The sequence below is a fragment of the Micromonospora zhanjiangensis genome (assembly GCF_042650605.1).
Lineage (GTDB): Bacteria > Actinomycetota > Actinomycetes > Mycobacteriales > Micromonosporaceae > Micromonospora_J > Micromonospora_J zhanjiangensis.
In genome coordinates this window covers 1-54,339 of record NZ_JBHSBN010000009.1, presented here as the reverse complement: position 1 = coordinate 54,339, position 54,339 = coordinate 1, and the positions used below count along the sequence as shown (strand labels likewise).

Genomic DNA, 54,339 nt, shown 5'->3' with positions numbered 1-54,339 from the left:
ACCGGACGCGCGGCGGGTGACGTATTGCACCGCTTCTTCGGTACGCCCAGCGCAACCGGTCTTCCGCAAATGTCCCCGATGCCTGCCGACCGGACCCGCATGCAGGCGCTGGTACGGCAGATCGTCGCCGTGAATTGAGCTGTCTGGCGGCGGCAGGTTCGCTGAAGGTGGCCAGGGCCACCAGGATGCTCAGGACTATCCCGAACTCGACCAGCGACCGGACCCGGGGTCGCACGATCTTCGTCCGCGGGGAGATCCGGCTCGGCGATTCAGTGTCTTGATCCTGCCGAAGGTGCACCTGCATCAGCGCAGGCGGGCGAAGGCGTCGTCCGCGTCGGCGACCGCCTCGGGCCGCACATCCTGCGCCGACCGCCCGTCGGCGATCTTCTGCCAGTTGGTCCGGGCCAGGACGCGTTGCACCGCGATCACCTGGGCGGCCACCAGCCGCCCTGGGACACCCGGGTCGAGGACGGCGGCCAGGGCGTCCTCGTCGTCGAGCATGTACCGCAGGATCCGGCCCGCCAGGCTCGGGGTGGTGAACACCATCCGGTGGAACGCCACCACCTCGGGGTGGTCGTTGAGGCCGGTGACCGGTTCGAAGCGGTCGAGGCCGGCCCGGAAGTGCCGGTGCAGCGCCGTGATCGGCGCGGTGCCGTGGGGCCGGTCGCGGACCACCCGGGCGGCCTCGCCGTTGTGGTCGGCGAAGCGGTGCAGGATCAGGTCTTCCTTGGTGGTGAAGTAGCGGAACAGCGTCGGCTTCGACACCTCGGCCGTCGCGGCGATGTCGGCCACCGACACCTGGTCGAACCCGTGCGCCAGGAAGAGTGAGATCGCCGCGTCGGCGATCGCGTCCCGGGTCCGTACCTTCTTGCGGGCCCGCAGGCCGACCGGCTCGCTCACCGCACCACGGTAACACTCGTTACCGAGTTGCTTCTTTAACCCGGTAACGAAAAGATGGCGACCATGGAAGACACGACATCCACGCAAGGGTCCGCGGTGCTCGTCACCGGGGCGACCGGACGCATCGGCCGCGCCGTGGTCGACCAGCTCACCGAAACCGGTACGCCAATCCGTGCCCTCGTCCGCCGCCCCGAGTCGGCGGCGACCCTGCCCGCCACCGTCGAGACCGTCACCGGCGATCTCACGGTGCCCGAATCGCTCGACGCCGCGCTGCCCGGCATCGACACGGTCTTCCTGGTCTGGACCGCCCCGCCGCAGACCGCGCCGGCCGTCGTCGACCGGCTCGCCGCCCACGCCCAGCGGATCGTCTACCTGTCCGCCCCGCACCGGACCCCGCACCCGTTCTTCCAGCAGCCGAACCCGATGGCCGCGCTGCACGCCGAGGTCGAGCGGCTCATCGCCGCCACCGGAGTCGACTCGACGATCGTCCGGCCGGGGATGTTCGCCTCGAACGCCCTGTCCTGGTGGACCGCCGCGATCCGTGCCGACGGCGTGGTCCGCTGGCCGTACGGCGCGGCCGAGACCGCCCCGGTCGACGACCGGGACGTGGCCGAGGTCATCGCGCACATCCTGCGCGACGGCGGCCACGCCGGCGGCGACCACGTCCTGACCGGCCCCGAGTCACTCACCCAGGCCGACCAGGTACGCGTCATCGGCGACGCGCTGGGCCGCCAGCTGACGTTCGAGGAGATGTCCCCCGACGAGTTCCGACGCCAGGCCCCAGAAGCCGCGCGCCCGGCCGTCGACATGCTGCTGGCCGCGTGGAACGCCGCGACCGGACGCCCGGCCTACGTCACCTCGACGGTGTCCGACCTGCTCGGCCGGCCGGCCCGAACCTTCCATCAGTGGGTCACCGACCACGCCACGTCGTTCACCGGCGACCCGCACCCGACGGAGTAACTGTCGACCCCGTCCGCTGACACGCGGGCGTGGCGGGCGCTGCTCGACGCCGGCGGCACGCTCGTGCCGTCGGCCGCACGGCAGGCTGATCCTGCTACCGGTCAGCGGACCCGGTGTGCGCTGCTGGTGGATAGAGGAGCACATGCACGTCGGGCAGGTCGGCGAAGGTGGTCTCGATGAGCGGGCGGACGTCGGACCAGTCGAGACCGCCCTCCCCACAGCCGAGCGCCGGTACGGCCACCGACCCGATGCCGTGGTCGCGAATCGACAGGGCCAGGTCACACAGCCCGGTCTCGACGTGCGTCAGCCGGGAAGGGGATCGCCAGTGGCCCTTGGTGGGGAAGTTGATGACGTACCGGTGGCGGCCGGGGCGGCCCGAGTCGTACACGAACACCTTGCCCAGGCGGACGTCACCGGCGGCGCAGGCGGCCCGGTAGGCGGCGTAGTTGCGCGGGTGAGCCTGCCTGAAGGCCAAGGCGAGACCCTTGCCCATGACGCCCACAGTGTTGACCGCGTTGACCAGAGCTTCGGCGTCGGCTTCGAGCAGGTTGCCGCAGCTGGAAACGATCACGCCAACATCTCTACCAGCTGGCTCCGACATCCACCCGTCGCCGTGGATGACGGTCTGGCGTCCTCGCTACTACGCCTCATTCAGGGCGTCGAGGTTGAAGTGCTCAGCCAGTCGGTCATGGGTGAACCTGTTCCGTAGCTTGCAGGCAGGGGCCTGGTTGGCGAACAGGCCCTTCTCCTGGAAACCGTCCGCCCGCGGCCGCGTGACCAGCCACCGTACGGGCACCACCCACTCCTCGTTGTCCGGACCGGGCGCATGCCGGTATTCGGCATGGAGTTGCAGTTCGCGCATCTTGCGCGCCTCGCCATTCACGGTCAGCACCGTCTCGTCAACCGGCCTCGCCTCCCCGAGCACGACACCGACACCGACGTAGCCGGACCTGGGGATGTACACCGAGATCCGGCCGCCCTCGGGCAGCGCCCGCAGCCGACGGGAGAACCACTCGCTGCCGCCGGCGGACACGAAGCCGTACCGCATCGCGTCGTCCCAGGAGCGGATGCCGGACTCCTCGCCGAATGTCACATACCAGTCGAGCCCGTTCCACGGTTCCTTTGCCCGCTGGCGCCGGGACGACGGAGTCTCGGCGGTCTCGGACTCCGTGACCAGCCAGGTGCGGGCGAGGTACGACCGGGCATCGTCCTCGAAGTAGCGGAACAGCGCGACGTTGATCGGGACGCCGTAGCTGACCAGGTAGCTGGCGATCCGCTCGGTCGCCGGGTCGCTGTCGCTCGCCACCACGGTCAGCACGTGGGAGGCGTTCAGCTCCTCCGGTGGGGAGACGCCGAACCGGTCCTCGAACGCCTGCTCGAAGCGCACACCGGAGCGGTAGCCACCGAAGATCTCCAAGATCCGCTCATGGGTCAACTCCTGGATCCAGGACCCGTAGTCGAGCGCCTGGGCGACGACCTCGCGTGGCGTCTTGTCCCGCTTGAGTTCGAGCACGTGCAGCCGACCGTCGCCGTCGACCGCGAGCAGGTCGATGAACTTGCCGAAGTCGGTCTGCACCTGTCGCCCCACCAACATCAACGGTTCCCCGAGGATGGTCGGATCGCGCTCGATCATGTCCTCCAACCGGGACTCCAGCGGCACACCGCTCGGTGACAGCCGTCGTGGCTCACCGTCGACCCGCCAGAGTCCCAATTCCGTTGGCATGAGCGACTCCTCAGGGGTGTATCGAGGTCCGTACCGGAGACCACCGCAGACCTCGTGATCACCCTAACGGTCGAGGACGGCGGCCAGGAGGCACCGGGAAGAGGGTGCGGGGGTTCAGACGCGGGTGCCCCGCATCGCTTCCACCACCGCCGTGCGTACGGGTTCGTGGACGAGCGGTGGCAACTCCTCCGGCCGGAACCAACGGATCTCGTCATGTTCGTCGGGAGCGACGTTCGTCGGCGTCCCCGCCCACTCGTCGACGAGCCAGGCGCTGAAGCGCACCGATTCGTCTCCGTGGCCGACCTGTAGCCGACACAGGTGGGTCGCCGAGCCTGTCGCTATCCGCACGCCCAGTTCCTCGTGCATCTCCCTGGCGAGCGCGGCCAGCTCTGTCTCGCCCGCGTCGACATGTCCGCCCGGCAGATCCCACACGTCCGGGTAGACGGGGCGGTTCGGACTCCGATGGACGAGCAGGACCCGACCTTCGCGAACCAACGCCGCGATGACGATCTCAGGCATGGCCGGGATGGTGGCATGACCGACCGACAAAAACGGTGGGGTCTGGGATATCGCTTGCCCAGCCACACCGTCCGCCCGAGCATCGGCGCATGCCCGTCGAGCAGCACCTCTTCGTCATTTTCCTCGCTACCACCCTGGTCGCGATGATCAGCCCAGGCCCCGACATGCTGTTCGTCCTCGGCTGCGGGATACGCGGCGGCGCGCGGGCCGGGCTGCTGGCAACCGCAGGAGTCGCGACCAGCGAGATCGTCCACATCACCCTCGCGGCCGCCGGCCTGTCCGCGTTCTTCGCCGCCGCACCGACCGCGTTCACCGCGCTGCGCCTGGCAGGCGCCGGCTACCTCGTCTACCTCGGCGTCCAGGCCATCCGCCACCGCGGCGAGCAGCACGTCCAGCCCGCCGCCGCGAGCGGGGTCTCCAGCCGGCAGGCGTATCTTCGCGGGCTGCTGACCAATCTGGTGAACCCGAAAATGGTCACCTTCACGATCGCGTTCCTACCCCAGTTCGTCGACCCCCGACTCTGCCACGTCTGGCTGCAGTTCCTGATCCTCGGCGCGGTCTTCGTCGGGCTCGAGTTCCTGGTCGACGGCACCGTGGGCGTTCTCGCCGGGCGGATCGGCGACTGGCTCGGCCGCCGCCGAGCCGCACGCCGCCGCCTCGACATGGCGACCGGCGGGGTGTTCATCGGCTTGGGCGTGCGCCTCGCCGTCGAACGCCCGTAGCACGAGCAAGCCGCTCAGCCGGCCACCACCCGGGCCGCCGTGAACACCTCCGCCGGCAGCGGGGTCGCCAGCTCCCACAGGATCCGCATCGGCCGGTCACCGGTGTGCGACAGGTACCGCATCGGCCCCGCGTACAGGTAGGGCGGCACGCCCAGGACGCCGTCGGGCACCTTGGTCTCCCGGACGAACAGGTGCACCGTCGAGCCCAACTCCGCGTGGCGCACGTACCGCTGCCCGGTCGGGGACGCGGTCGAGGTGGTGCTCTGCGACTCCCACTGGAAAACCGTCTCGGTGACGGCCCGGTCGGCGTACATCGTGGTGGGGGAGTAGTGGTGCGACGCCTTGACCAGGGTGACGAAGAACAGGTCCGCCCGCTCGTCGGGCAGCCACTTCACGCCCTCGCGCAGTGACGCCGGGTTGGCCATGCCGAACGCGGCGCACGCCTCGTTGCGGCTGTAGCGGGCGTGCACCCGCAACGGCACCCGCCCGACCGGCGGCCCGGTCACCCGGTGGATCCGCTCCCGCAGCACCGCGACGAGCTGCCGCAACTCGTCACACCGGGCCACGTCGGCGCGCAACCTGGCCAGCCGCGCGTCCCGCTCGGCCAGCGGCGCCGACCCGCCGAACAGCGAGAAATACACCATGTCCACCAGCCGCTCCCCGGCCGCCCCGCCGACGCCGCCCCGCTCACCGTCCCCACCGGCCAGTCCGGCCGCGTCCGACCCACGACCACCACCGGGTACGCCGCCGGCGCCGCCGAGTACACCGCCGGTCGGACCGCCGCCGGGTGCGTCGGCCTGGGCGCCGGCCACGAGCCGGGCCAGCAGATCGAGCCGGTCCGGGTCGTCCAGGTGCAGCATCCTCCCGTACGCGCGGGAAAGCTCGCGGTCACGCGGGCCCGGCACCGACGGGTCGAGGCCGGCGTGGCGGCGCAGGCCGGTCCAACCGCCGACGGAGCCGGCGCGGTACAGGTCCTCGACCTCCAGGCCGGTCTCGGCGAGGAAGGCCGCCAGGCCGACGTCGCCGAGCTGCCGCAGCTCGGCGGCCCAGTTCCGCGGCCCGGACGGTACGGCGGACCGCAGGTTGGTCAGCACCACCTCCTTGGCGACCCGGTCGAGCTGGACGTGGCAGCCGCTGGGCAGGGTGGGGAAGTCGTCCTTCATGGCGTCGATCAACGGCTGCCGACGCAGCCCGGTCAACGCCCGCCAGCGCCGGTCGAAGCGGAACCGGGCATGCTGCCCGCCGATGAAGTCGAGCACCGTCAGGTACGCCTTGCCCTCGTCCAGGCGCAGGCCGCGGCCGAGCTGCTGGAGGAAGATGGTGGCGCTCTCGGTGGGGCGCAGCAACAGGATGGTGTCCACCATCGGCAGGTCGACGCCCTCGTTGAACAGGTCCACGGTGAACAGGATCCGCAGCTCACCCGCCCGGAAACGCTTGAGCAGGGCGTCGCGGGTCGCCGGGCCAGTGTCCGAGGTCATCGCCGCCGCCGGTACGCCGGCCCGCTCGAACCAGCGGGTCATGAACTCGGCGTGCTGGATGCTGACGCAGAAGCCGAGCGCCCGCATCCGGCCCAGGGCGACGATGTCCTTTACTGCTTGGAGGATCAGCCGGGCGCGGGCGTCGTTGCCGGTGTAGAGCGCGTCCAGTTGGGCCGGCTCGTAGCCCTGGCCGCGCTTCCAGCGCAGCGTCGACAGGTCGGTGTTGTCGTGCAGGCCGAAATACTGGAACGGCGCGAGCAACTGCCGGTCCAGGGCGTCCCAGACGTGCAACTCCACGGCGGCACGCCCGTCGAACCAGCCGCGGATGTTCGCCCCGTCGGCCCGGTCCGGGGTGGCGGTCAGCCCGAGCAGCACCTTCGGCCGCAGCCGGTCCAGCAGCCGGCGGTAGCTGGGTGCGGCGGCATGGTGGAACTCGTCCACGATCACCATGTCGAAGGCGTCCGGGATTAGTTCGTCCTCGGCCAGCCGGTCCAGCGACTGGATCGAGGCGAACACGTGCCGGCCCTGCTGGGGTCGGCTACCGGCCACCAGCGTCTCGCCGAAACTGCCGTCGCGCAGCACGTTCCGGAACACCGACCGGCTCTGCTCCAGGATCTCCCGCCGATGCGCCACGAACAGCAACGAGTCGACCGGCTTCGGGCCGTCGGCGCGCAGCCGGCGGTAGTCCAACGCCGCCACCACCGTCTTGCCGGTGCCGGTCGCCATCACCACCAGGTTCCGGTGCCGGCCGTGCACCAGCCGCTCGGCGGCCAGGTCGTCCAGGATCGTCTGCTGATACGGGTACGGCCGCACGTCCAGCCCGGAGATCCGGATGCTCTGGTCCTCGGCCCGGCGCCCGCCCTCCGTCCAGCGGGCAGCCTGCAACGCCCTCGCCAACTGGTCGGCGTCCCGGTCCGGGCGGTACTCCTCGAAACCCGGGTCGTTCCAGTAGTCGTCGAAGGTGCCCGCGAAGGTGGTGATGACGTGCGGCTGCTCCAGCTCGGAGACCCGTACGTTCCACTCCAGGCCGTCGACCAGCGCGGCCCGGGACAGGTTCGAGGAGCCGACGTACGCGGTGGAGGTGCCGTTGGTGCGACGGAACAGCCAGGCTTTGGCGTGCAGGCGAGTGGTCCTGGTCTCGTACGAGATTTTGATGTCGGCGCCGAGCTCGGCGAGCCGGTCCAGGGCTCGTTGGTCGGTGGCGCCGAGGTAGGTGGTGGTGATGATCCTCAGCCGGCCGCCTCGTTCGATGAGGTCTCTGATCGGGGCCTGGACCTGGAGGAGGCCGCCCCACTTGATGAAGGCGCAGAGCAGGTCGACGTGGTGAGCGGAGGCGAGCTCGGTGGCTACCTCGTGGCCGATGCGGGGTTGGCGTTGGCCGTTGACGAGGAGGGCTCCGGTGTGGAGTGGGGTGGCTGGTCGTGGCGGAAAGGTGACCTGGGCGGGTGGGGTGGGGCGGTCGACGATGGCGGCGAGGAAATGTTCGGGGTCTTCGATGTGGTCGTCGGTGCTTACGGCTTGGGGGTGAAGGGCCGCGATGCGGTCGGCGATCTGGTTGGCGAGGGCGGCTTGCGCTCGGAGGCGCTCCTTGTCGGAGCTTCCGGGTACGGCTCGGAGGGCGCGCTTGGCGAGGGTGGCGATGTGGCGGGAGAGGAGGTCGTCGGCTTCGGCCGGGTCGAGCCTGCTCTTGTCGACTAGATCGGCATCGACGAGGCGTAGCCGGTTGGTCAACTCCCCAGTGATCAGATGCTCATAGACACCCCGCTCAAGATCCGTCATCCGAAGAGATTAACCAGCCGACGAGGCGCTCGTCGGCCGACAACCCGGCATCACTCGGCGGCTGATCGGATCTGGCTGCCCTACGAAAGGTCGACCGGTAGTGAAAATCCTTGTACGAGCACTTAAGTTATTACATGTCCACGATGGATCGCCGCAGCCAACCTTAGGTCTTGCTGCACTGGAACGGCGCACTGTATCGATAGGAGACCACCATCAGCATCAACGTCGACATCCTGCGTCTCTCGAAGCCGCAGGATTCCAGCACCTACCTGGCCATTAGGACCGTCCAAGGAGGTCGTAAGGTCTACAGTACTCGTGTCCCCTTGGCCGACCTCTCGACGATCTTGCCAGTCCCCGACCCGAACAACGTGGATAAGGACAACCGTAAGGTCGACCGTCTTCACGCCAAGCAGTTCGGCCAATACCTAGACAGTAAGCAAGACTGGGTCGCTCCTGCACTCCTGGCCCGCGACAGCGGCGGCTGCGTGTTCGAGAAGATCGATGAGCATGGAGCAGTCGGCTATCTGACGGTCCCCTGGGCAATCGGCGGGATCTCTGCTATGCGCACAATCGATGGCCAGCATCGGGTGCTCGGCGTGGCGATCGAGAAGCAGCGCATCACAGACGCGATCGCAGCGGTCGATCGAGAGACCGCGCGGAAGGTTAGTCCTGAAAAGGAGGCGAAATTACGAGCCGAACGTGACAAGCTTATCGGACAGATGAACCGCCTAAAAAACGAGTATGTCGGTCTGGACATCTATGTGGAACCAGACCCAATCAAGGCGCAGCAGATGTTCGTGGACGTCGCAGATAACGCCAAGGGTATTAGCAGTGCCGTTCGCGCTCGGTTTGACAGCTACAAGGTCGCGAACCGTACCTTGTCCGACGTTATCGACCACCCGTTGCTCAAGGGTCGGGTCGACGCTGAGCAAGACCGTATGACCCTAAAGAATCCCAACCTCATGGGCGCCAAGCACGTTGCCGATATCACTCGAGCCGTTATTGCCGGGGCGGGCGGGCGAATCAGCAAAAAGGCTGAACAGACCCTGACGGATGGCGAGGTGATCGAGCAAGTTAAAGACTTCCTTGACGTGATTTCCAACGCATTCAGTGGCCTCGCTGCTGTCACCGAAGAGGAGGTTGAGGACCGCAAGCCGGGAGAACTCACAAAGGCTCAGGAATTGCGACGTACGTCATTGCTCGGCTCGGTGGGAATGCTTCGAGTCCTCGGCGGCACGTTCCACGAGTTGCGGAAGGGCGACAATCCGGTAGAACTTGGTGACATCACCGAGTTCTTCAAGCGTCTTGACCCCCACATGGCCGCTCCGGTTGCTGAAAACAGTATCTGGCGAACGGACGACGGGGCTGGTAAGGACTTCGAACCCGAAGCGTCCGCGCCCATCATGCGTCAGCAGAACATTGTGCACCTCGTAAGCGTTATTACAGGTTGGTACAAGAGGGCGCCGCTTGGTTTGTAGTTCAGGACCATCTGCGAATATGTACCTTTCATAGAGCTGAGGTTGAAGTATTTTGATTGACGGTCCGCCATCAGAAAGATATTTGCAACAGTGCAACGTAGGGGCGTTTCTCGAAGTATCCGTACCTGTGGATGTCGCGTTCGTTAAGGAGCGCCTTGGCGTCAGTGATTCCCAATTCACTGGCAGGGATCTGGATGCAGGGCTTCGGGTAGCACTAACACATGAATCGTATCTATACGAACACCCGGCTGAAGCTCCCTTCCTGACATCAAGTGTATTAAAGGCTATCGAAACATTAGGGGGAAGTTGGCTCTCCCGGGAAATCGCTATCCACTACTATCGTCATCAGAGGCACAACAGGCCGGGAAGCTTGAGTAGCATCGTGGCGAATGGACGCGCCTGGTTGGGGCCTTGGTCTAGAACCTTGGAGTGGCTGCCTCACGCTGCCCGGTTTGGGCGGTCCCTGAGCGTCGACGATTTGCCCCGAAGCGTTACCATGCGAATCACTCTCCAGATAATTGGCCTTTTCTGCCTTTTGGGCGATGACAAATCAGCGCGGAGAATCGTTACGCCATTCTTGAGGGATGTCGGAAGCAAGGAAGCCTCCCAAATTTTTGATCCGATAACACTGCTAGAGGCGGAACTCCGCCGAGAAGGGCGTATTGACAAATGGGTTATAGACGGATCGGGGCCGGATCACCAGAGACTATTCGAGGCACAGGTCAGTGATCAGTGCGGCCGAGCTGCACGAGGAACAGGGAAAAGTAAGAAGGCTGCGAAAAATGCTGCCGCCGCCCAGTTCCTGGAGGCTCACTTCAAGGAGGCCCTTAAACGCGCGAGGAACAAAGGTGGACCCGACCCAGAGCCGCCGCGGGTTCCCACGGGAATCCCTCATTCTGTAACGGAGGGCCACCGTGCCGTCATTGCAGAGCTTGGCAGAAAGTTCCATCTGACGGCCCCTCAACTACCGTTGATCAGCCAGGCATTCATGCATCCTTCTTGGACGTACGAGCATGCCGTAGATGTCGAGAGACGTCTACAGCAAGATAACCAAGTGCTGGGACTGATTGGTAGTCATGTACTACATTATGAACACGCGCTAGTCGCGGCCCACGAGGCTGTGATATCCCCGCCCAACGCTTTTGCGCTTCAGGCAATGCTTAAGGAAACCTACGCAAGGGCCCTTCTCGATTCTGATCTTGGTCCCGGCCTGTTATTAGGCGCAGGGCAGCGCAATTCAATCGAGATCGAGATCGCCGCGAACGCCTTCCAGGCGGTCATGGGAGCAATCTTTCTTTCGAGTTGGCCCCTGCGGTCCCTTCTTGATCGATGGCCGGCAGAGTGGCGCGCAATCGCTCTACTCATCGCACCTCCGCGGGCTCGTCCGAAGGATCCAACGACGCGACTACAGGAGTTAGCTGTAGCCGCAGGGCTTGATTGGGATTTCTCTTTCTCAGAGCATGGGCCCGATCACGATCGTCGCTATGTGGCTCTACTAACCCTTAAGAGTAAGCAATTAAGGCGCCGGGTGACAATACAGAGCGATCCAACTCGAGGGCGAACGCCAGCAAAGCATAATGCGTCGCAACGTGTATTAGAATGTGCGAATCATTTGGCCGACCCAGAGGAAACCCTTGCATTGTCTTCGAGGCGGTCACCTCGTGGAGACAAGTATGTGGTCTCGAAATTCCTAGTCGAGCATTTAGCTGTGGTCGCGGTTGAGTTGCCCGAAAAGGCGCGAGCATGGCGACGCCATAACCTGTTTGGCGTACATCTATCCAAACGACCACGCGAGCTCATTAGTTGGTCGCATGGCGTCGATCAGCTAATATCTTATAATGAGATAGCAAAGGTTGAGCCTGAAAGGCTGGCACATTTTTTTCGGACGGCACTTGAAATTGACATCGATGCACAAGAACACCTTAGAGACGAACTAACACAACTGCTAACTTGGGTCTCGGACCTGGAGGATCCGGGCCTGATTGACGATCGCCGCGTTTCTCGGCTGGTCCATTTAGCAAACGCGTATCGAACCCTCGGGCAGGATCAGGAAGGTGGGGTGTTATCTGACGTTCTTAGCGATTTGACGGTCCTCTGCCGCGGCCGGCTCGCGACCATTAAAGATCCGCCTCTTCTTACAATGACCGGACCCGAAATAGTACTGGTCGAAGCCTTAGTAAAGGAATTGACTAGTGAAGGCCAATTTTTACAGGCACGCTTCGGGCAACATGATGAAATGATTCTTGGTCCTGTGGAGGTTCCAGAAGACGAAGTTCGGTTTTTGATTCGTATTTGGGGCGAACTTTGTTATCGCATTCGAGTGCATGTGCGAAATGATTCCGTTGTGGTAACGCTTCCAGCATCAGTAAACGGGGTCCGTGGACTAATATTCAAGGCGGTTGAACAGGCTCTTCAGCCCTTGCCGTCCACTTTAAACGCTGCTATCGCAAATCTGCTTCACGACTTGAAAAATCAAGTGGTAGCTGCCCGCCATGCGGCGATGACGCGGGGTGGCGGTCGGACAATAGAGCTGGAGCGCAAAGCGATCGCCAGTCGGCATCTCGATCAGGCATCCTCCCTCGCCCAACGCATCCGCGCCGCGACATCCCTCCTTGCTCCATCGAGCAGCCACGCGGGGACACGCTTGTCCGAATTTCTTCGCAGGTATTTGTCCATGAAATTGCTCCAGCTCCCCCCCAACATCTCATTCGTTCCGCCTCGCAATATGGAGGATGCGGTAGTTAGTTTAGATGAACCATCCCTGCTTGCCCTACTAGAAAATCTTGTAAAGAACGCTGTCGAGGCAATGCCGGGGGGTGGCACGATCACTATCGACTGGATTCAAGACGATTCAATTGCGGTTGTAGAGGTGGCGGATGATGGGCCTGGCCTACCGCCGCAAGTCGCAGAGGAATTCTGCAAGAATAGGAGCGTCGGTAGCACAAAACTCGGAGGTAACGGGCTAGGGCTTCTCAGCGCGCAAGCTCTGCTCAACCGGGTTGGAGGCAGGCTTGACCTGGCGTCTTCACCAATAGGAACCCGATGGCATTTGACCATGCCATTACTCGATCCTTCACGCCAGGAGTCACAGTGAATTCTATTCTGCATGAGGCCCGTATCCTGGTTGCTGACGACCAAAATGATGTAGCACGAACTCTCTCTGAGCCGTTACGGCTACGTGGCGCGTCAGTTGTTCACGTGACTGATGGAGCGCAGGCGCTGAAAGAAGTTCGCCGTGGCGGTTATGACCTTGCGCTTCTTGACATGAAGATGCCGCCAGGTGACTGGGGGGGTCTATGGTTGATGCAAGAATTGAACGATGCCGGGTGGAGACTCCCTGTCGTGGTCTTGTCAGGTGAAGGAGGAAAACGGCAGACAGTCCAGGCGATGAGGCTTGGTGCTGTCGACTGGGTAGACAAGGGCGACGCCTTTTCGGAGCTCGAAGAGCGATGCTCATTGGTCCTGAAGCAGAGCCAGGAAGGTGCTTTGGCTGCTTTGGCGGCAACTGGCCCGAGTCTACTTGCGCATGCCTTTGGCCGTTACCAGGTCACGGGCGATCCGTACCAACAGGCAAGTGAAGGTATGCGGGCGGTTGAAGAGACACTGCGCTTCGCTGCTCTGGTGGGCCTCGCTAGCCAGAGCCCCGAGCAAGCTGGTCCACTTCGGGGAGTTACGCGAGAACAGCTTGCGCGGCCGAGCTTCGGGACCTGGAATGCGGTATTGAGCTCATTATCTCAGGCTGCCGATCCGGGTTCTGCATTCGCTACACTTAGCAATGCAATAGCGCCAGACAAGAGTACTAAAAAATTTCTGCACGGTGTAATAAAAATGCGAAACGATATTGCCCACGGAGGTCGGGAAACTACTGACAAGGAGCGGAGCGAATTGGACAGATTTCTCCGCGCATGTGCGCATCGAATATACGCTGGGTGGCCGTGGCGTGTCGAAGTCACAAGATCGATGAGCTTTGACGGAGATTCGTTTACGGTGGAGACTCTCCGTTTCTCCGGCCTTGGGCGTCCGCAGCGCTCGGCATTTATGGCGAGGATGCCGCCAAAAACTGGCAGTGTTGTCTTGGTTGGGTCAAATGGATTCGCCACGACTCTTAATCCCTGGTTTGAAAATGATGGAGAAGTCATTCTTTGTTTCGATGTCGTAGAGCAGGTGCGACGTGATAGTACCGATTCGAAAGTGCGCGTACTTTTCTCTGATCCCATGAATCGTCGGCGTGGGATCGACGTAGGTCGAGACGGATCGACGTGGGAGAAAATGGCTACGTGGGTGCGCTCTTCGGGAGGCTGAGTATCTCGGGGTGCAGGCGGGCTTCCCGCGGTTAGCTCGCTAGTAGTAGAGGCGGATCTGCGCGTACCGTTTGGCGGACGACGCAATGATCGCGACCGGTGAGAGACCGTCGGTACTTTACCCAACGGCAGTCCGGTCCCGATGCTTATGGTCAAGTTATTTTGGTGGCGCCCGTGCGAATGTCACAAAGCTCGGGTGTTCGTTCAAAGGAACGATCCGACAGTGGACTTCGCGTAGCGGTGCGGATTGCCCTTAATTCAGAAATTGGCCTCGCGTCTTCGCGCTGAGTCTCTGGCACGACCCGCCGTGACTCCTGCGACGCCTTGGCTGGCTCGAATAAGGTGGAGCATCAGATTTTTGCAGCCGTGCTGTCAAAGTTGTTGAGAAACTCTCGAACAGTCGGTGTAGCTCGAGCTGACCCTCCCAGGTCAGATCGGAGCTTGATGAGCATTCGGCTCATCCGCCTGGAGTTCACCTCGGCAGCGGCAGGGAGAACAGCTAGGGCGGTACTCGCGGCCCCGTCCTTATCACCTTCTTGCTTGAGGGCGTCCGCAAGGTCGAGGGTGTACATGACGTGGTTACGCCGGTGGGCGTCGGATGGATTGGCCGTGACCGAGCGGAAGAAGCCGGCTGCGCGGTCGGGCCTTCCGAGCGTCAGGTAGGACAAGCCCTGGATCCCGTCCATCTCCTGCTCGGTCAGGAACTGGATGAAGGCCGGATCGTCCTCATGGGTGCCGCGCTCGAAGTCTCGCTGGGCCTTCAACATCTCGCTGTTGTAGCCGGTCAGGTCATGGAAGTAGGCGTACGCGTGGGCCGCTCGCAGATGCAGGAGGGTGGTCAGTCGGGGCGTGGCCCACCCAGCGGCGATCCGAAGGGCCGCCTCCGCGGCTTGCAGCGCCTCACCTGGCCGATCCTCCCGAGTCAGCAGCGCGAGGCAGGCCAGGGCGCGTACCTCCTCCCGCGGGTCGTTGATCATGCGGGTACGACCGATCGCATCGTTGAGGTAGGGCCTGGCTTCGGACCGACGCTCGGCGTCTATCGCGAGCCACGCGACCTGGTTAGCGAGGTCCGCCAAGGCATTCTGCAGCGCGTCACCCACGGCCCGGCTGTACGAGGCTCGGCCGACCCAGGCCGAGAGCCGGGCGTGCACCTGGATGGCGAGGTCGCAGAGTCCGTCCGCGCCGGCTGCGGCGTCTGCCCGGCGGAACTCCTCCGCGAGCGAGCTGGCGAACCGCACCTGCTCCATGCCGATGTTCCGAGGGATGTCGGCCTGCATGGCGAACAGGTCGAACGGCACAGTGGCACCCACGCCCGCGAGGGCGGCCAGTTTCGTGAAGCGTCGTCGGTCCGTGACGTCACCTCCCTGAGATGCGGCCTCCATGTTATCGGCAAAGGTAGATCCACCCTCGATCTCGGTGATGCTGAAGTGTGGAGCAGCGGCTTGGCCCTGGCGGTGGTGCACTGTCGGCGGCTCGTTCGTGGAGGCTGAGCTGGCGTTCTCGTCTGGGAGCTTGAACCACAGGAGTTCGGCCGGGACGTTGATGAGCTGCGCCCAGTGCATCAGCCGGTCCAGGTGCACCATGGCCGGCCCGTTCTCGACTCGGCTGAGTTGAGCCTGGGTGATGCCGAGCCAGCTGGCGACCGCGCGTTGGGGGAGCGGGTCGCGGCCGTGGTACGGGTGACAGCGGTAGGCGCGGATCACCCGCCCGAGGTGGCGTTCGCTCAGCGCCTGCCGTACCGGTTCGTGTTCCCAGAAGCTCGCTGGCACGGTCGGCGGCGCGACGAGCCGGTCCCGTTCGGCCGCCTGGCAGGCGGCGCAGCGCCCACTGTCGTTGTCACGGGCCAGCCGCCCACCACAACGCGGGCAGTTCGCGGCCCTTACCGGCAACCTCGCCATCCCCAGTCGCTCCGTCCATAGCGCCTCATCGAACCTACCCATTGAATCCGCTCCGCAAGCGAACGGTATACGTAGCGCGTATATCGAGCACGTCAACACCGACGCTTCAAACCGCCCTATTCCGACGGCGTCCACTGGTAATGCGTCGACGTGGTGATCTCGTGGAAGCCGCACCGGCGCAGGATGGGCGCACTGGCCGGGGACGCGTCGACGTGCAGCAGCCGGAAGCCACGGGCAACCGCCTCCCGGCCCGGGTGGCGATCATGGCGCGATAGAGGCCGCGTCCCCGCCACTGCGGCAGGGTCGCCCCGCCGAGCAGCGCGACGAACTCCGTACCCGGGTGGTAGACCGCGAGGGCGGCGCAGACCAGCCGGTCGCCGGCCTCGGCGACCAGGACGGTGATCTGGTCGGGGTCGGCCGACACTCGGGCGAGGAGGTAGGCCGCGACCCAGGAGCAGTCGGACCCCAACACCTCGGTCTGCAGGTCCGCGACGCGGCGCAGGTCCTCGGCCTCGCCGGCCCGCCGCAGCGCGACGCCGTCGGGCAGGACCGGTTCGGCGGCCACCTGCTCGGCGACGCCGATCAGCACCGTTGACGGCTCTTCCGGTACGAAGCCGGCCGCGACCAGGCGCGCGGGCAGCTCCGTGGGCAGGTCGTGGGCCCGCAGTTTCCACTCGACGCCCTCGCCACGGGCCTGGAAGTAGTCCCGCTGGCGGGCGATCAGGCGGTCGAGGTCGGCGCCGGTGACGCCGACGTCGCGCGGGGCCCGGATCCGTCCCACGTGCTCGCCGACGATCCGGACGAGCGGACCGTCGTACTCGTGGGTCACGCCGGTCGGGACGGTGCCGGGCGGCATCCGCATCCGCGCGTCGTACGCGGCCAGGAGAGCGTCGGTGTCCACCATGGCCCCCATGGTGCCCGCGGTCACGAGGCGTCGGGGGCGGTCCCTCGGGGTTCGGTGCCGTGGTCCTCGTCCAGGGCCGAGGCCCAGGCTTGGGACCAGCGGACGAGTGGGCGCAATGCCTGGCGGGCGTCGTGGCCCAGGTCGGTGAGCGCGTAGGTGGTGTCCGGCTGCTGGGCGACGAGCCGGGCGTCGACGAGTTCGGTCAGTCGTTGCCGCAGGACGCTGGAGGACATGTTGTCGCAGCGCTGCTGCAAGGCGCGGAACCCGACCGGGCCGTGCTGCAGCTCCCAGACGATGCGCAGGTTCCACCGGCGGCCGAACAGGTCGAGGGCGGCCATCAGGGGCCGCCCGGTGCTCGATCCGCGTACCGGCGAGCCTGGCCTGGGTGCTGTCATCGCCTGAGCCGCCCCTCTTGATGCTTCGATATCCGATACGGTACCGTCCCGTGCAGCGCTTCGATTTTCGAAGCGACAGGGGTGCCGCCCGGCCCGCGATCACCGGTGTCGGCTCGCTGACGCACCGCGCGCCGGCCATGGATCTGAGCACGCCACTGAGCATCGATCGATTTTGAGGAGGTTCCGTGGCCAAGGGCTACTGGGTCAGCGTCTACCGCACCATTTCGGACCCGGAGAAGCTGACCGCCTACAACGAACTGGCCCGTTCAGCCGTCCGGGCCGCGAATGGACGGGTCCTCGTTCGTGGCGGTCAGGTCGCCGCATTCGACGCCGGCATCGCCGGGCGTACCGTCCTGGTCGAGTTCGACAGCTTTGAACAGGCTGTCGCGGCCCGCGAGAGCGCGGCCTACCAGGAGGCGCTGGTCGCCCTCTCCGACGGCGTCGAGCGCGACTTCCGCATCGTCGAAGGCATCGACTGACCGGCGACCCGGCCGGCGACCCGGCCGGCGACCCGGCCGGCATCCAACCTACTCGCGGACGTGGGCGCGGTACCACGTCGAGCGGCCGGGCCGGGGCTGCCTTTAGCTGCGGTTCCGCCCGGGACGAGCCGCCGAACTCCTCGGACTTCCGGTACGGGAACTCGCCGACCGTGCCGTCGCCCTGGCGGACCTGGACAGCGAGTGGGCGCGGGCTCTCGTACGGCTGATCGCCGACGGCGATCCGGTCCCCGCCGCGGCGTCTCCCGGGTGCGGCTCCGGTCGCTGGCTCCAGGGCCCACTGGCCGGCGCGCCCAAGATGGCGAGGTGTACGACGGCGGTCAGTAGGTGTGAACGGGCCGAAAGGTAAAGCCCTTGGCGTCAACGACGCCACGCTCCACGATGGTGGCCGCGTCGCTCTCGGTGACCTGCTCCCACCGCTGCGCGCCGAGGAACTTCATCTGGTTCTGAAGCCGTGCCCCGAGCACCGTAATGAGCAGTGCCTCGACCTCGCGGATGACGGTCTCGTCCGTGTTGGGGACCGGTTGCTCGCGCCGGTGGACCACCTTCCATCCGTCAAGACCGCCCTCAACGACATCGTCGAACGAGAACCAGCAGAAACGCGACCATGTTCCGGCCAACTTGTCCGTTCGATGGTCCTTGAGCCGTCCTCCGATCCCGCCTTGCCCACGCCCCAAACCCACGTAGACCGCGCGAAACTCGTCGAAGAGGATGTAGACGCCTCGGGCTCGCCGAAAGTCGCAAAGGCGGATGCTGCCCGAGTTGTGGTTTCGGCGGCCCAGCAACTGCCATGCACTCGGGCCCGACCCGGGGTTCCAGGCAATCCCATCTGGGTCCCAGAACATGCCGTACGCCCCGAAGAGGTGTCCGCCGCTGTTCGACATTGGACGATCGTCGCAAAGAGGGCCAGCCAAGAGAAGGGTCCTCCGCCGTCGGCTGTGACGGCTTGGCTCGATGTATGACCGAGGGGCGCCGGGTGGATCATCTGGCCAGCCGTTCGGGCAGAGCCGTTCGTCGATGACCTGGTGCTCGTTGACAGGTCGTCCTCTCCGAGATCCGTCCCGTCAAGGGGACTCGCCTGACCGCCGTGAGACGCCAACTCTCCGCGTCGGAGAGTGCACATCGAGCTGATGATCGTGAGATCAGGCTGCGGCAACATTTCGGGTGTGCGGCGGCGGGTCCTGTTCCGATACGACCACGGCGAGATCGACGAAGGATGACGGTGCAGGGCGAACGGACGCGGGCGGAGCTGTGGAATCTTCTTGCAGAGCGGCCCGGGCAGAACAAGCGGCAGCTGCTGGCGGGGTTGCGGCTACGTGGTCTGTCGGTGGAGAGCGCGAGGGAGGTCAACCGGACGCTGTACCGCAGCAGCAACCTGTTCGTCCATGACGGCGCCACGCCGCCGCGCTGGCACCTGACCTCCGGATCCCGTTCTGCCGGCTTATCGATCTCGACGACCGTCGGGCCGGCGCTACCGCGCTGCTACCGGGGGCGTGAGCCACGCGCATGGCAGCTGGAAGCGTTGATCGAGTGGCGTGCCCGGGGCCGATGCGGCGTCGTGGAGGCCGTGACCGGCACCGGCAAGACCGCGGTCGGCGTCCTGGCGGCGGCAGCCGCGCTGGACGCCGGCGAGAAGGTGCTGGTGCTGGTGCCGGGGCGAGAACTGCTCGACCAGTGGTACGAGGTGTTGCGGCGCGACCTTCGGAACACGCGCGTGGGTCGGGTCGGCGATGGTCATCGCGACTCGTTCGACCATTATCCGATTCTGGTGGCCGTCGTTCACTCGGCAGCCCGGCGTCAGATGCTGACGTGGGGGACACCCGGTCTGCTTGTCGCCGACGAGGTGCACCGCTACGGTGCGCCCAGCTTCGCGCTTGCCCTCGAACCAGAGTTCGACGCGCGGCTGGGGTTGACCGCGACGTACGAACGTTCCGATGACGGTCTGGCCGAGCACCTCGATCCCTACTTCGGCGGTATGGTCGCCGGCTGCGGCTATCAGCGCGGACTGGAAGACGGCATTCTCGCGCCCTTCCGCGTCGCCTTCCTGGGGGTCGACTTCACCAGCGACGAACGCAGGAGACACGACGAGTACGACGAGCGGGCAAAGGTTCTCCGCCGTCGACTGATCGAGGTCCACGGTTGCCCCGAGGAGCCGTTCGGCGAGTTCATGGCCCACGTCAACCGGCTTCGAGAGGGCAGCCACGGAGATCATTGGGCAGTCCGGGACGCCCGAGGCTATCTGAACGCGTTCAGTAAGCGCCGTCAGCTTCTGGCCGACTGCCGTCCGAAGCAGGAAGCGCTATCGTCGCTGACGTCCGTGCTGGCCGCGGCGGGCCGCGGCTTGGTCTTCAGCGAGACCAAGGCCAGTGCGGAGCAGGCGGCGGCCGTACTCATCGGATCGGGTATCCGGGCGAGGCCATTCACCAGCGGGCTGCGTCGGGCCGATCGCAAGGACCGCCTCGCGGCGTTCAAGGACGGAAACGTCCGGGTGCTGACCGCCCCGCGGGTTCTGGACGAAGGCGTCGACGTGCCGCAGGCGGAGGTAGGGGTGATCCTCGCGGGCAGCCGGAGCAGACGGCAGATGATCCAGCGCATGGGCCGGGTCATCCGACCCAAGGCTGACCGGCGCCCGGCCGCCTTTATCGTCATGTATGTCACGGGCACCGCGGAGGACCCGGCCCAAGGAGCGCACGAGGCGTTCCTCGGCGACCTCACCCACGTCGCCGAAAAGATCGATCACTTCGATCCGGGAACAGCTGGTAGCGAACTGCTGGGTTGGTACTACGAGGGCAGGACGGAGGTCCGGTGAACGAGCGGGAGATGCGGGCGGACAAGGACAAGCAGGCACGGTACGCGGAACTGCGCGACCACCCCGACCTCCATTCGGCGGTTGTGGCGGCGAACCGGGCCTACCTGGCGGCGGCCGTGCCCGACGCCGAGGTGATGGAATGCGCGCACTGGGCGCTGACCTGCCTCCCGACGACCCGGACCGGCAGGTTGTCGGCGATCAGCATGAAGGGCATGGAGACGTTCGTCCTGGAACTCGCCGCAGGCTCGGGATCGAACGTCGAGGTGCACGGGTTCGTCAACCTCCGCCCGTCGTCGCTGCCGGCGGAGTTCGCGTCGACCTTCCCCCGGCTCGAACTGTCACGGGACCGGGCGTACGAGGATGGGGGTGAGGACCAGGCGCAGCTCCACGGCCACCACGAGGACCTGATCGCAGCCTTGAACCATCCTGCGGTCGCGGCGGCCGCGCGGCAGCTCGCCCAAGACCTGCTCCGGTCCGGCACGTCGTACTCCCGCTTCCACAACTACCAACTCGCTGACGCCGTCCTCGAACGAGCCGGGTGACCGGGCGTGGGCAGCCTTCCCGAGCACGAGCTGTTGGGCGACTTCACCTCGCCGCGGCCGTTCACCGCCGATACCGTTGTCGCCGCACCGCCTGCCCCCGGCGTACACGTAGTCCTCGACCGGGACACCATCGTGTACGTCGGATGGACCGGCAACCTGCGTCGCCGGCTGCGCCAACACCTGACCGGCAACCGGGAGTCTTCCGTACTGCACAAGCAGGTCGGCGAGTTGCTCGACCGGCAGGGCTGCCCGTCGACGGCGCCTGACATCGCCGCCTGGCTGGGCCGGCAAACGGTGAGTTGGTGCGAGTCCACCACCCCGAAGGAGCTCAAGGCGGAACTCGTCACCACCTTCGGCCCGCGCTTCAACCACCGCATCGACTAGGTCTGATCGAAGACGGATTCCGGAGCCGAGCAGCATGGCCGACAGAGCGATCGTGAACTCGTCGACCAAGCTGGCGTTGACGTACTCCAGGATCGTCTCGGCGGCGTCCGCGACGCGGACGGCGCGGGCGCCGGAGAGAGCTGCGTCTCGACCGCAAGGTGAAGTGGCCCGATGTGCGATCCGAAATCGGTACGGTGCTTCATCGCCGGCGACTCCAAGTCTTACTGGCAGTACACGTTCGGCACGTCGGCGAGAAGGTCACCGGGTGCCGGTGAAGGCTTCCCGATGACGCCGCGCCCAGCTCCGGAAGGTCGCGGGAGGACGCCCGAGCACCGTCTGCACGTCGGCGGTGAGGGTGGCGTTGTGCCCCGCGCGGGCCCAGGCCGAGCCGACGACGGTGGCTTCGACGGCGGCCGGCGGCATCCCCGAGGCGAGTAGCTGCCGACGGGCGGCGTCCGGCGGGAGGTCCGCGGTGCCGACGGGACGGCCGATGACCTGTGCGAGTTGGGTCGCCTGGTCGGCCACCCGGAGCAGTTCCGGACCGGTCAGGGTGTACGTCCGGCCGGCGTGGGCGGCGGGGTCGGTGAGGGCGGCGACGGCGACCTCGGCGATGTCGCGGGGGTCGATGACGCCCTGCTCGCCGTCGCCGGTCAGATCGGGTACGGGCTGACCGGCGCGGATGGCGCCCGCCCAGTGCAGGCAGTTCGAGGCGAAACTCGACGGCCGCAGCATCGTCCAGGCCAGGCCGCTGGCGCGGACGGCGTCCTCGGCCGCCTGGTGCCAGGCGCCGACGGTGGCGGTGCCGAAGCGTTCGCCGGTGCCGATCGCGGACAGCTTCACCACCGAGGCGACGTCCGCCGACCGGGCGGCCGCCAGCAGCGCCAGATCATGGTCCGGTGTAGGCGCCGCCGGAGCGGTGAGCAGGAACACCGTCCGCACGCCGGTCACCGCGCGGCGCAGCGACTCGGGGTCGTCGAAGTCGGCTCGTACCACGTCGGCGCCGCGCGGTAGCGCGTACCCGGACGGGTTTCGCGTCATCGCCCGGGCGCGCTGCCCGCCCTCGGTGAGGAGTTGCACGACGTGTCGGCCGACGGTGCCGGAGGCACCGGTAACAAGGATCATGATGTGACGATCGCCGGTCCGCCGTGGTCGGGCCTAGGAACTTTCGGCACAGCTCGACCGGCCGGCGGGTCCGGCCGCGGTCCACGACGTACGGTCGCCACCGTGGAACGCGATGAGGTGACCGGCCCGGCGGCGGCGAGGGCGCTCGGCCCGTGGTTCTCCGGGCTGACCCTCGGGATGCGGCCGGTGCTTGATGACGCGCCGGCCGTACTGGAACCGCCCGACCACGGCACCACCCTGACCTGGCGGTCGGGGTCCGCCGATCCGTACGACATCGTGGTCATGGGGCCGCGGACGCGGGCGCGATACCACGTCGACCGGCCGGGCCGGGACTGCCTCCAGCTGCCATTCCGCCCGGGGCGGGCCGCCGAGCTCCTGGGACTTTCGGTACGGGAGTTCGCCGACCGTGCTGTCGCCCTGGCCGACCTGGACAGCGCGTGGGCGCGGGCTCTCGTACGGCTGATCACCGACCGCGACGCGGTCCCCGCCGTGGCGTCCGCGCCGGCGCGGCTACGAGCGCTGGTCCGGGCCCTGCCGCTCGCGCCGGCGGCGGGTGACAGCCGCGACGGCCCGCGCCGGCGCATCGTCGCGGCGGCGACGGCCATGCTGTCCGCCGCCGCCGACGGCCGGCCGCGTACGCCCGTCAGCGTCGTCGCCCGGCGGTTGAACCTCAGCGAACGGCACCTGCGCACCCTCTTCACCGACGGTGTGGGCCTGACACCGAGCGCGTTCGTGCGCATCGACCGGGTTCGCCTGGTGCTCGCCCGGACCGGACAGAAGGCGGCCGAGCTGGCCACCGACTCGGGCTACTACGACCAGTCACACATGGGCGCCGAGTTCCGGCGGGTCATGGGCGCGACCCCGCACGCCTTCGCCACGCGACGCTGGCCCGCCGCCGAGACGTGCACCGCGGACCCCGGCTGACCGGCGATTCCGAGTCCGCTCATGCGGAGTCGAGCGCATCCGATCATGCTGATGTCGGGTGGCCCGGCCCCAGCAGGGGTACTTTGTCGGCTCGCCGGATCAGGCGGCCACGGAGGGCGCGCGCAGCGAGGAGAGTGCGCGGCTCCAGGCGACCACCTCGTCGAGCAGTCCGGCAAGGTCGTCGGCGTGGCGTTCGGCCGGCGTGAACACGCCCGTGGCGGCCGGGTCGGCGGGGTCCAGACCGGTGTAGTCGAAGTCGGTGTAGGTGTTGAATGCCACCTGCGTGCGCACGTCGGCGAGCTTGAGCTCGGCGGTGATCTGACGCAGCTGCTCAACAGCCCGTACGCCGCCGTTGACCCCGTAGCTGACGAACCCCGCGGCCTTGTCGTTCCACTCGTAGAACAGATAGTCGATGGCGTTCTTCAACGCGCCCGGGACGCCGTGGTTGTACTCGGGCGTGACGAACACGTAGCCGTCGAACGAATCGATGGCAGCGGCCCAGCGCTTGGTGTGCTCGTGGGCATACATGTTGTAGAGCGCCGGTGCCGGCTCGTCGAGCACCGGCAGGTTGAACTCGGCCAGGTCAAGCAGGTCGTACGTGGTGCCCGCCGGCCCCCGTGAGCGAGCGGTCTTCAGCGTCCAGTCGGCCACGGCCATTCCGCGGCGGTGTTGGCGGGTGCTGCCGGTGATGATGGCGATGCGCGTCATGATGCCTCCTTGCGGTGTGTAAAGTACAACGCGTACTTTACACACGAAGGCTGACGGTTCAACCGAGAGAGGACCTTGATGAGTGAGACGACCAGCACGGCCGCTACCACCGGTAGCCCCCGGCTGCGCGGCGACAAACGGGCGGCGATCATCGGCGGGGCGCTGAAGGTGTTCGCCCGCGACGGCTTCACCCGCGCGAGCATCGACGCGATCGCCGGCGAGTCCGGGGTGTCCACCCGGACGATCTACAAGCACTTCTCGGACAAGACCGCCATATTCACCGCGGTGATCGCCGACTCCGCCGCTGCGGTCGCTGCACGCGAGAGCGCACTGATCGAGCACCACCTCGACGGCGTCACCGACAGCGAGCACGTCGAACCCGCGCTGCTCGCCTTCGCCCGGGCATGGCTGTCCGGCACCACGCAGCCCGACGCTCACCGGGCACTGGTCCGACAGGTCAACGCCGAGGCCGAACATCTGGGCGCCGAGGTGGTCTCCGTGTGGTGGCAGGCCGGTCCCGCACGCGTCCGGTCCGAACTCGCCGCCCGCTTGCGTCACTGGGCCGAGGTGAGACTGCTGCGCATCGACGATGCCGAGCGGGCGGCGGTGCACTTCTCCCGACTGGTCTCGGCGATGCCCGGCCCGCCGGGCGCGTCCTACGCCGCGGCCGAGCAAGAGGACTGGATCGCCGCAGGCGTGCGCGCCTTTCTGAACGGGTACCACGCATGACCGGACCGCTGCTCACCGCGGAGGCGTTCGGACGGCAGGGCTTCGGTGCCATGCGTCTGCGCGACGGCGCAGGCGGCGAACCGGATCGCGACCCCGTCACCGTGATCCAGACGGTTGTCGACGCTGGCGTCCGCATGATCGACACCGCCGATGCGTACGGTAACGAGACGCTCGTCGGCCGCGCCATCCGCTCCCGGCGTGACCACGTGATGTTGGCCAGCAAGTTCGGCCTCCGGCCGCGCCCGGACACACCTCAAGGCTTCGATGTCCGAGCCGACCCCGCATACGTGCGACACGCCTGCGACGCCAGCCTCAAGCGGCTGGGCACCGGTGTCATCGACCTGTACTACCTGCACCACCGCAGCGACACGGTCCCCATCGAGGAGACCGTCGGTGCCATGGCGGAACTGATCACCGACGGAAAAGTGCGCGCGCTCGGACTCTCGAACGTCAGCGTCGAGGATCTGCGCCGCGCCCAGGCCGTGCACCCGATCGCAGCGCTGCAAGAACGGTGGTCGCTAACCGATCGCGGCGTCGAGGACGGCCTATTGCACGCCGCAGCCAGGCATCACGTGGCCATCGTGGCGCACTCACCGACATCCCATGGCCTACTCCACCAGCAGCCGCATGACGGCGGCGCGACCGCGCACCCGCAAACGATCCTGGCACGCATCGCCCGGCAACTCCACGCCACGCCCGGACAAGTCGCGCTGGCCTGGGTCCACCACCGCGAGCCCATCCATGGACTCAGAGTCATCCCGCTTCCCGGAACCACCCGGATCAGCCACGCCCGAGCGAACATCGCAGCGGCCGACCTCGAACTGCCCGAAGAAGCGCTGCAACAACTCGACACCATGCAGGTCAGGACCTGAGCGATCTTCGCGGCGCCGGCCAGGTGGCGGTCGCTGGGCGTCGCTCGGTGTCCTTGAGCTCACCGCACTGCCCACCATCGACGTGGAGCGGTGGGTCTCCTGGGTCCGGGAGGCCGACGTGCTCCTGGTCGACGGCGGCGACGCGACCTACCTGTGCCACTGGATGCGCGAGTCCGGGCTGGCCGAGCTGCTGCCGTCACTGCCCGACAAGGTTTGGGTGGGGGTGAGCGCCGGCAGCATGGTGATGACGCCCCGGATCGGGGACTACTTCGTCGGGTGGCCGTCCGCGCCGGACGACCGGACCCTGGGGGTCGTCGACTTCTCGATCTTCCCGCACCTGAATCTCTTTCCCACGAACACGATGGCCGACGCGGAGCGGTGGGCCGCCGACCTCGGCGTTCCGGCGTACGCCATCGACGAACAGACGGCCATCACGGTCGTCGACGGCTCGGTCGAGGTGGTCTCCGAAGGGCAATGGACCAAGCTCGGGTGATTGTCACCCTGCCTCACGGCGCGACCGGAGGGAATTGATGGCAGGATGCCTCCGTGGGTCTGCCGGGAAGACGCGCCGCGGTGGTCGCACTGCTCGGAGTGGCCGAAAGTAGCGAATTCCGTGAGCGGGCGGACGCGGGCCGGGCTTTGGCGAGCTTCGCTGAACTGCCCGCCGCCCAGGAGGGGCTGCTGGAGCTCGTACTCGATACCGCTGACACATTCGTCACGCGCGAGACGGCCGAAGCCTTGCTCCGGCGGCGGGACGGTGCGGGTCTCGCGATCGTCGCCAAAGCGCTGGCCACGGCAGACTTTCAACACATGTCCCGGATCCACGCTGCGGTCCTGGCCGTTTTCGGCGTCTTTGCCACCGACCGGGACGATGCCGTTCGTATGTGTAAATCCTTGATTCTCGATGACGATGAGCAGGTACGCGGAGGCGCCGGCGAACTGCTCGACATGCTCACCGAAATCACTCCGGTGCTCTACCCCCAGCAGGACGGCTGATCGATCCGGCGGAACGGTGCAGGCAGCGTGTATCGACCACCGATCGCCTTCACCGTCGCCGTACGGCGTAGGTCAGGTGGCTCCGGTCGTTGGTCCGGGCACTGCCACGACGCCACGACACACTACTGGCCGTTGATCAAAGCGGTGACGATGGCGCAGGTCTGGCCGAGCGCCACCGGGCCTACGTTGCCCAACGGCTCGCCCAGAGCCGACGCGGGGAGCCACTGGACCAACTCCGGTAGGAGCGTGCCGGACGGCTCGGTGACCGCGACGACCAGGGGCATCGCGTCCTCGGTAGGAGCGCCGGGCACATAGGGGCAAACAATCACCCGGCCGGTCCGAGCCTGTAGATGCATCGAGTTGGAAAGCACGACCACCATCAACTCGGTGCGGGTGTCCAGGCGTGGCGCGATATCTCCCGGTCGGGTCACAGGTCGGACTCGCGGTTGGCCGCGTACACCTGCGCGGCGTAAGCATCGATGTCGAGCGCCGGCACCGTCCGGGCGGTGTAGCCGGCCAGGGCGAGTCGGAAATGTTCGTTGTGCAAGGCCCGTTCGATCAACTCCGAACGGTTCAACCCAAGCTCGGAGGCGTCAGCGTCGGCCAGAGCCAGGACCAGCGAATCGACCGTCGCGGAGATCTTCTGTTTCGCCATATGTTCATCCTACCAGTCGTCATACCCCCTTTAGCAGGACCGCTGTCGCCCATCTCGCCGAGTGCCACCCCTCTGCGTCCCGACCGTGGTGGCGTGGTCACCTCCGCCGTACGGCGTAGGTCAGGTGGGTCACCCGTGGCGACGGTTCCGAGCGGACCGGTTCCAGCGCGATCCGGTCCGCGTCCACGTTCTCGAACAGCCGGATGCCCGAGCCGAACAGCACGGGCGCCAGCGCGATCGTGAACTCGTCGACCAGCCCTGCGTTGACGTACTCGATGATTGTTTCGGCGCCGCCGGCGATGCGGACGTCGCGGTCGCCGGCGGCGGCGCGGGCCTGGTCCAGGGCGCTGTGGATGCCGTCGTTGACAAAGTGGAAGGTGGTGCCGCCCGGCCGTTCCCACGGGTCGCGCCTGGTGTGGGTGACGACGAAGACCGGGGTGTGGAACGGCGCGTCCTCCGGCCAGGCCAGCTCGCCGCCGTCGAACATGCGCTTGCCCATGACGCTCGCGCCGGTGCGTTCGAACGTCGCCCGGACGATGTCGTTGTCGACGCCCTCCTCGCCGCCCGCGCCGAGCTTGAGGTTCTCCCGGAACCAGCGTTGCGGGAACACCCACGCCTGCAGCTCCGACCATTGCGCCAGCCAGCGCTGGACCCGCGGGTCGCTGCGGCCTCCGGGGGCGAAGACGTCCTTCACGGGTACGTTGTCCGGGGCCATGAAGCCGTCCAGCGACATGGTCACGCTGAAGAACACCGTGCCGGCCATCAGTTCTCCGCTCCCTTCCGGACGAGTTTGGTGACGTAGGTGGCCAGGTTGCCCAGGGTCTGCCGGCCGCCCTCGATCGCGTGGTACTTCTCGACCGCCTCGTCGCGCACCGCCTTGGTGGGGAAGAGGGTGCGCATCTCGATCCGGGTCGCCGCGCCGTCCGGCGCGAACGTCAGGGTCGACTCGAAGGCGTTCGGGTCGTCGCGGGACTCGCCGTGCAGCAGCGCGATCCGCTCCGGCGGGGCGATCTCGGTCCAGGTGATCCATTCGGAGTAGTCGGTGCCGTCCGGCCCGTGCATCGTGAAGTCCCAGACGCCGCCCTCGCGGAACTCGAACGACCGCGTGGTGGTGGTGAACCCGTCCGGTCCCCACCAGTGCGAGAGGTGACGTACCTCGGTGAACGCCTCGAACACCAGCTCCCGCGGGGCGTCGATGACCCGGGAGATCACCACCTCCCGGTCGGCCGTCGCCGGGTCCGTCCGCGCTTCCTGCCCTGCTGCTGCCATCGGTTATTTCTCCTGTCGGGTCTGCTTGAGGTCCTGCACGTAGGTGTCCAGCCGGTCGAAACTCTCGTTCCAGAACCGCTCGAACCCGCCGACCCACTCGTGGACCGGCCGCAGCCCGCGGGCGTCCAGGCCGTAGAGGCGCTGCTTGCCCACCTCGCGGACCCGTACCAGTCCAACCTCCCGGAGCACCCGCAGGTGCTTGGATGCCCCCGGCTGGCTCAACCCCAGCTCCCGGGCCAGGTCGGTGACCGGCCACTCGCGCGCCCGCAGCAGCGCCAGGATGTCTCGGCGCTGCGGCTCGGCGATCGCGTTGAACACGTCCGATGTCGTCGCTGCTCGTGCCATGCCGCCATCATATTCCCATAACGGTATGCGTCAAGCCCGGCGGGGAAGCGGTGCGGCCGCGTGTCGGTGGGGAGAGCTAGAGTCCGCGCCATGACCGACACCGGAACCGACGTCGACAGGCACGTCGCCGAGGCGTGGGCGCGGGTCGAGGCCGCCCTGGGCCGCGTCCTGCCGGCCTCGCTGGGGCAGCTCGGCGCGCCGGCCGCCGCACCGGCGATCGACGCCGTGGAGGCCGCCCTGGGCGCGCCGCTGCCGCCGGACTTCCGCGCCAGCCTCGCCATCCACAACGGGACCGACCCGGGCCCGACCCTGCCGGCCGCGGATCCCAGCCCGGTGCCGCTGACCTTCCTCTGCGACACCGACCAGATCATCAGCCTGACCCGGATGTGGCGCGACGGCTTCAACCCGGAGCCGGACTGGGACGACCCTCAGGTCTGGGCGCACCAGGTCGACGAGGCGATGATCGGGCTGAGTGGGCCGGTGCGACCGATCATCGGATCGCCGGGCATGGTGGTCGTGGGCGACATGAACGGCGACGTGCAATGGCTGCTCGACCTCGACCCGGCACCGGGTGGAACGCCGGGGCAGGTGGTCCGGGTCGACGTCGAATGCTCCTCCTGGGACGTGCTCGCCCCGTCCTGGGCGGACCTGCTCGTCCGCTACGCCGAGGACCTGGAACTGTTCGCGACCGACCCCGACAGCTCGCCGCTGCAGATCGACGGTGACGCGGGACTGGAGTGCGAGTGGGGCAGCATCCCGGTGGAATCCTGGGGCGTGCGGCCGGACTGGCTGCGGGACGTCCAGGCGCGCAGCCCGTACAAGTAATGGCCGGCGCTGAGGGCTGATGCCCGGTCCGCCCGACGACGGCGGATTCGCGTGCGGCGCCGGCCGGCACACGGAGCCGGCCCCGCCTCGCCCGACCGAGCCCAGGAGGCTTTCCTGGGCTCGGTCGCCGCGGCCCGACGAACTGCGCCGGCACGCCGACGCCCTCCACGCGCTCGGCGTGGTCGGCGTGCAGGCCCGCCTGGTCACCGGCGACGGCCGGGACCGGGTGGCCACCAGCGGCGTCGCCGACCTGCGCACCGGACGCCCGGTGCCGCCCGACTGCGCGACGGCTCGATATACGCAGGGTGACTGTCGGTCATCGGCCGGCTGTCATGTCGGGGGTGCCGGTGTGCCGCGAGGGTGGATCACGGCCCCGGGGCGGGTGCTGCACTCCCAGGGCGGTCCTTCCCGCCCGCCCCGGTGCCCCGACAGGAGGAGCGTGGGGTGATCTACAAGTCGTGGTCGGACCGGTTGGCGCCGCACCAGGTGCGGTCGCGGGTGTTCGGTACCCGCTGGCGGGGTCTGGACCCGGACCAGGTGTACGCCTATCTGGGTGAGGTGGCGGACGAGATCGCCCGGCTGGAACGGGAGGCGACGACGTCGCGGGCCGAGCTGGTGCGGGTCCGGCAGGGGTTGCGGCAGTGGAAGGAGCGGCACGTCGGCTGCCGGTTCACCGACCCGTGGCCGCCGGTCAACAACCGGGGGCACCGGTGACCGGGCCACGGTGGATCCTGCACCTGCCGACCACGCTCACCTCCCCCGAGGCCGCGGTAGACCTGGCGGTGACGATGCGCGAGTCGTTGGGGCACGTGTCGGTGCTCGACCTGGCCGAGATCACCCTGTCCGCGGAGGACACCCAGTTACTGCGCCGACGGGTCTGGTGCGGACTGCCACTACCCGGCAGCGCCGGCACCTGCGACCGCCGCGACGGCCACGACGGCCCGTGCGAGGCGACCTCGTCGACCGGCGCGGTCGGCGAACAGCGGCATGGAGACGCGTCGTCCCTCTCCACCGGCCAGCCCGATGTACGTTGCCGCACACCGAGCCTCCCGACCAGCGCATAGCTAGCTCGTTGCGGTTCCTCTCGTTGTGACGACGGGGATGGAAAGGATGTGGCTGGCAACGATCATCACGTTAACGGCGACGCTTGCTCTCCAGCGGCCATTCGAGGCTCGCCGTCTCATTGCGCCCGGTCCGGTCGAAATATGCCTGAAGGTCTCTCCCCTGTTCGGCGTACCACCGGATCTGCGCCCGGTGCAATGCGTCCGGTGACATGCGTGCGATTCGTTCGTGTCGGGCCGCAATCGAGCGTGCGAGATCGGCGGCCGCCCGCGCGTCGCTGGCGGCTTCGTGAGCGACGGCGAGGTTTACCTCGTAGTACGGGCAGAGGTCGCCGAGTTGTCGACGGTCGAACCAGTCGGGCTCAACCTCTTTGTGCAGGATGGACGGGTCGATGATGACGGCTCGGTTCCAGTCGATCGTAGGAAGCCCGTGGCGTAATAGTTCCGTATGCAGCGCGGTCACGTCGTACTGCGCGCAGAAGGCAGCAAGCGGTGTCGATGCGGCGATCACCTTGGCAACCGCCGTTCCGATCTCGGCCAACGCCTTCCTGGCCGGTTGACCATCGCGGGTAACCATGTCGTCGGAGATGCCATGTAGGGCAGTCGCGTCGGGTGGGATCGGTACACCCGGGTTTACCAGCCAACTCTCCTGGCTTCCATCGGCGTAGGTCAGCGCTGCCGAGACGATCCTGGTCTCCAGCGGTTCCGCAACGGTGCCTTCGAGGTCGAAGCCCACGATCGGGAGGTCGTGCCAACCTGGATGGGTGCCGATCCGCGGTGCGACCCGGACAGGTGCGCACTCGTGGTGGTAAGTACTCCACCGGCCCCCGGCTTTGACCGCTTGGCCACCACCGGCGTCAACTCGACGGCGGCACCTCCCGCAGCTTCCCGAGAATTTGTTGATCATGGCGAAATCTCCAATCTCTGGACCGGACCGGGCATGATCACATGGCCGCCCGGAGGGAAATTGTTGATCATTGGCAGGACTGGTTCACGACAGTGAAACGCCGACGATCGGACACACCCGTGCCTCTGTGGAGTGGCATCGGGTGCACGCTCGATCCGTCCACAGTGCCCGGCCGCGTCTGCGGACTGATCTGTCAGCCAGCCAACCATCGCGGTAGTTGAGGAAGTTGCGCTGCCGGTCCCGCATCTCGGGCCGTTCGGAGGACGGACGCAGGCGGCCCAGTGGGCCCAACGCCGGACCGCGCTGTTCGCCTGCTTGGAGCGGACAGGCCGCGCATGGTGGCGCGCGCCACCGGTGATCAAGAAATCCTCAAGAGCGGGCCGAGGTTCCGATGTCTCGGTCCCGCGCTCCCTACGATCTTCGCAACCGACGCCGGTATTCACCATTCCCGACGGCCAGGATGCCGGGACGGGCCACGGCGGCGTGCCTTCATCGCATCGACGGAAGAATCACCACGAACGGAGCTGACGTGACCAGGTTTCGTCAACGGTTTCTAGCGCTTGCCGCCACGGTCGGCGTGGCGGTGGGTGTGCTCGTTCCCTCCGCCGCCTACGCCGACTACTGGGGCAACGAGACGAACAAAGCCGTCTCCTCGGGTGCCCCGTCCGGGCACTACTACGAGTGCCGATCGGTCGCCGGCGCCACCGCCTGTTTCATGCCGTACGGCGACAAGTTCTACGTCCGGGACGACTCGGCCGACGGGCACTCCGCGGCGGCGAACTGGACCTTCGACGGCCCCGACGGCTACCGCACGGGCGCGTGCGTCAACCAGCTCGGCAACGGCCACTGGGGAGTCTGCAATAAGGACTTTGCCGAGGGTTACTCCATCCGTGTCTGGCCAGCGGTCTACGAGAACGGTAACCAGATCCGCGCAGGCGTGACGGTCTGGATGGCCACCTGACAAGCCGCCACCCGCGTCCAACCTGATCGGACGGTGAGCGCCCCTGTCCGCGTACCGCCGAGGTCCGTCACGGACCCGGCCGGTCGCGGGCGGGGGCCGTGGTGGAGTGGGGTCGCGGTGGGGTGGGGACGGCGGCCGGTTGGCGGGGGATCGGGGCGGTGAGCGGGACGGCCGTGCGGGTCGTCGCGGGCGGCGGCGTGCGGCGGTCGCGGCGGGCCAGCAGGCGTTGCTGGACGTAGAGGCCGAAGGAGAGCACCAGGCCGAGCGCTACGACCAGGGCGACGAAGAGGTACAGCGTCAGGTAGTGGTGGTCGAAGATGGACAGGCTCTGGTCGACCTCGCGGGCGTTGATGCCGAAGAACGCCAGGATCAGGGTGATCGGCAGGGCGACGGTGCTGAGGAAGCCGACGGCGATGGCCCAGCGGGTGCGGCGTTCCTCGTCGGCGCGGCGTTCGATGCTCTCGATGGCGGTCAGGTCGGCGCGGATGGCCCGGTCCAGGCGTTGCAGCATCCGGCCCACGGTGCCGGCCTTGGCGGACAGGCCCATGCAGTCGAACAGCGTGTTGTGGTAGCCGGCGACCCGCAGCGACGGGACCAGGATCTCCAGGTCGGCGGTGGATTCGACGCTGTAGCTGAGTTCCAGCTCCAGGTTGCCGAGCTGGTTGACCACGCGTTCCAGGGTACGGCGGCGGGTGGTCAGGCTCCGCCCGTCGGCCGGAGTCTGCCGGAACAGGCGCAGATCCTCGTACGCCTCGTCGCGGATCCAGCGCAGCCGCACCCAGCTCCCGACGGCCTGCGCTGCCGAGACGAAGGCGCAGTTCTCGATGTAGTCCTGCTGGCCGGTGAGCACGCTGACGTAGGGGCCGACCGCCACGGTCGCGCCGGGCCGCCGGTTCAGCTCGGCCGGATAGCTGATGGCGCTGAACTCCCGCCGGTACGGCAGGTGGCTGCGGTAGATGAGCTTCTGGGTGATGTCCTCGGCGTCCGCCGTGGGCAGGCTGCGCGCGAAGACGACCTGATGGCGTTCCGGTTCGAAGACCATGCCCGGGCAGGCGGCGCCGTCGCCGGTCGCCCTTTCGCAGGCGTACGTCTCCAGGGCGGTCCCGTCGACGCTGACATCCAGGGCGTAGCAGTCCTCCAGCAGCTCGATCGTTTCCAGCGGGTCGGCGGTGACGTCGAGGGTGAGCGCGACGACGGCCTGGCCGGACGGCAGCACGATCGTCCACAGTCGCGCGGCGGACACGGCGCCGTCGGGGTTCCAGCGGCGGAACGTCAGGGTGGCCGGGTCGAGGTCGAGCCGGTCGGCGACGTGCGGGAGCTGGTCCTGGGCCAGTTCGACGTACCGGGCGAGCCGGCCGAAGCGCAGGTGCCGGGTCAGCGCGCCGTCGTTGCCGGGGTGCCGGACGTCCTCCCAGCGGGTGCCGTAGATGTTGGTGATCCTGACTGTCTGTCGGCTGGTCGGCGGGTCGACCCGCCAGACGGTGGCGACGGGCGGCGGGTCCGAGGCTTGGGGCGCGACGGTCGGCGCGTCGGCGGGTGGGACCGTGTCGGCGGGTGGGGCCGCGTCGGCGGGTGGGGCCGTGTCGGCGGGTGCGACGTCAGAAGGCATGCCAGGTGGCGGTGTCGTCGCCGTCGCGCAGGGACCGCACCCGGAGCCGGAACTCGTCGGCCAGGTGTTGGCCCTCACCGACGTTCTGCATCAGCCAGGTGGTCATGGTGACCTCGCGGATACCGGCCAGCACCGGGAAGCCGGCCCAGGCGGTGACGTCGTGCCCGTACGCCTCGGTGAAGGCCGCGTTGTCGCGGTCCGGCAGCCCCAGCCGGCGGTGGGCCACCGCGACCGGGGTGAGGTCCCACTCGCGCGGGCCGACGGCCGCCGACTCGTAGTCCAGCAGCACGGCGGCGCCCGGCCGGCCGAGCAGGTTTCCCACGTACGCGTCGCCGTGCAGCGGCCCGGCCGGCAGCTCGAAGGTCAGCTCGCCGTAGCGGCGGTGCAGCTCCTCGGCCCGGCCGCGCAGGAAGTCCAGGTCCTCGTCGGCGATGCCACGGGCCGCGGCGAGGCGAGCCGGTACGTCGCCCAGCGGGTCCAGCGTCGGCAGTTCGCACGGACTGTCGCCGGCGGCGTGGAAGCCGCGCAGCAGCCGGGCCAGGTCGGCGGCGCCCGGTGGCGGGTCGGCGCTCTCCACCCGGTGCCAGAACGAGACCGGATGACCGTTCACGTCCAGCGGGTGCTCCACGCCGTCGTACGGCCGCACGGTCGGGACGTCGTGGTCGGCCAGCCAACGGGCCACGCACAGCTCGCGCTCGAAGACCGGCATCCGTTCCGGCGAGCGGCCGACCCGGACCACCACCGGGGTCCCGCGCAGCTCGAAGATGGCGTTGGAACCGAAGCGGATCAGGCTGGCGTCGTCGGCGCGCAGGCCGACCAGGTCGCATGCCTTGTCGAGCACCTCCCGCGCGACCGTCGAGGTGAACGAACGATCGCTGGCGGTGACGTCCGACATGTCCCTCAGCATCCTGTTCCCCGGGTGCCGCGTCAAGCCGCCCCCTCCCCGCCACCGACCGCGGGCAAGGACCGGGCGTGGATCCCCGGCGCGACCGGTGGGGCGGTTGACGGATTTGGCTCGATCCGCGAGAAGCGGAGCGAGGGTCACGACCGTCGATCGGATCGTCCCTATCCTGACTCCATGCCACGACTAACCCGAGCAATGACGCGGGCCGAGCGTGCCTCGGTCGCCGTGACGGCGGTATTCTGCGCGGCCCTGGCCGCGTTCGGCGCCTCCGTGCTGCTCGGGCTGGTGTCCGTCGCCGGTTGGGGTGCCGGCACCCTGGCCGTCCGGCTGATCTTCGGCGGGATCTTCGCGCTGCTCGGGTCGGGTGGGCTGGTGGAGGCCGTCAAGGCCCTGGTGGACGGTCAGCCGGTCGTCCAGCCGCCGGCGCCGCCCGTCGACCCAAGCGATCCCATCACGGATCCCTTCCACGTCTTCGGCTTCGGGGAGTACGGGCCGGGCGGCGGATCGCAGCAGCACGCCAACGGCGAGTTCTGACCGGAGGCGGTTGCCCGATGGCCCGTAGCGTCTGGCGACCCGCCGACTGATGCATGGCGGAGCCTCCGCGAAAACCCGTTGGCGGGTCGTGGTGACCGCTGCTACCGTCCGGGGGCCGTGCCAGGGAACGAGGAGGTGGTACCCGTGAACGCAGTATCGACATGGGTGTTCCTCTCGGGAGTCACGGTCGGACGATAGGTCGTCCGGGAGCGCCGTCACACGAGCACTCCCGAAAGGCACGGCCATGAACTTCACCACCGAACAACGCCTCGACGACGGCGTCCTCGAACGCGAGTTCACCCTCGGCGACGTCCCCGGCATCCTGTGGACGCCCGAATCCGCCGCCGAGTCCGTACCGGTCCCGCTGATCCTGATGGGGCACCCCGGCGGACTGCGCCGGATGTATCCCCGGCTGGCGGCCCGGGCCCGGCACACCGTGGCGCAGGGCTTCGCCGCGGCCACCATCGAACTGCCGGGCGGCGGGGACCGACCCCGGCTGGCCGCCGTCGAGGAGGCCCGCGCCGATCTGCGCCGGGCCTTGGCGGCCGGCGAGCGGCCCGGCGACGACGTCGTGGACCGGCTCGTCCTCCCGCTGGTCGAGCAGGCGGTCCCGGAACTGCGGGCCACCATCGACGCGCTTCTCGAACTGCCCGGGATCATCGACGGCCCGGTCGGGTACGCGGGCGGGGTGATCGCCATCGGCGTACGGCTGGCGGTGGTCGAGCCGCGCGTCGCGGCGGCTCTGCTGTTCGCCGGGAGTTACGTGCCCCGCGGCATGTTCGCCGAGGCCCGGCAGGTCACCATCCCGCTGCACGTCCTGCTGCAGTGGGACGACGAGGGGAACGACCGGCAGCAGGCCCTGGACCTGTTCGACGCGTTCGGCTCGAAGGAGAAGACGCTGCACGCCAACATGGGCGGGCACACCGGCGTCCCGCACTTCGAGGCGGACGCCGGGAACCGGTTCTTCGCCCGGCACCTGACGTGACGCCGAGCGGCCGGCCCGGCTGACACACAGCCGTGCCGAGCGGGCCGGCTGACACGCAGCCGTCCCGAACGGCCCGGCGGACGTACTGCCGTCCCGAGCGTCCCGGTACCGGCCCGTCGCCGGTACCGGGCGTCGGGGCGGCTCAGCCGCAGTTGCCCCAGCTCAACCGGCCGCCGCCCTGCCAGCTGGTGCCGTACAGCACCTCACCGGTGTACATCACGCACTTGTCCACCGCGGACCGCTGGATCGTCTGGTAGTACTTGTAGTTCCCGGACCGGTAGGCCCAGGAACTGCCCTCCACCCGGATCCCGGCGGAGACGCCGGTCGACGAGCCGACGGCGACCCGCTTGATGGTGGCCACGCAGTTGTAGCCGGTGCCGCTGTTGTACATCAGGTACACGTCGCCCACCCTGGTGCCGTCCGGCGCGGTGATCGACCGGTGGCCGTCGCTGACGCTGGCCCAGGAGCCGCCGAAGTCGGTGGCGCAGGCCTGCGCCGCGCTGTACGGGTTGCTCGCGGCCTGGGCCGGCGAGGCGAGTGCCACGGTGGCCACGGCCGCGGCGGTGATCGAGATGGCCAGTCGTCGCGCTACTCTGCGCACACGTTCCTCCACAGTGATCCGGCGCGGCAACCCGCGCGGGGGCCACCATCGTCCTACAGAGCGGATCATCCATGTCCGGGTGCCTCACGGGACCCGGGTACGCGCTGTAGTGTCGATGTCCGGTAGGGCGGCGCCACCGCGGCCGGCGACGGACGTCCGGTGGTAGTGCCGCATTTCCTCGATGTCCTCGACGAACGGCTTGACGGCGGCGAAGAACCGGCCGAACACCGGGCCGCCGCGGAAACCGCGCAGGTGGTCGTCCGCCGAGGTCCAGGTGATGCGCAGGATGTAGCAGCCCGGATCGTCCGCGCAGCGGCTCAACTCGTAGTCCACGCACTGCGGCGCGGCGCGTAACGCCTCGGCGGCCCGTTCGTACGCGGGCTCGAAGTCGGCACGCCGTTTCTCGGGCACCCGGTATCTGATGTATTCGACGACCATGGTGACAGCCCAGCATCCACAACCGAAGTGATCAAGTACGCACCTTCTGGTGCGTACCCCCGGGGAGGCTCACGATGCCCGAGCGGTACCACTGTCCGGTGGAACTCGCCGTCGACATCATCGGCGGCAAGTGGCGGCCGGTGATCCTGGCCCACCTCAAGGAGGGCGTACACCGCTACGGTGAACTACGCCGCCGGATGCCGGGGGTGAGCGAAAAGATGCTCAGCCAACGACTGCGCGAGTTGGTGGCCGACGGGCTGATCCTGCGGTACGACCATGACACCACGCCGCCGCACGTCGAGTACCGGCTCACGGAGGAAGGGGCCAGCCTCGCGCCGGTGCTGCAGGCACTCTACGACTGGGGTGCCGCACGGGCCGCCCGTACCGGAACGCCCGTCGGACCGGCCACCGGGCCGGGTTCCCCGGCGAATCCGAAGGCGCCCTGAACCTCACGTTCGCGCCTCTCGACGGGGCCGCCGGGCGGCTGGTCCGCCCGGCACACCCGTCACGGGGACGCGTCGAGGCCCGCCGACTTCAGCACGACCAGCGCGGCCAGGAGGACGACGAGGGCCACCACCACGGCCGCCTGCACCAGGCCGCGGCGCCGCTGCGGCGCGTACGCCATGCCCACCGCCGCCGCGCCGCCGACCAGCAGCCCGCCGAGGTGGCCCTCCCACGCGGTGAAGCCCGCGGACAGCACCAGCCACAGGATCAACCAGATCAGCATCCGGTTGCGGTCCAGCGGCTGGTAACCCAGCCGGCGGCTGACCACGAAGTAGCAGGCCGCCAGGCCGTAGATCGCGCCCGACGCGCCGACCGCGCTGCCGTGCGGGTCGACCAGGAAGAACAGCACCGAGCCGCCCAGCGCGGAGAGCAGGTACACGGCCAGGAAGCGCAGTACGCCCAGCCGCTCCTCCAGGATCCGCCCGAGCAGCCAGAGCCAGTACATGTTGAACAGGATGTGTGTGATCCCGAAGATGCCCTCGGTCGGCTGCAGGTGCAGGAACGTCGAGGTGATCAGCCGGTACCACTCGCCGTTGGCGATGCCGGCGAAGTGGTACCCGGGATAGCTGTAACCGTCGTCCACGAAGCGTCGGCCGCTGTCGTCCACCAGCCCGGTGCCGAGGTTGTCGAACTGGCCGACGATCGACGGCCGGACCAGCTCCACCAGGTACACCAGGACGTTGAGCGCGATCAGCGTGTACGTCACCACCGGCCGTCCGACGGATCGACCGCCGAAGACGGTCCGGGACTGCCGTACGGTGCGGTTCTCGTCCCGGACACACTCCGGGCAGCGGAACCCGACCGGCGCCTCCCGCATGCAGTCCGGGCAGATGGGCCGCTCGCACCGGCTGCACCGCACGTACGTCTCCCGCTTCGGGTGCCGGAAGCAGGTGGGTGCCGTCTCGGTCGGCGGTTGTCCGGTGTTCGTCGTGTCCATCAGGTGCTGTCCCCGTAATGAGTGGTATGGCGGTTCCGCGTGCGCGCCGACGGCCGGGCGAGGGCCGGCTCGGCGGCGCAATGGTAGCCAGCCGGCACGACCGCGGAACATGCCTACCGGCTCAGGTGCGTGGGTCCGGTGGTCGGCCAGGCGAGGTCGTCCACCGCCAGCCAGGGCTCGCCGGCCATGGTGGCCGGGGTCAGGCCGGTGAAGGTCATGACGTCCCGGTGCAGGTGGGCCTGGTCGGCGTACCCGGTGTCGGCCGCGACCCGGGCGGCGGGCCCGCCCGCGGCCAGTCGGTGGGCGGCCCGGTCGAACCGGACCAGCTTCGCCGCCTGCTTCGGCGGCAGGCCGATCTGCGCCCGGAACCGGGTCCACAGGCGTTTGCGGCTCCAGCCGACCTCGGCCGCCAGCCCGTCCACCCGGACCCGGCCGCCGCCGGCGACGATCCGGTGCCAGGCCCGGGCCACCTCCGGGTCCACCGACCACCGCGTCCGCCGCCGGTCGGCGAGCAGCGCCCCGACCAGCGCGAACCGGTCCGGCCACGCCGCGACGGTGGCCAGCCGCTCGCGCGCCCGGGCCGCCTCCCGGCCCCACAGGCCGTCCAGGGACACCACGGCGCCGTCCAGCTCACCGGGGGAGATCCCCAGCAGCGCGGGCGCCACCAAGGGCGACAACCGCACCTGTACGGCTTCGAAGTGCGCGCCCCGCACCCAGAGTGGACCGGGTCCGAAGCCCAGTCCGGCGACGAGGCTGCCGGACCGTTCCCGCCCGACGGCGTCGGCCACCACGAGCGGGCCGGCACCGAAGTCCAGGGCCAGCGTCACGGCCGGGTGCGGGATCACCTGCGGACCGGCCGCGCCGGTGCCGTGGTCCCGGAATCCGGTCATGCCGACTCCGGGCAGCCGGCCGGGTCGCGCGGGCCGTGCCACGTCCCACACGATCGCACCGGCCCGGCGGCGTACGGTGAACCGCATCGGCACATGCTATCCGCGCCGGTCGACGGGAACATTCGTTCAATCCGGAGCGGGCGCGGCCGGCGACAGTGGGCCCATGACGACGTCCTCCCGGGCCGCACAGCCCAACGACACCGGCCCGCCCGCGGGCCACGGCGACCCGCCCGCGGGCGGCAAGGGGTCACGCGCTGGCGACGGTGCACCGCGTGCGGGCACCGACGAGCGACCCGCTGACGATGCCGAGTCGCACGCAGGCGGCGAGGAGTCGCGCGCGGGCGATGGCAAGTCGTCGGCGGGTGCCGGAGGGGCGCACGTCGGCGATGGTCAAGCGCACGCCGGTACCGACAGGGGACTGGGCACCGGGCGCGCGTGGAACCGTCGTAGGCGGCGCGTCGTGGCCGTGGTCGTCCCGCTCGCGGTGATCATGCTGCTGTTGGTAAACGCGATGCTGGTGTCGAGGCAGGAAGGTGAACCCATGGGGGATTCGATGGTGACCGTTGCCGGTGGCAGCGTCCACGTACGGCAGGACGGGCCGCCCGATGCCCCGGTGCTGGTGCTGGTCCACGGGCTCGCCGGTTCGACCCGGTGGTGGGACGCCGTGGTGCCGGCGCTGGCCGCGTCGTACCGGGTCGTCCGGGTCGACCTGCTCGGGCACGGCGGGTCGGCCAAGCCGGCCGGCGACGGCTACTCGATCCCGGACCAGGGCCGCCGGGTGGGCGAGGTGCTGAACCGGCTCGGCGTACGGCGGGCCCTGGTCGTCGCCCATTCCACCGGCGGATACGTCGCCACCGCGCTCACCGAACAGCGCAATGACCTGGTGACCGCACTCGTACTCGTGGACACCGGGCCCCGGCTGGACGCCTTCATCTCGGACGGACCCGTCGGCCAGTTGTTGTTCGTGCCCGTGCTGGGGCAGCTGCTGTGGCGGGCGCGGACCGACGGCATTCTGCGCCGGGGACTGAGCACCGCGGTGAGTCGGCCCGGTTACCGGGTTCCACAAGGGATTGTCGACGACGTGCGCGGCATGACGTACCACTCGCTGACCGCGACGTCGAAGGCGGCCGAGGAATATCTGGGGCAGCGTCCGCTGCCCGAACGGCTGGCGGACCTCGGTCGGCCGCTGCTGGTGATCTTCGGCCAGCAGGACCGGAGGTGGCGGTCCTCCTCGGCCGCCGATTACCGGGCCGTCCCGGGCGCGACGGTCGAGGTGCTGCCCGACGTGGGGCACTCGCCCATGCTGGAGGACCCGCAGCGGACCGCGGCCCTCCTGCTGGCCTTCGCCGCCGGCCACTCCGGCCCCGCCACCGGCTCCCGCTGACCGCATCCGGCTCCGTCCGGTGGTTGCGGGCACGTCGTCGGAAAGCAGAAACAGACGAGGCGCGCCGAACTGGGGAATCTGAGTGCTGTTGGAGCGACACTGAGATTCCCCAGTCGGCGCAGCATCGGGTCGCGCTGTCGGCGTACCCGGAAGGGACCGGTCAGGGAGCCGGCTGGTCGCCGGCGGCGGCCGGGACGCGATCGGGTCGCGGCGGTGTGACGGGGTCGGACGGCGGGGGTGCGACGGGGTCGGACGGCGATGGGGTGGGGGTGGCCGGCGGTGACTGGCGGCGCAGGCCGCGCACGGAGGGCGGCAGCAGGGCCAGGGCGGTCGAGCCGGCCATCACGGCGGCCGTGACGACGAGCCAGTGGCGTTCGCCGAGCCGCTCGGCGACCGGGCCGACCAGGACCAGGCCGAGCGGGCGCATCACGAACGAGCCGACCTGGTCGAAGGCGAAGACCCGGGCCAGCTTGTCGGGGGCGATGTTCTGCTGGATCGCCAGGTCCCAGTTGACGCTGAAGATCTCCAGGCCGAAGCCGTGCAGGAAGGCGCCGGCCAGCACCACCCACAGCGGTACGGGCAGCGCCATGGCCAGCGGGAAGCAGGCGGTCAGGGCCAGGAAGGCGGTACCGGACAGCAGCATCCGGCTCGGGCGGTAGCGCAACGTGACGACGCCGCCGGCCATGAAGCCGACCATCAACGCGGCCAGGGACCAGCCCCACGCCGCCTCGCCGAAGATCCGGGTCACCATGACCGGCCCGACGACGCCCTGTACGCCGCCGTAGACCAGGTGGTAGACCAGCGCCTGGATGATCAGCACCCAGAGCCAGGTGTGCCGGAAGACCTCGCGGGCGCCGGCGCCCAGGTCGCCGAGGAGCGAGCCGGCCGCGGGGGCGGCCAGCGGCGCGACCGTCATGACGGTGAAGCAGACCGCCGCGGCGGCGGAGACCGCGGCGTTGACGCCGATCGCCCAACCCGGTCCGAAGAGACTGACCAGCAGGCCGCCGAGGCTGAAACCCAGCACCATGGCGGTGTTCTGCGCCAGCCGCAGCACCGAGACCGCGGTCGGCAGCGCCGCGGCGGGCACGGTCTGCGGCACCACGGCCCGGGAACTCGGACCGGCGATCGCGGCCAGGGCACCGTTGAGGGCGCTCATGACCGCGAGCATCGGTACGCTCGCCACGCCCGTACCCAGGCTCACCGCCACGACGGCCTGGGAGACGCAGGCCAGTGCGGCGGAGCCGCGCATCAGGGCGGTGCGGGAGAACCGGTCGCCGAGCACGCCGGCGAAGAGCGTGGTGACCACGTCGAGCAGCGCGTACGCGGCCACCACCAGGCCGAGGTCGGTGGCGGAACCGCCGAGCCGGAGCACCGCGAGCGCCATCGCCACGGGGGTGATCGCCGAGCCGAGACTGATCAGGGTGCGGCCGGCCATCAGCTGGCGGAAGGGTGGCGAGCGCCAGGGCGAGGCGGCATCCGGCGCGAGGATCGGGGCAGCGGTCATGGAGGGAAACTATTTCGCCAGCAAATAATTTGTCAACGAACTTTTCGCCACCGAACGACTGTTAGGATCCGGTCATGGGTCAGGACTTCGCCGACCGACACGTCGCCCGCTGGCGGGACCACTGGATCGACGTGTCCTTCGACGACGAGATCGAGGCCGCCACCGTCCGGATCGGCAAGGTCAACCGGCACTTCAAGGACAGCGCCCGGAGCGCGGCCACCGAGGTGGGCCTGCAACCCTCCGAGTACGAGACGCTGCACCACCTGATGATCCGGGACACCCCCGGTCGGGCCTCGCCGCGGGCGCTGGCGGAGGACCTCGGCGTCTCCCCGGCCGGAATGACCGGCCGGCTCGACGCCCTGGAGAGGGCGGGCTACCTCAAGCGCACCCCCAGCCCCACCGACCGGCGCGGCATCGAGGTGGAGGCCACCGGCGCGGGCGTGGCCATCTGGCGGCGGGCCATGGCGCTGCGCGGCCGCGACGAGGAGGCGCTGCTGGGCGTCCTGTCCCAGGGGGAGCTGGCCACCCTCAACCGGCTGCTCAAGAAGCTGACCACGACCATCGAGAGCGGCGACCAGCCCTGAGCCCCGGCGCCGCCACGGTCAGCCGGCGAGGAGCTTGTCGACGTCCGGCGCGTAAACGGTCATCCAGTGCGGGTGCAGCCGGTAGTAGACGATGTCCTCGTCCCAGTCGAACGCGTCGTCACCGTAGAAGTCCTTGAAGTACGCCAGCAGGTCCGGCCAGTCGGCGGCCGGCTCGCCGTCCCGGGGATTGAGAATCTCCACCCTGCCGTGGGTGAAGACGCCCAGATCCTCACCGCGCAGATGCGCGACACTGGCGGCGGGGCGGGCGGCGAGATGACGGGCCTTGGCGGCGCCGCGTGCCGTGCCGAAGTGCCACCGGCCGTGCAGGAAGTGCCCGTCCGCGCCGCTGATCCGCGGCTCGCTCCGCGCCGTCACGGTCGACAGTGCCAACGTGCACATGCCGGTCAGGACCTGGGTGAGCTGCCGCGCGGTGATGGTGCGCCCGTCGATGATCGAGCGGGCGTGGGCGGTGGAACGAGCCAGCGAAGCGTCGAGCAGGGTCTGGAGTTCGTCGAGTTCTGCTTCCGTCTCACGCATCGCGCCATCGTAGCCAGCGGATCCGTCACTTCCGCGGGAATCGGCCGCGACCCGGCGCGACCGCGGGGCTGTCCGCCGGCCCCACCGGTTCGCCGGATTCCGTTGGTCGGCCGCCCGGACGTACCGCGCGGCACGCACGACCCGCTGCGCGCAATCCCACCGGGCACGGGCGTTCGCCGTTTTTGTCGGTGGTCGCTGCCAGGATGTGCGCATGGAGTCAGCAAAGATCGTTCGTGAGCTGTGGGATCGCATGCAGGCCCGGGACTGGGTCGGGCTCGGTGGGTTGCTGGCCGAGGACGTGGTGGTGGAGTGGCCGGTCAGCGCCGAGCGGATCGTCGGCCGCGACAACTACGTACGGATTAACGCGGAGTATCCGGAGGGATGGTCCATCGACGTGCTCCGGATCGTGGCCGACGGCGAGCGGGTGGCGTCCGAGGTGGAGGTCCCGCACGACACCATGGGGCTGCACCGGGTGGCGTCGTTCTGGACGGTCCGGGACGGGAGGGTCGTCGACGGCCGGGAGTACTGGACGTGTCCGGGTTCGGACCCGTCGCCGCAGTGGCGCGCCGGGTACGTGCGACCGCTGTGACCGGGCCGCGGCCGGGGGAGGTGGGAAACGGCACCGGTACGGCATGCTGTGCCGGTGCGGTTTCGACACCACAAACGGTCGGGAGTACGGCGATGACATCAACCGGTGGCGGGCAGACCAACACCTGGGCCGCGGGTGACTATCCCGCCATGGCCGACCGCCTGCTCCCCGCCGCGGCGGCGGTGGTCGACGCGGCCGGGATCCGCGCCGGCCAGCGGGTGCTGGACGTCGGCACCGGCACCGGCAACGCCGCCCTGCTCGCCGCCCGCGCGGGTGCCCGGGTGACCGGCACGGACCCGACGGCGCGACTGCTCGCCGTGGCGGCCGGTCGGGCCGAGCGGGAAGACCTCACCGTCACCTGGCGCGACGGCGTCGCGGAACGGATCGACGCGCCCGACCACAGCTTCGACCGGGTGCTGTCCGTCTTCGCCTCGATGTACGCGCCCGACCCCCGGACCGCGGCCGGCGAACTGCTGCGGTGCTGTCGGCCCGACGGGCGGGTCGTGGTGGCCGCGTGGACGCCGGACAGTTTCATGTCCGCCACCAACCGGGCGATGGCGCCGTACCTGCCGCCGCCGGATCCGGCGGGTACGCCACCGGTCAGGTGGGGCGACCCGGACTTCGTCCGTGGGCTGTTCGGGGCGGCGGGAGCGTCGGTCGCCAGCGGTACGTCGTCGGTGCGTTTCGAGTTCCGCACCGCCGACGAGGCGGTCGGCTTCTGGACCCGTACCGCCGGTCACCTGCAGGCGCAACGGTCCGAACTGGAGTCGACCGGGGCGTGGGACGGGTTGCTCGCCGACCTGCGGCGCTGCTTCGTCGACGCCGCCGGCGGCGACACCGCACCGGTGGTGGTCCACTCGACGTACCTGTTGACCGTGGTCGAACCGGGCGGCGGCTCGGAGTCGGGCGGTGGCGACGGCTCAGGGTGACGACTCCGGCCGGGTCGGCAGCGGCGCGAGCACCTGGTTGCGGGAGTGCTGATAGATGATCGAGCTGCGGAAGCCGACGATCTCCCGCCGCTTGCTGACCTTGTCCATCAGGAACGCGTGCAACGCGTCCACGCTCGGCACGGCGACGTGGACCAGGAAGTCGTCGCCGCCGGCCACCACGAACACGGACAGCACCTCGGGCAGCGGGGTCACGTAGCGCTTGAACGACTCGATGACCTCGCGGCTGAGCGGCCGGACCTGCACGTGCAGCAACGCCTGCACGTGCCGGCCCAGCGCCGGCAGGCTGATCTCGGCGTGGTAGCCGGCGATCACGCCCCGCTCCCGGAGCGCGCGTACCCGCTCCAGGCAGGTGGACGGGGCGACGCCGAGCGCCCGGGCCAGGTCCCGGTTGGTCTGCCGGGCATCGCGCTGCAGATGCCGCACGATCGCCGAATCAAGTTCGTCCACGGCCGGAAATTCCCTTCGACGTCCGAATATCGTTCGATCATCGTCCAATTCAGACGTGGAGACGGCTAACTTTCGGCGTGTTGTCCGACTCACGTACGGAGGTTGTCGCCATGCGCCCGATCTCGCAGGACGGTCCGCCGAGCGGGTCCGGCCCGCCGCTGGAGCACGAGCAGGTCCGCGTCCGGCGCGGCCCGCGGTCCGGCGTACCGGTCGTCGTGGCCGTGCACTCGACCGTCCTGGGCCAGGCCATCGGCGGCTGCCGGCTCACCGGCTACCGGCACTGGACCGAGGCGCTGGACGACGCCCTGCGGCTGTCCGCCGCCATGACGGACAAGTGCGCCGTCGCGGGCCTGCCGAACGGCGGCGGCAAGACCGTCGTCGCCCTACCGACCGGGTACGTCCCGGGCCCGGCCGCCCGACGGGCGATCCTGCACGACGTCGCCGACACCATCGCCGAGCTGGCCGGCGCCTACGCGACCGGCCCGGACATCGGCACCGGCCCCCGGGACATGACCATCATCGCCGAACGCACCCCGTACGCCTTCTGCCGGCCGCCGGCGGACGGCGGCAGCGGTGACTCGTCGGTGCACACCGCCACCGGCGTCGTCGCCGCGCTGCGTGCCCTGTGCGCGGCCGCGTTCGGGTCGCCGGAACCGGCCGGCCGCCGCCTCGCCGTCCTGGGGCTCGGCCGGGTCGGCGGTCACCTCGCCCGGCAGCTCGCCGCCGCGGGGGCGGACCTCGTGGTGACCGACGTCGACCCCGGCCGGCGGGCCCTCGCCGACGAACTCGGCGCCACCTGGCGGGAACCCGAGGACGCGCTCGGGTGCGAGGTGGACGTGCTGGTGCCGGCCGCGCTCGGCGGCATCCTCAACCCGGACACGGTGCCGCGGCTGCGCTGCGCCGCCGTCGCGGGTCCGGCCAACAACCAACTCGACGCGCCCGCCACCGCCGACCTGCTGCACCGGCGCGGCATCCTGTGGGCACCGGACTTCGTGGTCAGCGCCGGCGGCATCATCCACGCCACCGCCGTCGAACTGCACCACGAGACCACCGAACGGGCCGTCGCCCGGGTCCGCGGCATCGGTGACACGCTGGCGCGCATCCTGGCCGACGCCGCGCGTACCGGCGACACCCCGGCCGCGGCGGCGCACCGGCTCGCCCGGCAACGCCTCGACGGGCGACGCCTCGACCTGGCAAGGCCGTGACCGGCAAGGCCGTGACCGGCAAGGCCGTGACCGGCAAGGCCGGCGTACCCTCGCCGACGCTCCCACTCCGCCGGACGCCCTGGACGACGCCGTCGCGCCGTTCCTGGACCGGTCCGCCGGCGAGACCGCCGAACAGCACCTCGTACCGCTCGTCCGGCGGGGTCTCGTCCGGCGCGGCACCGACTACGCGCTCACCGACACCGGCCGCACCCTGTTCGACACCCTGGCCGGCGAGGTACGGGTGACGCGCGAGCTGACCACGGCCGGCCTGACCGCCGACGACTACCGGCGGACGGTCGCCAGCCTGGAAACGATGATCAGGAACCTCGAACGCGGGTGAACCGGGCCGACCGGACGGCCGGCACCGCCCCGGTCCGCCGCCGCCAGTACGCCACGGTGAGCACGCCGAGCAGCGGGCCCCAGAGCAGTAGCGGCAGGTAGCTGACCACCAGGACCACGGTCTGCCAACCGCTGGTCATCGTGGCCGCCATCTCGGACAGCGGGCGGCCCTGCAGGTCACGCCCGGTGAGCGCGTTCACCGTGACGGCGGTCCACAGGAGGGTCAGCGCCAGCGCGCCGAGGGTCGCCGGGACGACGGCGGCCAGCGGCGGCACCCGCCGGCCGCGCAGGCCGGGCAGCCAGCGCGGCCACACCTCGCCCCAGCGGGCGATCAATCCGACGGCGGTGAACGCCACCACCTCGGAGAAGACCGACAGCAGCACCACGTACACCTCGACCGGCAGCCAGGTCGGCAGGTTGCCGCCGTCCTCGGAGCGCGCGGCGTCGCTGATCAGCGGCAGATGGCAGGTGACCGCGGCGATTCGCCACAGGCTCGCCGGCAGCGCCGTCAACGGTACGACGTAGGCGGTGATCGCCGCCCAGCGTGGCACGCCGGCCACCGGTGCGTGGGCGGCCCGCCACGCGGTACGCAGCCGTCCGACCGGTACGGATGCCTGGGTGAGCGTGGTCATGCGATCCCCTCCGGGGCGTCGGTTGTCGTTCCTCACCGACTCTCGCCGCCGGGACGGCCGGACACCTCGCTCCCGCACGGGAACACCCTCCCCCACGCGAGGGAGAGCCGAATCATGAAGCCGGTCCGGTGCTCCGACGGCGCCGGTCCGGTCCCGCCGGGGCGCCGGTCCGGTCCCGCCGGCGGGATGGGGCCGCGGTGACTCCGGACCGTCAGGGCAGCCGCTGGGCCGTGATCTGCTGCCCCCGCCGGGTGGAGTCGGTGAGCAGGCCGGCCAGGAAGGTCAACCACTGGGACACCATCACCAGGACCACCGTCGCGGGTCGGGCGGGGACCGCCAGCACCACCAGCGTCAGGATCCAGGTCGCCGCGACCGCGGCCCAGGTCCACGGGTGTCCCGACGGTCGCCGCACCGGCTGCCGGCCGCGTCGCGCGGCGACCAGGGACAGCACCGTGATCAGGAGCGGCACCACGGTGAAGAGGCCCTCGAAGACGAGAACCAGGGCCAGTGGTCGACCCTCGGCGGCGGACCGCTCGGCCAACAGAAACAACCCGTACATTCCCGTGATTGTGACGGACAGCGACCACCGGCGTCTGTCCATAAGGCATCGGCCGATCGGCCGGAAATCGAATCCGCCGGCGGTGAACCGGCGCCGTCCGGCCGGACCGCTCCACACCGGACGCCGGGCCGGGGGGAGGAACCTGGCGGTCGGCGGGCTGGGGAGGCTGTTCTCTCCGCCGACCGCCAGGTTCCTCGTGGGGGGAGGACAACGTACTGCCTCTACAGGCGTCGGTCGGACGCCGGGCGTTACACCAGCGATACAAAGGATCTTGCGGCGAACCGGTTACAACTTTAACTCTTCCGCAACAGGTTTATCTAATGGTATCTATATTCGCACTGATCATCCTTTACCCCCGGAGGACGACGTGCGGAGATCCCGTCTCGCTACCCTGGCCGCCACCTCGCTGACAGCCATCGTCGCCACGTTCACGCTGGCGAACCCCGCCCAGGCCGCCGCCGGCGACCGCTACGTCGCCCTCGGCGACTCGTACGCCGCCGGTCTCGGCGCCGGCAGTGAGAGCGGCAGTTGCAAGCGCAGCCCGAACGCCTACCCGGCACTGTGGGCCGCCGCCAACGCCCCCGCGTCGTTCACCTCGGTGGCCTGCTCCGGTGCCACCACCTCGGACGTGATCAACTCGCAGCTCTCCGCGCTGTCCAGCAGCACCACGCTGGTCAGCGTCACCGTCGGCGGCAACGACGTCGGGTTCAGCAGCATCATGACCACCTGCGTGCTGCAGGGCACCACCGAATGCGTCAACGCCGTCCAGGTGGCCGAGAACAAGGTGCAGAGCACGCTGCCGGGGCTGCTCGACAACGTCTACAACGGAATCCGGTCGAAGGCGCCGAACGCCCGCGTGGTGGTCGTCGACTACCCGGTCTTCTACCAGCTCGGCACGGTCTGCGTCGGACTCAGCGCCGAGTCCCGGGCGAAGATCAACGAGGGGATCAACCTGCTCGACGGGGTGCTCAGCCAGGCCGCCTCCCGGCACGGCTTCCGCTTCGCCGACGTGCGGTCCAGCTTCGTCGGGCACCAGCTGTGCAGCTACGGCAGCAAGTGGCTGCACGCCCTGAACATCGTCGACATCAACATCTCGTACCACCCGACCTCGGCCGGTCAGTCCGGCGGCTACTACCCGGTCTTCCGCTCCACGGCCGGCTGACCCCGCCTTGATGTGCGGAAGTGCCCCCGGTTATCGCTCTCTCCATAGCCGGGGGCACTTCCGCACACCTCCGGTCCACCACGACGCCGTGGTTCGAGGTCGTCGGCGCGTTCAGAGGTAATGGAGACCGACGCCCGGGGCGTACGTGCGGACGGCTTGGCCGAGGATTCGCGCGCCGCTGTCCGGGTGATGGTCGGACGGGGTCGGTGCATGGTCGACCATCCGACGCAGCAGCCGTCGGCGCGGTGGCCAGGGAACGTCCACCTCCACCAGATCGGGCGCGAAGTGGCTCACGCCGCCCATCGCCAGCCGACCGGTCACCGGCTCGCGAAGTCGGATCCGCACCCGGAGGCGGTCGAGCGGCCCGACCCGACCGATCGCAGTGATGACCTGCCACGGCAGGGCCAACTCGCGGTTGGCGCCCAGCCCGCGTCGCTGCCGGACGGTGAGCCCGTTCTCGTCCAGCGTCACGGTCCTCTTCGCGCCCAGCACGACCATGACGCCGGCCAGTAGGCCCAGGTCGAGCAGGGTCGCGACCGTGCCGTAGATGGTCCGCAGCGTCGGTCCGTACTCCTGCACCGAGGCGAGGACGATACCGACCAAGGTGACGGCCGCCATCATCGCGAAGAGCGGAGGCGCCGCCAACAGCCGCTCCAACGACGGCGGCGCCTCGAACACCAGGGGCGGCCCGGCCGGGGCCACCCCGGCCGAGACCGGCCCCGCCACACGGGTCGGCGGCAGCGCCGGTCGAACGAGTGGCGGTGCGTCGCGCCGGGTGGGCGGCAACGGCGAGCGCGGGGCCGGCGGCACCGGGTTCGCCGTGGTCGGGCTGGTCGGGTCGGTGACGCCCCACACCGTCGGCGCGGCTTCCTCCCGTACGGTCCAGACCGGTGCGGCGCCGGCTCCGTCGGCCGGTACGGCGTCGGCCCCGCCTCTCGTGCTGCGGACCGGTACGGCGTCGCCGTGTACCGCGGGTCGGTCGGGGTGTGGTGTCGTTCTGGTGGTGAGGGTGGTGAGGAGTTGGTCGGGGGTGGGTCGTTGGGTGGGGTTCTTGGCGAGGCAGGCGGCGATGACGGGTTGTAGTGCTGGGGGAACGGCGTTGAGGTCGGGTTGGTCGTGGATGGCGCGGTAGAGGAGGGCCATGTGTCCGCCGGTGGTGCCGAAGGGTGTGCCGCCGGCGGCGTGGGTGAGGACGGCGCCGAGGGCGAAGATGTCGCAGGGGGGTCCGACGGTTTTGTCCTGGATTTGTTCTGGGGCGAGGTAGCCGGGGGTGCCGATGAGCATGTGGGTGCCGGTGAGGCGGGTTTCTTGGAGGGCGTGGGCGATGCCGAAGTCGAGGACGCGGGGTCCGTCGTCGCTGATGATGATGTTGGATGGTTTGAGGTCGCGGTGGACGAGGCCGCAGGCGTGGATGGCGCGGAGTGCTTCGGCGAGGGCGGCGCCGAGGGCGCGTAGCGCGGTTTCGTCCATGGGTCCGTGGGTGGCGATGTGGTCGGCGAGGGAGGGGCCGGGGATGTAGGCGGTGACCATCCAGGGTGGGTTGGCGTCGGGGTCGGCGTCGACGACGTGGGCGGTGTGGAAGCCGCCGACTTTGCGGGCGGCGGCGATCTCGCTGCGGAAGCGGGCGCGGAAGGCGGGGTCGGCGCCGAGTTCGGCTCGGGCGACCTTGACCGCGACGGTCCGGCCGCCGGGGGAGCGGCCTTTGTAGACGCGGCCCATGCCGCCCTCACCGAGCCGTCCCACGAGGGCGTACTCCCCGACCACCCGAGGATCGGACCCGTCCAGCTCCAGCATCGACAAAAACACCCCGCCCCGTACGCGTCGCTGGTGCGTGCCCAGCGCAGCCTACGGGGCGGGGAACGGATCAAGGAAGCTGACCGGCGTCAGCCCGGTACGTAGTCGAAGGCGTCCGGGTTCGGGCCGTTGCGGCCGGCCTCGCCCTTGTCCAGGGCGCTGATCCGGTCCACGTCGGCCTGGTCCAGCTCGAAGTCGAACAGCGCGAAGTTCTCGGCGATCCGGCTCGGCGTGGTGAGACTGATGTCCTATCCAGGCAACCCACTTTGTCACGCGGCGTACCGGTGATCCGGGAGCTATGCGAGCGACCGGTCACGCTCCGGAGCGGTCGACCCGTCGCCGTAGAGCACCAGCCACGGCCGGACCGCCGGATCCGCCGCGCCCAGCACCGGGGCGGCCGGCTCGGCGCCGGCCAGCACCGCCGCGGCGCGCTCGGCGAACATCGGCGCGGCCGGGTGCGCGGACCGGGCCGGCCACGCCGCCGAGACCCGCCGCGCCAACGGCTGCCCGACCACCGGCCGCCAGGCCAGCCGCGGCTCGCGCCGGGCCAGCGCCGCCGGGCCGAAGGCCACCCCGTGCCCGCCGAGCACCAGGCCGAACAGGAACTCCGGGTTACCGGCGGGCCGGACCCGCCCGGGTACGTAGCCGTGCTCCCGGCACACCGTCAGCACGTGGTCGTGCCAGCCGGGTGCGGCGGCCCGGGGCGGGAGGATCAGGTCCAGCCCGGCCAGCGCGGCCAGCTCCAACTCCGGATCCCGGGCCAGCGCGCCGTCCCGGGGCAGCAGGACACCCAGCGGCTCCTCCACCACCCGGCCGAGGCGCAGGTCGTCGGCGGGCACGGGATGGTGCACCAGCCCGACGTCGAGCCGACCCTCGGCCAGCGTCCGCAGCTGCTCGGCGGTGGTCAGCTCGTGCAGGTCGACGTCCAGCCCCGGAGCCTGCTCGGCGAGGTCGGCCAGCAGCGTCCGCAGCGTCACCGCGGGGGTGTCCGGTGGCACCCCGGCCCGGAGCGTGCCCAGCGCGCCGTCCCGGACCTGGCGCATCAGGTTGTGCAGCCGCTCCTGCCCGGCGAGCAGGCTGTCCGCCTCGGCGAGCAGCAGTTGCCCGGCCGTGGTGAGCCGGATCCGGCGACGCGACCGGTCGAACAACTCCACACCGAGCTCGCGTTCCAACCGCTGGATCGACTGACTCAGCGGCGGCTGCGCGATGCCCAGCAGCTCGGCCGCCCGACCGAAGTGCAGCTCCCGCGCCACCACCACGAACTGCCGCAGGTGTCGGAGCAGGTCCACGGCGGCACCCTACGCCCCGGCTCTATCGTGAGGACGGTGCGGGATCGGGGGAGTGCGGCAGCCGAGCGGGTGGACCGGGTCTTCGCGCGGGTCGGGGCGACCGGTCACCTACGCGCGGTGGACCTGGCCGACGGGCGCGAACTGGCGGTCCGCGCCGACGAGCCGGTGGTGCTCGCCTCCGTCTTCAAGATCCTGCTGGTGCTGGAGTTCGCCCGGCAGGCCGCGGCCGGGCAGGTCGACCCGACCGAGCGGATGACCGTCCGGGCGGTCGACCGGCTGGGCGGCTGGGGCACCGGCGGCTGCGCGGACGACGCCGAGGTGTCCCTGCGTGACCTGGCCTACTTCGCCATGTCGGTGAGCGACAACACCGCCGCCGACCTGCTGCTGCGCCGGATCGGTGGGCGGGAGCTGCTGGTCCTGCTCGCCGCCGAGTTGGGGTTGACCGGGCTGCGGGTGATCGGCGGACCGCGGCAACTGGTCGAGTCGATGCTGGCCGACGTCGGTGCCCGGGACGAGGCCGAGTTCGCCCGGATCTTCCCCACCCTGTCGCCGGAGCGGGTCCGGGAACTGAGCATCTACGACCCCGAGCGGACCACCTCGGGCACCGCTCGCGAGATCACCCGGCTACTGGAACTGATCTGGACCGACCGGGCCGGCCCGACATCGGCCTGCGAGCTGGTCCGGGCGCTGATGGCCCGGCAGGTGTCCCGGACCCGGCTGGCCTCCGGCTTCCCGCCCGGCGTACGCGTGGCGGCCAAGAGCGGCACGCTGCCCCAGTTGCAGATGGAGGCCGGCGTCGCCGAGTTCCCGGCCGGTGAAAGGTACGCGCTGGCGGTGTTCGCCCGGGTGGACCGGCCCGGAGCCCGTCCGGTCGACGTCGACCTGGCCATCGGTGAGGCCGCCCGGCTGGCCGTCGACACCCTGCGCGCCCGCCCCTGACCGCTTCCCGCCCGCGCACCCGGCCACCGCCCGCCCGCGCACCCGCCACCGACCCCCCCGGCGCCGCAGCACCTCGCTGCGGGCCCTGAACACCGCCCCGCCGCGTTCGCGCGTCGTGGGCCGGGTCGTTTGTGCGCATCGGGTGTCGTTCCATTGACATCCTCCTCGCCCTGCAGGACGAGGATTCCCTCCACGCTGCGCGTGGAGGGCGCAACGTGCGGGTGGGTTACCGTTTCACTGCGCGCTGCCGGGACGAGTCCTGGTCTTATGTGCGCTCCGCGGTCGTTGAAGTCCGCCTGTCCGGCGGCCTTGATGTTGATGGCGGCGTTGACGTCTCGGTCGTGGGCTGCTCCGCAGGGG

Annotated in this window: 59 protein-coding genes and 2 pseudogenes (1 of these 61 only partly in view); 31 read left to right on the top strand and 30 right to left on the bottom strand. The window is 69.2% G+C overall.

The window, feature by feature from the left end:
- Window positions 1-138, top strand: partial view of a hypothetical protein gene (locus tag ACFOX0_RS15395; RefSeq protein ID WP_377546058.1) — the end only. It extends 666 nt beyond the left edge of the window; 138 of the gene's 804 nt are visible here — the last part of the coding sequence; its start codon lies off the left edge, out of view; the stop codon is at window positions 136-138.
- A gap of 165 nt (window positions 139-303) precedes the next feature.
- Here the strand turns inward: ACFOX0_RS15395 and ACFOX0_RS15390 are convergent, their stop codons facing one another.
- The gene (locus tag ACFOX0_RS15390) at window positions 304-900 is read right to left on the bottom strand and encodes a TetR/AcrR family transcriptional regulator (RefSeq protein ID WP_377546056.1); all 597 of its coding nucleotides are present in this window, start codon (window positions 898-900) and stop codon (window positions 304-306) included.
- Between the two features lie 63 nt (window positions 901-963).
- On the opposite strand from ACFOX0_RS15390, the gene ACFOX0_RS15385 reads away from it, so the two are divergent.
- Complete coding sequence (locus tag ACFOX0_RS15385; RefSeq protein WP_377546054.1) at window positions 964-1,860, top strand: NAD(P)H-binding protein; 897 nt, start codon at window positions 964-966, stop codon at window positions 1,858-1,860.
- Between the two features lie 94 nt (window positions 1,861-1,954).
- Here ACFOX0_RS15385 and ACFOX0_RS15380 read toward each other — a convergent pair whose 3' ends face one another.
- The 3 genes from ACFOX0_RS15380 to ACFOX0_RS15370 all read right to left on the bottom strand — a co-directional run bounded on the left by ACFOX0_RS15380 (window position 1,955) and on the right by ACFOX0_RS15370 (window position 4,102).
- Window positions 1,955-2,431 (bottom strand): macro domain-containing protein, encoded by a 477-nt coding sequence (locus ACFOX0_RS15380; protein ID WP_377546052.1) that lies wholly within the window; start codon window positions 2,429-2,431, stop codon window positions 1,955-1,957.
- Window positions 2,432-2,500: 69 nt separating this feature from the next.
- The gene (locus ACFOX0_RS15375) at window positions 2,501-3,583 is read right to left on the bottom strand and encodes an endonuclease NucS domain-containing protein (RefSeq protein ID WP_377546050.1); all 1,083 of its coding nucleotides are present in this window, start codon (window positions 3,581-3,583) and stop codon (window positions 2,501-2,503) included.
- A 114-nt stretch (window positions 3,584-3,697) separates the two neighbouring features.
- The gene (locus ACFOX0_RS15370; protein ID WP_377546048.1) at window positions 3,698-4,102 is read right to left on the bottom strand and encodes an NUDIX domain-containing protein; all 405 of its coding nucleotides are present in this window, start codon (window positions 4,100-4,102) and stop codon (window positions 3,698-3,700) included.
- A gap of 89 nt (window positions 4,103-4,191) precedes the next feature.
- On the opposite strand from ACFOX0_RS15370, the gene ACFOX0_RS15365 reads away from it, so the two are divergent.
- Window positions 4,192-4,824, top strand: a complete 633-nt coding sequence (locus tag ACFOX0_RS15365) for a LysE family translocator (RefSeq protein ID WP_377546046.1) — start codon at window positions 4,192-4,194, stop codon at window positions 4,822-4,824.
- A 14-nt stretch (window positions 4,825-4,838) separates the two neighbouring features.
- Here the strand turns inward: ACFOX0_RS15365 and ACFOX0_RS15360 are convergent, their stop codons facing one another.
- Window positions 4,839-8,081 (bottom strand): DUF3427 domain-containing protein, encoded by a 3,243-nt coding sequence (locus tag ACFOX0_RS15360; RefSeq protein WP_377546044.1) that lies wholly within the window; start codon window positions 8,079-8,081, stop codon window positions 4,839-4,841.
- Between the two features lie 212 nt (window positions 8,082-8,293).
- Between ACFOX0_RS15360 and ACFOX0_RS15355 the strand changes: the two genes are divergently transcribed.
- From ACFOX0_RS15355 to ACFOX0_RS15340, 4 genes and pseudogenes are all read left to right on the top strand, one after another.
- Window positions 8,294-9,559, top strand: a complete 1,266-nt coding sequence (locus ACFOX0_RS15355; RefSeq protein ID WP_377546351.1) for a DNA sulfur modification protein DndB — start codon at window positions 8,294-8,296, stop codon at window positions 9,557-9,559.
- 496 nt (window positions 9,560-10,055) lie between these two features.
- Window positions 10,056-10,355, top strand: a pseudogene (locus ACFOX0_RS15350) (putative dsRNA-binding protein); the annotation flags it as partial.
- Between the two features lie 912 nt (window positions 10,356-11,267).
- The gene (locus ACFOX0_RS15345) at window positions 11,268-12,653 is read left to right on the top strand and encodes an ATP-binding protein (protein WP_377546349.1); all 1,386 of its coding nucleotides are present in this window, start codon (window positions 11,268-11,270) and stop codon (window positions 12,651-12,653) included.
- Complete coding sequence (locus tag ACFOX0_RS15340; protein WP_377546042.1) at window positions 12,650-13,861, top strand: response regulator; 1,212 nt, start codon at window positions 12,650-12,652, stop codon at window positions 13,859-13,861. Before ACFOX0_RS15345 ends, ACFOX0_RS15340 begins: the two co-directional genes overlap by 4 nt.
- Window positions 13,862-14,210: 349 nt before the next feature.
- Here the strand turns inward: ACFOX0_RS15340 and ACFOX0_RS15335 are convergent, their stop codons facing one another.
- From ACFOX0_RS15335 to ACFOX0_RS15325, 3 genes are all read right to left on the bottom strand, one after another.
- On the bottom strand, window positions 14,211-15,758 hold the full coding sequence (locus ACFOX0_RS15335; protein WP_377546040.1) for a helix-turn-helix domain-containing protein: 1,548 nt from the start codon (window positions 15,756-15,758) through the stop codon (window positions 14,211-14,213).
- A 106-nt stretch (window positions 15,759-15,864) separates the two neighbouring features.
- Window positions 15,865-16,662, bottom strand: a complete 798-nt coding sequence (locus ACFOX0_RS15330; protein ID WP_377546038.1) for a GNAT family N-acetyltransferase — start codon at window positions 16,660-16,662, stop codon at window positions 15,865-15,867.
- 20 nt (window positions 16,663-16,682) lie between these two features.
- A complete protein-coding gene (locus ACFOX0_RS15325) occupies window positions 16,683-17,000 on the bottom strand; it encodes a winged helix-turn-helix transcriptional regulator (RefSeq protein WP_377546036.1) in 318 nt (105 codons plus the stop codon).
- 107 nt (window positions 17,001-17,107) lie between these two features.
- On the opposite strand from ACFOX0_RS15325, the gene ACFOX0_RS15320 reads away from it, so the two are divergent.
- Window positions 17,108-17,233, top strand: a complete 126-nt coding sequence (locus ACFOX0_RS15320) for a hypothetical protein (protein WP_377546034.1) — start codon at window positions 17,108-17,110, stop codon at window positions 17,231-17,233.
- A 9-nt stretch (window positions 17,234-17,242) separates the two neighbouring features.
- Entirely contained in the window at window positions 17,243-17,536 is a 294-nt protein-coding gene (locus ACFOX0_RS15315) for a DUF1330 domain-containing protein (RefSeq protein ID WP_377546032.1), read from the top strand.
- Window positions 17,537-17,874: 338 nt separating this feature from the next.
- On the opposite strand, the gene ACFOX0_RS15310 is transcribed toward ACFOX0_RS15315, so the two are convergent.
- Window positions 17,875-18,438, bottom strand: a complete 564-nt coding sequence (locus ACFOX0_RS15310; RefSeq protein WP_377546030.1) for a hypothetical protein — start codon at window positions 18,436-18,438, stop codon at window positions 17,875-17,877.
- A 332-nt stretch (window positions 18,439-18,770) separates the two neighbouring features.
- On the opposite strand from ACFOX0_RS15310, the gene ACFOX0_RS15305 reads away from it, so the two are divergent.
- From ACFOX0_RS15305 to ACFOX0_RS15295, 3 genes are read left to right on the top strand one after another with little or no spacing between them, the layout of a single operon-like run.
- Window positions 18,771-20,363, top strand: coding sequence for a DEAD/DEAH box helicase family protein (locus ACFOX0_RS15305; protein WP_377546028.1), 1,593 nt, complete (start codon window positions 18,771-18,773; stop codon window positions 20,361-20,363).
- Complete coding sequence (locus ACFOX0_RS15300; protein WP_377546026.1) at window positions 20,360-20,905, top strand: hypothetical protein; 546 nt, start codon at window positions 20,360-20,362, stop codon at window positions 20,903-20,905. Before ACFOX0_RS15305 ends, ACFOX0_RS15300 begins: the two co-directional genes overlap by 4 nt.
- Before the next feature lie 6 nt (window positions 20,906-20,911).
- Complete coding sequence (locus ACFOX0_RS15295; protein WP_377546025.1) at window positions 20,912-21,289, top strand: GIY-YIG nuclease family protein; 378 nt, start codon at window positions 20,912-20,914, stop codon at window positions 21,287-21,289.
- A gap of 258 nt (window positions 21,290-21,547) precedes the next feature.
- Here ACFOX0_RS15295 and ACFOX0_RS15290 read toward each other — a convergent pair whose 3' ends face one another.
- Window positions 21,548-22,411, bottom strand: a complete 864-nt coding sequence (locus ACFOX0_RS15290) for an NAD(P)H-binding protein (protein WP_377546024.1) — start codon at window positions 22,409-22,411, stop codon at window positions 21,548-21,550.
- A 102-nt stretch (window positions 22,412-22,513) separates the two neighbouring features.
- Here ACFOX0_RS15290 and ACFOX0_RS15285 point away from each other — a divergent pair, with 102 nt between their 5' ends.
- Complete coding sequence (locus ACFOX0_RS15285) at window positions 22,514-23,335, top strand: helix-turn-helix transcriptional regulator (protein ID WP_377546022.1); 822 nt, start codon at window positions 22,514-22,516, stop codon at window positions 23,333-23,335.
- Window positions 23,336-23,434: 99 nt separating this feature from the next.
- On the opposite strand, the gene ACFOX0_RS15280 is transcribed toward ACFOX0_RS15285, so the two are convergent.
- Window positions 23,435-24,043: an NADPH-dependent FMN reductase gene (locus ACFOX0_RS15280; protein ID WP_377546020.1), complete on the bottom strand. Its 609-nt coding sequence runs from the start codon at window positions 24,041-24,043 to the stop codon at window positions 23,435-23,437.
- 78 nt (window positions 24,044-24,121) lie between these two features.
- Between ACFOX0_RS15280 and ACFOX0_RS15275 the strand changes: the two genes are divergently transcribed.
- From ACFOX0_RS15275 to ACFOX0_RS15260, 4 genes and pseudogenes are all read left to right on the top strand, one after another.
- On the top strand, window positions 24,122-24,772 hold the full coding sequence (locus ACFOX0_RS15275; RefSeq protein WP_377546018.1) for a TetR/AcrR family transcriptional regulator: 651 nt from the start codon (window positions 24,122-24,124) through the stop codon (window positions 24,770-24,772).
- A 50-nt stretch (window positions 24,773-24,822) separates the two neighbouring features.
- Window positions 24,823-25,644, top strand: coding sequence for an aldo/keto reductase (locus ACFOX0_RS15270; RefSeq protein ID WP_377546347.1), 822 nt, complete (start codon window positions 24,823-24,825; stop codon window positions 25,642-25,644).
- Window positions 25,645-25,678: 34 nt separating this feature from the next.
- Window positions 25,679-26,137 (top strand): annotated as a pseudogene (locus ACFOX0_RS15265) (Type 1 glutamine amidotransferase-like domain-containing protein); the annotation flags it as partial.
- Between the two features lie 53 nt (window positions 26,138-26,190).
- A complete protein-coding gene (locus ACFOX0_RS15260; protein ID WP_377546016.1) occupies window positions 26,191-26,640 on the top strand; it encodes a hypothetical protein in 450 nt (149 codons plus the stop codon).
- A gap of 122 nt (window positions 26,641-26,762) precedes the next feature.
- Here ACFOX0_RS15260 and ACFOX0_RS15255 read toward each other — a convergent pair whose 3' ends face one another.
- The 5 genes from ACFOX0_RS15255 to ACFOX0_RS15235 form a co-directional block, all read right to left on the bottom strand.
- Window positions 26,763-26,924 (bottom strand): hypothetical protein, encoded by a 162-nt coding sequence (locus ACFOX0_RS15255; RefSeq protein WP_377546014.1) that lies wholly within the window; start codon window positions 26,922-26,924, stop codon window positions 26,763-26,765.
- A gap of 143 nt (window positions 26,925-27,067) precedes the next feature.
- On the bottom strand, window positions 27,068-27,295 hold the full coding sequence (locus ACFOX0_RS15250; protein WP_377546012.1) for a hypothetical protein: 228 nt from the start codon (window positions 27,293-27,295) through the stop codon (window positions 27,068-27,070).
- 97 nt (window positions 27,296-27,392) lie between these two features.
- The gene (locus ACFOX0_RS15245; RefSeq protein WP_377546010.1) at window positions 27,393-28,058 is read right to left on the bottom strand and encodes a dihydrofolate reductase family protein; all 666 of its coding nucleotides are present in this window, start codon (window positions 28,056-28,058) and stop codon (window positions 27,393-27,395) included.
- Window positions 28,058-28,564, bottom strand: coding sequence for an SRPBCC family protein (locus tag ACFOX0_RS15240; RefSeq protein WP_377546008.1), 507 nt, complete (start codon window positions 28,562-28,564; stop codon window positions 28,058-28,060). Before ACFOX0_RS15240 ends, ACFOX0_RS15245 begins: the two co-directional genes overlap by 1 nt.
- A gap of 3 nt (window positions 28,565-28,567) precedes the next feature.
- Complete coding sequence (locus ACFOX0_RS15235) at window positions 28,568-28,909, bottom strand: ArsR/SmtB family transcription factor (RefSeq protein ID WP_377546006.1); 342 nt, start codon at window positions 28,907-28,909, stop codon at window positions 28,568-28,570.
- A 90-nt stretch (window positions 28,910-28,999) separates the two neighbouring features.
- Here ACFOX0_RS15235 and ACFOX0_RS15230 point away from each other — a divergent pair, with 90 nt between their 5' ends.
- The 3 genes from ACFOX0_RS15230 to ACFOX0_RS15220 all read left to right on the top strand — a co-directional run bounded on the left by ACFOX0_RS15230 (window position 29,000) and on the right by ACFOX0_RS15220 (window position 30,798).
- Complete coding sequence (locus ACFOX0_RS15230; protein WP_377546004.1) at window positions 29,000-29,734, top strand: SMI1/KNR4 family protein; 735 nt, start codon at window positions 29,000-29,002, stop codon at window positions 29,732-29,734.
- Between the two features lie 444 nt (window positions 29,735-30,178).
- Window positions 30,179-30,448, top strand: a complete 270-nt coding sequence (locus tag ACFOX0_RS15225) for a DivIVA domain-containing protein (RefSeq protein WP_377546003.1) — start codon at window positions 30,179-30,181, stop codon at window positions 30,446-30,448.
- Window positions 30,445-30,798, top strand: coding sequence for a hypothetical protein (locus ACFOX0_RS15220; RefSeq protein ID WP_377546002.1), 354 nt, complete (start codon window positions 30,445-30,447; stop codon window positions 30,796-30,798). The genes ACFOX0_RS15225 and ACFOX0_RS15220 overlap by 4 nt, the downstream gene beginning before the upstream one ends.
- A 70-nt stretch (window positions 30,799-30,868) precedes the next feature.
- Here the strand turns inward: ACFOX0_RS15220 and ACFOX0_RS15215 are convergent, their stop codons facing one another.
- Complete coding sequence (locus tag ACFOX0_RS15215) at window positions 30,869-31,702, bottom strand: exonuclease domain-containing protein (RefSeq protein ID WP_377546000.1); 834 nt, start codon at window positions 31,700-31,702, stop codon at window positions 30,869-30,871.
- Between the two features lie 529 nt (window positions 31,703-32,231).
- Here ACFOX0_RS15215 and ACFOX0_RS15210 point away from each other — a divergent pair.
- Window positions 32,232-32,663, top strand: coding sequence for a hypothetical protein (locus ACFOX0_RS15210; protein ID WP_377545998.1), 432 nt, complete (start codon window positions 32,232-32,234; stop codon window positions 32,661-32,663).
- A gap of 67 nt (window positions 32,664-32,730) precedes the next feature.
- Here the strand turns inward: ACFOX0_RS15210 and ACFOX0_RS15205 are convergent, their stop codons facing one another.
- Complete coding sequence (locus tag ACFOX0_RS15205; protein WP_377545996.1) at window positions 32,731-34,272, bottom strand: hypothetical protein; 1,542 nt, start codon at window positions 34,270-34,272, stop codon at window positions 32,731-32,733.
- The gene (locus ACFOX0_RS15200; RefSeq protein WP_377545994.1) at window positions 34,262-35,167 is read right to left on the bottom strand and encodes a phosphotransferase enzyme family protein; all 906 of its coding nucleotides are present in this window, start codon (window positions 35,165-35,167) and stop codon (window positions 34,262-34,264) included. The genes ACFOX0_RS15205 and ACFOX0_RS15200 overlap by 11 nt, the downstream gene beginning before the upstream one ends.
- A gap of 183 nt (window positions 35,168-35,350) precedes the next feature.
- Between ACFOX0_RS15200 and ACFOX0_RS15195 the strand changes: the two genes are divergently transcribed.
- Complete coding sequence (locus ACFOX0_RS15195) at window positions 35,351-35,710, top strand: hypothetical protein (protein ID WP_377545992.1); 360 nt, start codon at window positions 35,351-35,353, stop codon at window positions 35,708-35,710.
- A 244-nt stretch (window positions 35,711-35,954) separates the two neighbouring features.
- Window positions 35,955-36,695, top strand: coding sequence for a dienelactone hydrolase family protein (locus ACFOX0_RS15190; protein ID WP_377545990.1), 741 nt, complete (start codon window positions 35,955-35,957; stop codon window positions 36,693-36,695).
- A gap of 142 nt (window positions 36,696-36,837) precedes the next feature.
- Here the strand turns inward: ACFOX0_RS15190 and ACFOX0_RS15185 are convergent, their stop codons facing one another.
- Together ACFOX0_RS15185 and ACFOX0_RS15180 are read right to left on the bottom strand one after the other, a co-directional pair.
- On the bottom strand, window positions 36,838-37,296 hold the full coding sequence (locus ACFOX0_RS15185; protein WP_377545988.1) for a hypothetical protein: 459 nt from the start codon (window positions 37,294-37,296) through the stop codon (window positions 36,838-36,840).
- An 84-nt stretch (window positions 37,297-37,380) separates the two neighbouring features.
- Window positions 37,381-37,734 (bottom strand): putative quinol monooxygenase, encoded by a 354-nt coding sequence (locus tag ACFOX0_RS15180; RefSeq protein ID WP_377545986.1) that lies wholly within the window; start codon window positions 37,732-37,734, stop codon window positions 37,381-37,383.
- A 74-nt stretch (window positions 37,735-37,808) separates the two neighbouring features.
- Between ACFOX0_RS15180 and ACFOX0_RS15175 the strand changes: the two genes are divergently transcribed.
- Window positions 37,809-38,180: a winged helix-turn-helix transcriptional regulator gene (locus ACFOX0_RS15175; RefSeq protein WP_377545984.1), complete on the top strand. Its 372-nt coding sequence runs from the start codon at window positions 37,809-37,811 to the stop codon at window positions 38,178-38,180.
- A 59-nt stretch (window positions 38,181-38,239) separates the two neighbouring features.
- Here ACFOX0_RS15175 and ACFOX0_RS15170 read toward each other — a convergent pair whose 3' ends face one another.
- Together ACFOX0_RS15170 and ACFOX0_RS15165 are read right to left on the bottom strand one after the other, a co-directional pair.
- Window positions 38,240-39,175 carry a rhomboid family intramembrane serine protease gene (locus ACFOX0_RS15170; protein ID WP_377545982.1) on the bottom strand — a complete coding sequence of 312 codons (936 nt, stop codon included), beginning with the start codon at window positions 39,173-39,175 and terminating at the stop codon, window positions 38,240-38,242.
- A 113-nt stretch (window positions 39,176-39,288) separates the two neighbouring features.
- Complete coding sequence (locus ACFOX0_RS15165) at window positions 39,289-40,152, bottom strand: helix-turn-helix domain-containing protein (protein WP_377545980.1); 864 nt, start codon at window positions 40,150-40,152, stop codon at window positions 39,289-39,291.
- A gap of 454 nt (window positions 40,153-40,606) precedes the next feature.
- Between ACFOX0_RS15165 and ACFOX0_RS15160 the strand changes: the two genes are divergently transcribed.
- Window positions 40,607-41,449, top strand: coding sequence for an alpha/beta fold hydrolase (locus tag ACFOX0_RS15160; protein WP_377545978.1), 843 nt, complete (start codon window positions 40,607-40,609; stop codon window positions 41,447-41,449).
- A gap of 160 nt (window positions 41,450-41,609) precedes the next feature.
- Here the strand turns inward: ACFOX0_RS15160 and ACFOX0_RS15155 are convergent, their stop codons facing one another.
- The gene (locus ACFOX0_RS15155) at window positions 41,610-42,953 is read right to left on the bottom strand and encodes an MFS transporter (protein ID WP_377545976.1); all 1,344 of its coding nucleotides are present in this window, start codon (window positions 42,951-42,953) and stop codon (window positions 41,610-41,612) included.
- 74 nt (window positions 42,954-43,027) lie between these two features.
- On the opposite strand from ACFOX0_RS15155, the gene ACFOX0_RS15150 reads away from it, so the two are divergent.
- Window positions 43,028-43,537 (top strand): MarR family winged helix-turn-helix transcriptional regulator, encoded by a 510-nt coding sequence (locus ACFOX0_RS15150; RefSeq protein ID WP_377545973.1) that lies wholly within the window; start codon window positions 43,028-43,030, stop codon window positions 43,535-43,537.
- Window positions 43,538-43,555: 18 nt separating this feature from the next.
- Here ACFOX0_RS15150 and ACFOX0_RS15145 read toward each other — a convergent pair whose 3' ends face one another.
- Window positions 43,556-44,074, bottom strand: coding sequence for a pyridoxamine 5'-phosphate oxidase family protein (locus tag ACFOX0_RS15145; protein WP_377545971.1), 519 nt, complete (start codon window positions 44,072-44,074; stop codon window positions 43,556-43,558).
- A 211-nt stretch (window positions 44,075-44,285) separates the two neighbouring features.
- Between ACFOX0_RS15145 and ACFOX0_RS15140 the strand changes: the two genes are divergently transcribed.
- Window positions 44,286-44,663 carry a nuclear transport factor 2 family protein gene (locus ACFOX0_RS15140; protein WP_377545970.1) on the top strand — a complete coding sequence of 126 codons (378 nt, stop codon included), beginning with the start codon at window positions 44,286-44,288 and terminating at the stop codon, window positions 44,661-44,663.
- Window positions 44,664-44,755: 92 nt separating this feature from the next.
- Complete coding sequence (locus ACFOX0_RS15135; RefSeq protein ID WP_377545968.1) at window positions 44,756-45,592, top strand: class I SAM-dependent methyltransferase; 837 nt, start codon at window positions 44,756-44,758, stop codon at window positions 45,590-45,592.
- Here the strand turns inward: ACFOX0_RS15135 and ACFOX0_RS15130 are convergent.
- Window positions 45,584-46,060: an Lrp/AsnC family transcriptional regulator gene (locus ACFOX0_RS15130; protein ID WP_377545966.1), complete on the bottom strand. Its 477-nt coding sequence runs from the start codon at window positions 46,058-46,060 to the stop codon at window positions 45,584-45,586. The genes ACFOX0_RS15135 and ACFOX0_RS15130 overlap by 9 nt on opposite strands.
- Before the next feature lie 110 nt (window positions 46,061-46,170).
- Here ACFOX0_RS15130 and ACFOX0_RS15125 point away from each other — a divergent pair, with 110 nt between their 5' ends.
- Window positions 46,171-47,265 (top strand): Glu/Leu/Phe/Val dehydrogenase family protein, encoded by a 1,095-nt coding sequence (locus ACFOX0_RS15125; protein ID WP_377545964.1) that lies wholly within the window; start codon window positions 46,171-46,173, stop codon window positions 47,263-47,265.
- A 317-nt stretch (window positions 47,266-47,582) separates the two neighbouring features.
- Here ACFOX0_RS15125 and ACFOX0_RS15120 read toward each other — a convergent pair whose 3' ends face one another.
- Entirely contained in the window at window positions 47,583-48,236 is a 654-nt protein-coding gene (locus ACFOX0_RS15120; RefSeq protein ID WP_377545962.1) for a hypothetical protein, read from the bottom strand.
- A gap of 211 nt (window positions 48,237-48,447) precedes the next feature.
- Window positions 48,448-48,795: a hypothetical protein gene (locus tag ACFOX0_RS15115; protein WP_377545960.1), complete on the bottom strand. Its 348-nt coding sequence runs from the start codon at window positions 48,793-48,795 to the stop codon at window positions 48,448-48,450.
- A 367-nt stretch (window positions 48,796-49,162) separates the two neighbouring features.
- Here ACFOX0_RS15115 and ACFOX0_RS15110 point away from each other — a divergent pair, with 367 nt between their 5' ends.
- Window positions 49,163-49,957: an SGNH/GDSL hydrolase family protein gene (locus ACFOX0_RS15110; protein ID WP_377545958.1), complete on the top strand. Its 795-nt coding sequence runs from the start codon at window positions 49,163-49,165 to the stop codon at window positions 49,955-49,957.
- Window positions 49,958-50,068: 111 nt separating this feature from the next.
- Here ACFOX0_RS15110 and ACFOX0_RS15105 read toward each other — a convergent pair whose 3' ends face one another.
- Both ACFOX0_RS15105 and ACFOX0_RS15100 read right to left on the bottom strand, forming a co-directional pair.
- On the bottom strand, window positions 50,069-51,751 hold the full coding sequence (locus tag ACFOX0_RS15105) for a serine/threonine-protein kinase (RefSeq protein ID WP_377545956.1): 1,683 nt from the start codon (window positions 51,749-51,751) through the stop codon (window positions 50,069-50,071).
- Between the two features lie 296 nt (window positions 51,752-52,047).
- Window positions 52,048-53,040, bottom strand: a complete 993-nt coding sequence (locus tag ACFOX0_RS15100) for a LysR family transcriptional regulator (RefSeq protein ID WP_377545954.1) — start codon at window positions 53,038-53,040, stop codon at window positions 52,048-52,050.
- Between the two features lie 36 nt (window positions 53,041-53,076).
- On the opposite strand from ACFOX0_RS15100, the gene ACFOX0_RS15095 reads away from it, so the two are divergent.
- A complete protein-coding gene (locus ACFOX0_RS15095; protein ID WP_377545952.1) occupies window positions 53,077-53,979 on the top strand; it encodes a serine hydrolase in 903 nt (300 codons plus the stop codon).
- Window positions 53,980-54,339: the final 360 nt, after the last annotated feature.

Coding starts and splice junctions, on each gene's coding strand:
- ACFOX0_RS15385 (WP_377546054.1), top strand. CDS start 964: ATGGAAGACACGACATCCACGCAAGGGTCCGCGGTGCTCGTCACCGGG.
- ACFOX0_RS15375 (WP_377546050.1), bottom strand. CDS start 3,583: ATGCCAACGGAATTGGGACTCTGGCGGGTCGACGGTGAGCCACGACGG.
- ACFOX0_RS15370 (WP_377546048.1), bottom strand. CDS start 4,102: ATGCCTGAGATCGTCATCGCGGCGTTGGTTCGCGAAGGTCGGGTCCTG.
- ACFOX0_RS15365 (WP_377546046.1), top strand. CDS start 4,192: ATGCCCGTCGAGCAGCACCTCTTCGTCATTTTCCTCGCTACCACCCTG.
- ACFOX0_RS15360 (WP_377546044.1), bottom strand. CDS start 8,081: ATGACGGATCTTGAGCGGGGTGTCTATGAGCATCTGATCACTGGGGAG.
- ACFOX0_RS15335 (WP_377546040.1), bottom strand. CDS start 15,758: ATGGCGAGGTTGCCGGTAAGGGCCGCGAACTGCCCGCGTTGTGGTGGG.
- ACFOX0_RS15330 (WP_377546038.1), bottom strand. CDS start 16,662: ATGGTGGACACCGACGCTCTCCTGGCCGCGTACGACGCGCGGATGCGG.
- ACFOX0_RS15325 (WP_377546036.1), bottom strand. CDS start 17,000: ATGGCCGCCCTCGACCTGTTCGGCCGCCGGTGGAACCTGCGCATCGTC.
- ACFOX0_RS15310 (WP_377546030.1), bottom strand. CDS start 18,438: ATGTCGAACAGCGGCGGACACCTCTTCGGGGCGTACGGCATGTTCTGG.
- ACFOX0_RS15305 (WP_377546028.1), top strand. CDS start 18,771: ATGACGGTGCAGGGCGAACGGACGCGGGCGGAGCTGTGGAATCTTCTT.
- ACFOX0_RS15290 (WP_377546024.1), bottom strand. CDS start 22,411: ATGATCCTTGTTACCGGTGCCTCCGGCACCGTCGGCCGACACGTCGTG.
- ACFOX0_RS15280 (WP_377546020.1), bottom strand. CDS start 24,043: ATGACGCGCATCGCCATCATCACCGGCAGCACCCGCCAACACCGCCGC.
- ACFOX0_RS15275 (WP_377546018.1), top strand. CDS start 24,122: ATGAGTGAGACGACCAGCACGGCCGCTACCACCGGTAGCCCCCGGCTG.
- ACFOX0_RS15270 (WP_377546347.1), top strand. CDS start 24,823: ATGCGTCTGCGCGACGGCGCAGGCGGCGAACCGGATCGCGACCCCGTC.
- ACFOX0_RS15255 (WP_377546014.1), bottom strand. CDS start 26,924: ATGCCCCTGGTCGTCGCGGTCACCGAGCCGTCCGGCACGCTCCTACCG.
- ACFOX0_RS15250 (WP_377546012.1), bottom strand. CDS start 27,295: ATGGCGAAACAGAAGATCTCCGCGACGGTCGATTCGCTGGTCCTGGCT.
- ACFOX0_RS15245 (WP_377546010.1), bottom strand. CDS start 28,058: ATGGCCGGCACGGTGTTCTTCAGCGTGACCATGTCGCTGGACGGCTTC.
- ACFOX0_RS15240 (WP_377546008.1), bottom strand. CDS start 28,564: ATGGCAGCAGCAGGGCAGGAAGCGCGGACGGACCCGGCGACGGCCGAC.
- ACFOX0_RS15235 (WP_377546006.1), bottom strand. CDS start 28,909: ATGGCACGAGCAGCGACGACATCGGACGTGTTCAACGCGATCGCCGAG.
- ACFOX0_RS15230 (WP_377546004.1), top strand. CDS start 29,000: ATGACCGACACCGGAACCGACGTCGACAGGCACGTCGCCGAGGCGTGG.
- ACFOX0_RS15215 (WP_377546000.1), bottom strand. CDS start 31,702: ATGATCAACAAATTCTCGGGAAGCTGCGGGAGGTGCCGCCGTCGAGTT.
- ACFOX0_RS15205 (WP_377545996.1), bottom strand. CDS start 34,272: ATGCCTTCTGACGTCGCACCCGCCGACACGGCCCCACCCGCCGACGCG.
- ACFOX0_RS15200 (WP_377545994.1), bottom strand. CDS start 35,167: ATGTCGGACGTCACCGCCAGCGATCGTTCGTTCACCTCGACGGTCGCG.
- ACFOX0_RS15195 (WP_377545992.1), top strand. CDS start 35,351: ATGCCACGACTAACCCGAGCAATGACGCGGGCCGAGCGTGCCTCGGTC.
- ACFOX0_RS15190 (WP_377545990.1), top strand. CDS start 35,955: ATGAACTTCACCACCGAACAACGCCTCGACGACGGCGTCCTCGAACGC.
- ACFOX0_RS15180 (WP_377545986.1), bottom strand. CDS start 37,734: ATGGTCGTCGAATACATCAGATACCGGGTGCCCGAGAAACGGCGTGCC.
- ACFOX0_RS15175 (WP_377545984.1), top strand. CDS start 37,809: ATGCCCGAGCGGTACCACTGTCCGGTGGAACTCGCCGTCGACATCATC.
- ACFOX0_RS15170 (WP_377545982.1), bottom strand. CDS start 39,175: ATGGACACGACGAACACCGGACAACCGCCGACCGAGACGGCACCCACC.
- ACFOX0_RS15165 (WP_377545980.1), bottom strand. CDS start 40,152: ATGCGGTTCACCGTACGCCGCCGGGCCGGTGCGATCGTGTGGGACGTG.
- ACFOX0_RS15160 (WP_377545978.1), top strand. CDS start 40,607: ATGGGGGATTCGATGGTGACCGTTGCCGGTGGCAGCGTCCACGTACGG.
- ACFOX0_RS15155 (WP_377545976.1), bottom strand. CDS start 42,953: ATGACCGCTGCCCCGATCCTCGCGCCGGATGCCGCCTCGCCCTGGCGC.
- ACFOX0_RS15150 (WP_377545973.1), top strand. CDS start 43,028: ATGGGTCAGGACTTCGCCGACCGACACGTCGCCCGCTGGCGGGACCAC.
- ACFOX0_RS15145 (WP_377545971.1), bottom strand. CDS start 44,074: ATGCGTGAGACGGAAGCAGAACTCGACGAACTCCAGACCCTGCTCGAC.
- ACFOX0_RS15140 (WP_377545970.1), top strand. CDS start 44,286: ATGGAGTCAGCAAAGATCGTTCGTGAGCTGTGGGATCGCATGCAGGCC.
- ACFOX0_RS15135 (WP_377545968.1), top strand. CDS start 44,756: ATGACATCAACCGGTGGCGGGCAGACCAACACCTGGGCCGCGGGTGAC.
- ACFOX0_RS15125 (WP_377545964.1), top strand. CDS start 46,171: ATGCGCCCGATCTCGCAGGACGGTCCGCCGAGCGGGTCCGGCCCGCCG.
- ACFOX0_RS15120 (WP_377545962.1), bottom strand. CDS start 48,236: ATGACCACGCTCACCCAGGCATCCGTACCGGTCGGACGGCTGCGTACC.
- ACFOX0_RS15115 (WP_377545960.1), bottom strand. CDS start 48,795: ATGTACGGGTTGTTTCTGTTGGCCGAGCGGTCCGCCGCCGAGGGTCGA.
- ACFOX0_RS15105 (WP_377545956.1), bottom strand. CDS start 51,751: ATGCTGGAGCTGGACGGGTCCGATCCTCGGGTGGTCGGGGAGTACGCC.